Consider the following 57671-nt stretch of genomic DNA (forward strand, 5'->3'; position numbering starts at 1 on the left):
TGGGCGGGATCGTTCCAGAGGTCAGGACGGTCACATTAGGATATTTCGTCGCCCTGAAAATGCTTGCCAGATCCTCTTTGCGGACGGTGTTCGTCAGGAGATTGCTCAGTCCGATAGTGTTGTCGAGACCAAACAGCCGATGAAGGTTCGGCTTTCGAAGATCGCCATCAACAATCAGAACCCTTGCACCGAGTGCTGCAAAATCCTGCCCGAGCTTGAACGACGTGGTCGACTTGCCTTCCGACGGTTCCGAACTCGTGACCAACAGCGATCGCGGCGCACCTTCGGCGCCGGAGAACTGCAACGAGGTTCGAAGCGAACGGTAGGCTTCGGACAATCCTGATTTCTGGTCGGTGATACTGGCTATGAGTTCCCGATCATCGACTAGCGGCAAGATGCCGAGCATCGCCAATCCCAACTCCTTCTCGATCTGCTCAGGATTGGTAAAGGTGTTGTTCAACAACTCGATGATGTAAATAATTGATGCACTCAGAGCCAAGAAAAGAGCCAAAGCGACCGCAAGATTGATGCTCAGGCGCGGAGAATAAGGATTATTAGGCTGTGTCGCGAAATCGACGATTGCCGCACTTTGTGTCTTGAGTTCAGAGCTGACGCCGACCTCGTTCAGCTTGGCAATAAGATTATCATACTGAGACCTATTCGAATCAACCTCGCGCTTCAGGATCGTGTATTTGATGTTTTTATCGTTGAAGATGACCTGCTGCTTCTCCATCTCGGCAAGTTTTGACTTGAGGTCGGCCTCCTTGTTCTGAGCCTCCTGGTATTTCTGCCGCAACGAATCGGTTATAGTCAAAACGCCATTGTTATAAAGCCGTTGCAGCTCCTTGATCTGCGCCTGAAGTTGCTGCATTTCTGGAAAGCCAGGCTTCAATATGCCCAGCTTCTGCTGATACTGGCTGGTCAAATCCGCCAGTTTATCGGTGATCTTCTGCAGGCCTTCGCTTTCCAAGACCGGGCCAAGACTCGCCCCGCGACCTTTGTCTATCTGGTCCACCATTCGTCCGGCATCGAGACGTTCCTGGATTGCTGTCGCGAGCGCGGTGTTCAGGGCCTCGATATTCGACCCAATCAGCGATTTGTCGTCGCCGGTTATCGTAATGCCAACATCCTTTGCATAAGCGACCAGATCCTCTTCGGATTTCTGGAGCTTCTGCTTTACCTGCAGAACCTGTTCCTGGATGAACTGCCGTGCCAGGTCTGAGGTTTCGCTGGTCTGATCGAGGCGTTGATCGATAAAGCTTTGTGCGACCTGATTGGCTATGTCACTTGCATATTTCGGGTTCTGGTCGGCAAACGCAATCGACAGCAGGCTTGTATTGGGGACCAAATCGACTGTGAGGTCACCTCGAACGCGACCGATTGCAATCTTCTCACGTTCCTCCGGGGTTGTCTCTTCAATGGCAGGCGATTTGGAAATTCCGAAGGCACGATAGAAAATATTGCTAAGCGAGAAGTTCGGGGTCGGAAACAGGAAATCCGGCTTTTCGCTAAGCCCTAATTGGAACACCACGCGTTGCGCTAAAGCCCGGCTTTTCAGCTTTTCCCGGGCGGTTAGAAAGGTCCGATACTCGTCGCCGGCTTCCGAGACCACCTCAATGTCCTGGAAGACCTTGGCCGAAGGAACCAGCACTTCCAATTGCGCTGTTGCCCGATATTTTGGCGTCTGCATCATGGTAACGACGATGCCGGCGACAAGTCCGCCCGCGACCATCATGACGATCAGCCACCGATACTGGACAGCGTAAAAAAACAGCCTGAGTGGATTGAAGCCCTCGTCCTGCTCCGCGTAATCGCGACCATACGCGCTATAGTTTTGCGCACCGTCATAATAAAGGTCGGGGGACAAGGCTTGGCCATGCCCTGGGCCTGCGATTTGATGCTGCCTGTTACGATCGAGCATGGTGCGTGGCAACCTTAGGTTTGTCTCTGTGCGTAATTCTGGCCGGCCGTGATTTACAATCCGGGGACCACGGCAAGTCTCGCCGCACTCGAGGCGACACCGAGGGCGTCCTTGAGATTGTTCAGCGCAATTTTCGATTTCGAAGCAAAGACGACAATCTTGTCGCCACCATAGATACGTGGGTTGCGGCTCTTGCCAGCACGAATCTGCTCCACATCGTAATTTGCGACCAATGTGTTTGGGCCGATATTGCGGTAAACAAACACCTTTTTTGCGTCGCCAACGGCATTGAACCCTCCAGCAAGGGCGATCGCATCGATGAGAGAAGAATTGCTCGACACCGGAAAAATACCGGCCCTGGTGACTTCGCCGTCGACGGTGACGCGCTGTCCGATCGATTCCTTGACGTAGACCGACACATCGGGCGACTGCAGATAGTTGGCGCCGTAGGCCGTTTCGATTTCCTGCTCAAGCTGACGGACGGTCTTTCCTGCCGCGGTGACGGTCCCGATAAGTGGAAGCGAAATTTGCCCGCCCGCGTCCACTTGAACGGTTCTGTTCAGATTGCCGACCTGGAACACATTCACATCGAGCACATCGTTCGGCGACAAAGGCTGCTCGTTGCCGTTCTGGGTGTTCTGCGGCGAAGGCAGGTCCTTTACGACCTGCAGGGCACCGCCGCCCGAGAGCGGCGCCGACGATGACGTCAGTTGCAGCGCATCGACCGAAGTCGGCGAAGACGATGTCGTTGACGAGGTGCTCGTGCAGGCGGAGATTGAGAGCGAAGCGAGCAAGACACACATCGCGCCCGTATGGCTTTTTGCGAAATGAAAAACGCCCATTACGCAGTCCCACCCTTCAACAAGCGACCCAATCCTGCAAAGCGACCGACGTTGCCGGGGCTTGGCTTTTTCGAGCGTGCCTTTCCGACCGGCTCGAGAGTCCGGTTCGCCAATATTTCGCCTGGACGTTTCAACACCATGTTGCGGGCCTCGTCTTCCCCACATCGCTTCGCCGCCGCGGCGACGGCCTGCGTAAGCCCAGGTCGCCGGCGGGTGGCGCCATGGGTGTCCGATGCGATGATATCCACCCTACCCTCGTCAATCAGCTTTTCCGAATAGTAAAGTGCCGTACGTCCAAAAGCACCAACAATCGAGTCTGCCGTAAGCTGAACAAGGCAGCCGATTGCATTCAACCTCTCGACAACATCGTAATTCGTCTTGATCCAGGTCAGCCGCTCAGGATGGGTAAGAATCGGAATGAACCCGGCGTTTATGAGGCGCAGAGCAAGATCTTCCAGTCTTGGCGGTAGAACGTGATGCGGCGGTTCGAATAGAAAATAACGCGACCTGTTCAAGGTCGGCACGCTACCCAGCGCCAATTGCTCCGGAAGATCCGGCGCTATATGCACGTCGGCGCCAACGTAAAGAGCAAGCGGTATTGCGGCGCGGCTCAGCGCCTGCTCCAACCCTTGAACCGCGCGGGCAATATTTGCCGATCGGTTTTCGTACATGCCTGGCACGATATGCGGCGTACACGCCATATGGGTCGTTCCATCTGCCACCGCCAGCCGCGCCATTTCCAGCGATTCAGCAAGGCTGGACGAGCCGTCGTCAAGGCCGGGCAAGATATGGGAATGCAGGTCGATCATTGGCGTTTGTGGCCACATTGAAGCAACGTAGCAACTTCTCCCGGATAACAGGTAAATGCGCCATCCGCACGACAGCGAATGACGCATCCATCAAGTCCATGCAGTGCGGTAGAACTCAAGCTATTCGCTGACAGCGCTATCGTCATCTTGCAAGCTAATGATCAGCGTTGCCGCGCCACCTGTCACAGTGCCACCTGGTCGAGTCGGACGAGACGAATCGCCCAAGACGAAGCGCATTCAGCTTCAACTCAAATAATAGAGCGGTATGGTTGACGAATTCCATCAATATCCCGACTCCAGCCGGCGCGCCAAGGCCAAGGCACAGAGGCGCCGGCAATACAATACGTCAGAGGCAGTCACATGCCTCTGCCGGTATTGTCTTAACTGCGCTTAACGGCTGACAGCGCCGTCGTCGCCGTCATCCTGCGTTGCAGCAAGGACACCAGCGCCAAGACCCATGCCCCCAAAAATAAAGAGCGGGGTGTTGGACCGGGCGCCGCTCGGGGCAATCTGCCCCGTATGCTCAGGGCTCACACCAACGGCCGCCGTCTGCTCGGAGCCCACGACCTTCAGGCAGATATTGTTCTCGACACGGGAAATGTCGAGGCTTGAATTCGCCGGCACATCCAGGTTGCAGCCACCGATATTGACGGAAGCCGATCCCCTGGCCCCGACCACTACGCGGCTGCCGAAATCCAGGGCACTTCCCGCTTTGGCCGGGCCATAGCCGGCAGCTTGCGAAACCATTACGTCGCCGGTGGCGCGCCCTATGGAACCAATCGAATTCGCTGCTGCCTGATAGGCTGTCGTACATGTGCATGGCGCGTCCTGGGCGAAAGACGAAACCGGACCGAAGCAGATCGAGGCGACAAATCCGGCTAACGCACTTTTAACTATAACGTTCATTCGTTTCGATCCTTTTTGTCCCGCCGCACCTCGGCCCCGCCCAAGTACCAAGGTATTGACCAAGCGCGTAACAGCTTTTTGCTTTGATTCCAACCTGTTTGGCATTTGCGAGAATACTTTTTGGCTTCCGCTGTGTTTCATTGGACACACTCAACTGGCAGATTTTTGATTTAGCATTTTCGCTGCCGGCCCTTCTGGAAATTGACGGAAAGTCAGGTCTATTTCGTGGCCTTTGATGGCCGCCATCGCGCCGAACTTCGTAAAGGGATTATGGTCGACTCTGTTTGACGTTATCGCACATCCTTGCCTTTCGTTTCATGACAGTCGCGATTCGTGGGAATGACGGACGCGAGGGCAGTTAGGAAGCCGTGAGCTACGAACCCGATAAGCAAGATTTGTAGGTCGAACCAGCCTGCGCGGGCTGTCCGCACAAGATGCCATTCTCGGCAAGTTTCGCGGCCAAATCCGTGCCATCGGACGTGAGGCATTGCACAACGATGGCATCACCAAACTTTGAGGCGACATTGCCGTCGCAGGGCGTCCCCTTGCCGACCGGCTTGCAGGTCAGGGCGAGCCCTTGGTAGTCCCGGCGCGCCGCCTCCGTTACCATGGCACGCATGGATTGCGGCTTAGTAAACGCCACGCCGCACAACACAATCTTGCGGCCGGCGACGCGAAGATCATCGACTGCCTGGATGGAAAGCTTGCCGTCAAACGGCTCAAGTGCCGCTTGCGGCTTTGCGGGTTGCGGTCGAACAGGCGTCCCTTTTTCCACGATGATGGCAAAGAAGCCAACCGCAAACGCTAAGGCAACGAGTCCCAGCAAGCCTATTTTCTTGAGCGACAATATCCTACTCCCGCCATGGCCAAGCACGCATCTCTATCGCCAACGGAAACGCCCGCGCAACCACACCATTTGTTTGGTCGCATCGACAGCGGCTGATGGGGCCCCGACATTGGGTCAAGAAAACCGATGTTGGCTCGAAAAACATCAGACCGATTTCAATCGAAGAGGCTTTTTATTCTGTCAACCGCTCTACCGAGGCTCGCCGATGGTGCTGTCGAGATATTGGGTCAGCGCACAGACCAGGTGGTAGAAGATGCTTGCCGGCACATCGGTCGCCAGCGAGCGGCCCCGCTCGTCGATCCGGTCTATCCACAGGCCGAGTGGTGCCGGATTGATGTGCCAACGGAACAGGCGGCCGACACGCGCTTCGATCTCGGGCTTGAGATCGGGACCGCCTGAACCATCCAGTGCAATCGCCGCCTTGATTGCTTCGGCCTGCGGCCAACTGCGCGAGACAAGATCGAGTGGCAGGCCTTGCCGCGAGACGGCGCCATAGGCAAGGCCAGTGGCGCGATTGAGGCCATTGGCGATGGCCGAGGCATAGAGCTTTCTGGCAAAGCCGGTCAGGTCACTTTGGCCGCTGCGCCCGGTGAAGTCGACCAGCAGCGAGGCCCATTCGAAATGGTGGCCGGGTTCCGTCCATGTACCTTTCTCGCCCTCCGCCGGCCTCCACTCGGCATCGAAATATTCGCCCAGCGTCCAGCTTTCCGGATCGAAGAAATGGCTGCGAAACAGATCGACGATGCGCGCGGCGCGGCGAAGATAGGCGAGCTCGCCGGTCGCTTGATGCCAGGCCAGGAAAGCCTCGAGCAGATGCATGTGCGGGTTGGAACGCCGTTCGCCCGCGCCGCTCGACGTTTCGAGAAAGCCGGTCATGCGGTGATCCTCGAGATGCGCGTCGAGAAACGAAAACGTTTCTTCGGCAAGCCGCAATGCATCAGGATTGCCGACCATATGGGCATGCGCCAGCGCCAGGAGCACGCAGGAATGATCGTAGGCATCCTCGGTGGGGTCGGCGACCGTGCCGTCGACACTGAGCGTGCGCACCCAGCCGCCATTGTCGGTGCGGCCGTTCCTGGCCATGAATTCGAGGCCGTGGCTGATCAACCGGTCGGCGGGCCCGTCCCAGCCGCGCGCCTTGGCGACAGCGAAGGCGTAGACTTGCCTGGCCATGGTGCGCATGCGCTTGGGCTTCATCAGCGGTGTGGCGTCAAAGCCGAGCGCTTCGTGGAAACCGCCATGGCGCTCATCGACCCCGACGGTGGACCACAGCGGCACCGTCTCTTCAAACAACCAGTGGTGCACACGGCGCCGCCAGGCGCCGCTTTCGATGACGCGGTCGCCGGCGGGTGTGAACCTGGTTTCCAGCCGGCCGCTCTTTTCGAGCTGCTCGACGATCTTCTTGACGTTCTGGCTGCGGCTGACTGGGGCGACGAAGGTGGCATCGGCGGTCGAGACGATGGCAACGTCCCTCAAGCCGATGGCAGAGAGCAAGCGACTGTCGCTGCGGATGTAGGAGTTCTCGCAGTCGATGGCGACGACATCGCCGACGATGACGTTGCCGTCATTGTCGGACGGACCGACATCGAGCAGTGATTGCCATGAACCGAGATCGTTCCAGCGGAAGCCGGCCGGCACCATGGCGATGTGGCTGGCGCGCTCCATGATCGCATAGTCGATCGACGTCGACGGAATGGCGGCGTAGAGTTCCAGAGGCATGTACAGACCGGAAAGATCTGACGTCGCCGCCTGATAGGCAAGTTCGGTGGCCTTCCAGATCTCGGGCTCGAAAGCCGTGAAGGCGTCGCGCATGGCGCTGGCGCGAAACAGGAAGATGCCGGTGTTCCAGTAGAAATTGCCGGCCGCCAAATAGCTCTGCGCGGTTGCGAGGTCTGGTTTCTCGACGAAACGCGAGACATCGTAGATGCCATCCTTCTCGTCGGCGACCTCGATATAGCCGTAGCCGGTCTCCGGCTGGCCAGGCTTGATGCCGAACACCACCAGCCGGCCGGCACGCGCAGCACTGGTGCCGTTTTCCACGCTCTGCCAGAATTGCCGTGCGGTCGTGATCTCATGATCGGACGGCACCACCAGCACCAGGCTGTCGCCAAATTCGGACAAGGTGCGCAGCGTCGCCAAGGCAACGGCGGCGGCAGTATTGCGGCCGGTCGGTTCGAACAACGGGCCGCCGCCGGAAAGGTCGAGGCCGGCGAGATCGGCGTGGACGCGGTCGGCGTGCCGCTCCGATGCAATCAGGAAGACCGGCGTTTCGCCCTTCGGCCGCGCCGTCAGCCGGCGCAAGGTCTTGACCAGCATCGAACCATCGCCCGAAAAATCATGGAACTGCTTGGGATTGTCCTCGCGCGACAGCGGCCACAGCCGCGAGCCAACGCCGCCGCTCATGACAAAACTGACGATCCGCTCGGTCATTGGGTGACACCTCTGACATTTTCAAACAAAGCAAGGAGCGCTGCCGCGTAGTCTCGGCGGCGCATCTGTTGCCGACCTTGTAGCACGGCGACACTGTCGCGGGCCAAGCGTGGGCGCTGCCCGGCTTCCAGGAGTCGCTGCGCCAGTGCTTCTGCACTCTCGGGTGCGAAGAAGAGCGATTCCGGCGCCTGCTCGCGATGCAGTGGAATGTCGGACAGCAGCGTCGGCGTGCCCAGCGACTTCGCTTCCTCGACCGTGGTCGACCACCCCTCGAAGTGGGAGGGGTTCAGGAGATAGTCTGCGGCACCGATCAGGGCGACGACATCGTCATAGGGAATCAAGCCGAGGTGTCGAAAATGGCTGCCGAGCCGGTGCGTTTCCGCAAGCTCCATCAGGCGCTTGAACAATGTCGGGTCGCGCGGATCGGTGGTGCGCCCCGTAAGGATTATCGGCGGCAAGGAGCCCAGCGCCTCGATTTGGTCTATATGCTTCAACGCCTCTATGACCAGCCTATGGTTCTTATGGATCCAAAATTGATTGGGGAGAAAGAAGAAACGCGCGGGCAGACCATGTGCCTGGCGCGCCTCATCGGCACGCGCCAGGATGGCACCGGGATCGAGATCGATAGCGAACCGCACGACAGCGGTCTTGTTGCGCGAGGTCGGATAGAATTTTTCGCAGTCCGCCAGCGCGTCCCCACTCGAGAGCATTATGGTGCGATTTCCGGACGTCTGCAGGCGATAGCCGATATCCCTGCGCCACCAGGTGCTACGCGGAAAGAGGTGCGGCAAACGACGGTGCTGGAAATCCGGAATCCAGGAAACGACCGGCACTGGAAACCGGTTGCCGAACCACTGGGCGACTTCAAACACGACATCGATGCCTTGCGCAGCGACAAGATCCGCGAAGGCACGGTCACTTCCGCCAGCAAGTGCGATCAGCCCTCGCCTGCCGAGCCCGGCGCCCGTGACCCGGTCATCGACAATAGCAGGCGCAGCCAACATATGATCGAAGGACGCGCCAACGCTTGAATGCTGCTCAGGTGTAAGAAACAGTTTCGCCTGCACCTTACCACGCAGTTCAGAGGCGACGACGCTCAGCATGTTGCGTAGATAGGACTCGCCGCCTGACCAGGTTCCGCGGCCGATGAGAGTGAAGCCGACGGTAATCAAGGCGCGGAGCGTCGCAGATGGCCGACCGGCTCGGCGAGAATTTCAGCGCGATACCAATCGACATAGCCGGCAATGCCCCTGCTGAGCGGCACCTGCAACTGAAGCCCCTCCGGGACGCCGGACGGATCCGAGATCAGATTGACAGGGTCGCCTCGCCGGGATTCTCCAGAAAACGAGAGGCGATGGTTCCCGCCCCAGGCCTCCAAAACCATGCTGGAAATCGTGCTGACGGACGCAGGAGCGCCCGCACCGCCATTATAGACGGCGAAGCGCGGTTCGCCTTCAGGCAAAATGCAATGGATCAGCCGCACGACATCCGAGACATGGTGCCAATCCCTCATCTCCGTACCCATGCCGCCAAGCACAATATCGGTTTCGCCTGCCGCGAGCCTTCCGCAGAGATCCCAGAGCAATTGCTTGCGCAACCCTTCGCCATAGACCGAAAAGAGCCGAGCCACCGAGACTGGCTGGCCGTATGCGGCACAATATGACCGGCCAAGCTCCTCAACCATGCGTTTGTGATAGCCATAGGGAGAATAGGGATCGAGCGCCGCGTCGACCCTGATCGAACCGAAATGGCCGCCGCCATAGACGGCCGCGGAGGATGCAAGAACGACAGGTGCATCGGGTGCGTGGCGGCGCAAGAAATCGAGGACACGAGCCGCAGAGACAACGCTTTGTTCAAAGTCCTTGAGGGGATCGGCAATCGACTGGCCGACCGTTGCGCCACCCGCCAAATGATACACGGCTGATGGCCGACCATGCGCTGCCAGAGCTGCATCCATTGTTTCCACGGCTATCCCACCGGAAAAAAATACGCCGCCGGTCGCCAACGCAAAACCCGGTGCTTTCTTTCGACCGAAGCCGATGACGTGGCACCCCTTTTTAGCAAGAAAACGAGCTAGGTGCAGGCCGATGAAACCGCCGGCTCCAGTCACCCAGACAGGCATTGCCTCTTTCGAGTGCGTCAAGAAATCAGCCCTTCCCGTGCTTGTGGCAAAGGCCCGTACTTGCGGCAAAGGAAAGAGACCAGGCGCCCAGGCCGGCGGTCAAGCGAGGCGGCGACCCTGGCGACGACACCAAAGGGCACAGGCGAAAGAGCCAGGCGAGCAACCGGGGAAAACGGACCAAAGATTTTGGCGAGCCTGTCGCGAATCTCGGATGGTGTCATTGGGTCATAATTCACGACAGACTGGAACGAGATCAGTTCGCGATCGATCGTCAGCCCGGCCCCCTGGATTGCAGCGCGGTAGCCAACCAGCGTAAAGGCGTTCTCTCCACCGTAGAGATGATGAAGCGGGTGGGCGCGCAGAAACGGCTCGAGTTGCTGCGGCCCGGAGACCACGTGGTCGCGCAACGACAGCACCGTCGCGCCTTCACGAGAAAGACGCGCCATTTCGCGGCAGAAAGCCGGAAGGTCATGGGCATGATGAAGCACCTGCCGTGCGACGACCAGATCATAGCCTGCGGCGGACAACGGGATCGCCTCCCCAAACGCTTCGACCACCTCGATGGGCGTGCCTGTGCTTTGGGCAAGCGCCCGGATCGCAGCGGCACCGACGAGTGCGCTCGGATCAGGCTCAACAGCGGTTACAGACCACCCTTCGCGCGCCAGGGCGTAGGAGAGGATGCCGTTGCCGGCGCCAAGATCGAGAGCACGGCCCACCTTGCGCGGGATCATACTGCGAATCGCGTCGAACTCGGCGCTTTCGTGATAGCGCTGCGCGGCCACGACTGGATCGTCGAAATAGGCGGCGCGGGCGAGTTCTTTCATCGAAGGCTCGCTCATGCACCAGCGGACGGCGTCTTCCCAGGTCATGGCCGCTTCAGGCATCGAGAGAAACCATATGCTGGATCATCCGCGCCGGATTTTCGGCGACAACTGCATAAGGTGGCACGTTCACAACGATCTCGGTCACAACGATCTCGATCTCCTCGTCAGATTTGTCAGATGCGCCCACAACAGCCTCAGCTTGACGAGTGCGACAGCGCGTTCGGTCATAGGCTTGCATGCTTCGCCCGTCCACCGTTCCAGGCGGATAATTTCCAGCGTCGATCACGCTTCAGTCAGGAGGTTGTTCGAGACGACCAGCTAAGCTACCGTTTCCAGACTCGTCAAGTTCAGGTCACGAGAATTCGAGCCGCGCGAATTCCGTTCGCGCAAAACTCACCCGTTGCGACCACGGATACCGAGCATCATGTTTTTCAAGACAGTATTCTGCGTGATATGCTTTCTAATCGGCTCATGGCCCGCAACGGCGGAAACGCACGCTCCGTTCAGGCTTTTCGAAGCTATGAACTTCGCCGGCGGGCCCGATTTGCGGGCGTTCGGCTTCGAGCATCTTACGATCGTGGACCCTCATGTTCTGGGACCAGATGTTCCCGACGCCGGCCAGGTGCGGCAAGCGCTGGCAGTGCCGAGGAGCAACGAATATCTCAATGTCGACATTGAAAGCTGGCCCCTTGAGGGTCCGGATCAAGCATCGTCCATCGCGAAATATCAGAAGACGCTCAGCGCATTCAGAAAGGCAGACCCGAGCGTAAAGCTCGGACTTTATGCTGTCTTGCCGATCAGGGATCATTGGAGAGCGATCGGCCATCAGGGCGCAGTTGAACTGGACGATTGGAAGCAGCAAAACACCAAGATCGCATCCTCCCTCGTCCCTTATGTCGATGCGCTATTTCCCTCCCTGTATACATTTTACGGCGACAAGGAAGCTTGGGTGGCCTATGCGCAAGCCAACATTGGGGAAACACGAAGAATCGCCCAGGGAAAGCCGGTCTACTGCTTTCTGTGGCCGCAGTTTCATAAGACCCTGGCCTTTCTGCCGGGCGACCTCTGGTATGCCCAACTGGACACTTGCAGGAGGCTGGCCGACGGAATCGTTATATGGGGTACCATTGGCAGCAATTCGCCCTATCGGCCAGCGAAATGGGATGAAAAAGCGGAGTGGTGGCAGGCCACTTTGAGATTCCTTCGGGAGATGGGGAAGACCCCATAGACTAATCGATCGTCAGCTATACCAATTCGAGAAACCGCTCGAACTGGCGTTTTTTGCTGTATTCTTCACGAATTGCGCGGTTCCCCGCCCGGCCGATCTCGTCCCAGTTTCCGCTATCCAATTGCCGTTCGATTCTATCCAATGCGTCCTGCGGTTGCTCGTAGACGACCATGGTTTCCCCGTCGCGCATCGGTGCGGGATAATTGCCGGAATCGGATATCAGCAGAGCGCCAGCGCCCATCGTCTCAAAACAGCGCATGTTGCCACGGTCCGGACCCGCCATGTCGATCGACGCGTTGACCACGACTTTGGCTCTTCCGAGTTCGGCATACATAGCGCGACCGAATACAGGAGGCGCGCTGACACTGCGGATAGTGCGCGGCCGCCGCACCGCGCGCAGGGGACCGAACCAGCCAAGCGGCGTCTCGGCGAGTGGCGTATAGCGCGACAGGTCGAGATGGAAGACGACGCGGCGGCGGCTGGATAGGCTTGCGACAGCTTCCAAAATCTGCCTGCGGCGTTGGTGATGACGACTGTAGCCGCCGAAGAAAAGGACATCGATATCCCTGTTCCGGTTCGCGGCAACGGCATCGAGTTCCGGATCGTGAGCAGGAAAGAAGTGGGCGGTCCTGGCGCCCTGCTCTTCCCAAAGCTTTCGCATCGACTGGAAATTGCAAACGACGAGATCATAACCGGAAAAATCGATCCTGCCTGGCGCAGCACGCCACGCAATCTTTCGCTTCACATGCCCCGGCAGCCGTCGCACGAAAGAGGCGTCGTAACGAAATGGATCAAGATTGTAGAAGATGTCCGTCTTGTGATGCTCGATCTGGGCAAGAAGGATATCGGCCAGCGATGCATCTTCGCCCAGCCCGTTTTCGAGCGCCCATGCCCGCTGCAGCGATTCGTCGTCTCCGTTCGTAAAAAAGGCTTCAGGGCTGCCGGCGTGCACCGGCGACAGGATATGCGCCGCCCCGTAGCGGTCGTTCAAAAACACTTGCTTCTGCGGCTCGAACCCACGAACCCCAGTCGCAAGTCCAGCGAGTCTGGCCCGGTAGCTAGGCGAGATCCCGGAATTTTGAAAAATACGCATGGTTGGTTCCCGTTGGAATTTAATCTCGGAGGCCTAGAGCGCTGATAGCGATCCGTGTTGGCCGACCAGCGGCGACCCGCTGGCACGGCGCGAGTGCCTGCAGCCAATCAGGCGAAGTTGGACCCCTTCGAGGACGAAACGAACGCTGGTACCGATCGAAATAGGACTTCAATTTACTGTCAGCCTACTGATCGCTACGGGACACTCAACTCTAATAGGCTCGACTCCTAGTAAGCCCTAATCTCTGGATTGCGGTTTTTGGCAAGAAATCCCTGGTATCCATACCAAAACGATATCGTCAGAGCGGAGGTAACCCAGAAAAGCGAATTTCCCCATAGGCTGCCGCTCGCCATGCCGGCGATCGCTTCCCTGATGAATAGCACCGCAGCCAGCACCGCAGCGAGCGGGAATTTGCCGGACCGAATGATACCGACCGTCGATCTGAGTGCCAACACTATGTGAGCCGCAAACGGCAATGATCCAAGCGCCCCCATCGCCATCAGGGATTCAAGATAGATGTTGTGAGGATAGAAATTGAACCGCATCTCGACCGCATAACGCCCCAACACCGGGCTTTCTAGAAACTGCGACCAGGCTCCAGCGAACAATTGACTGCGTATCATCGTCGATTGATCGGCATCCACGTTGATCGTCTGAAGTCTCGCAATGACAACGTCGATCAGCTCCACGCCGCTACTCGCCAAAACCACTAAAGCGATCGCGAATGCCCCGCAAACAGCAAATACTCTTTTTGACCCCTTGAGCAACAGTACATAGACCAAGAGGGCGCCGGCACCGGCAATGTACGCACCGCGCGATTTAGCAAAAACAACAATCAAAAAAAGAATTGGACAAAATATTATGGCTTGAACCGTTAACTTTTTCGTCTTTCCTAAAACCAGTGCGAAGTATATCAGAAAGGCAAATGCTGTATGACCCATCGCGATTGGATTTATCTTATCAACTGACATTCTACTATTATCAACAACACTATTTTGTAGCAGAATCTCTCTATTCAGGTAAAGTCCGACTATAAAAATTACACAAAGTGCGGTCATTGCGAAAGTCAAATCTATGTTTTTTATACCCTTATCCATCGACGAGATCAGAAGCGCTGCGCCGACACCAGTCACTAGGAAAATGCTAAATATCATTCCCGGCCCAGCCGAGATGTTTATTGACGAGACGTAGATATTCTCAATAAGTCTGCAAAGATAAAAAGTAAAAAATATTTTCATCGGCAAAAGAGCAGCCGTCGACGACCTTAATTTTGAGGGCATCAGTAAAAACGAAGTCAATGTAATCAGAGTGATGGCGGCCCTGACCAAGACCGATCCTAGGCTCCCTTCCGGATCAAACCTATTTACTATGCCGGAAAAAGCATAGAAGCCACAAATAGCAAGTGCGAAGGCTGTCGCAGGAGAGAACAAAATGCGCCGGTCGACATAATTTTTCATATGCGGAAATCGGCGACCAATCCCGCCTCGCGTGAAATCGGCGGATGCGTCGCAGTGAATATTGGCTCTCTGACTCATGAGATTAGTCGCACCCCACGGCAACCTCACACGGTGAAGTGTGCCACGCCGTGGATACCGCGGGCTATGTTGCCTTTGGAAAAATAGGAAAGAAATTCGATACCGAAGAGGCCCGCCCAGAGGCGCAATATCTCCTGCTCGCCAAGCCGATGGATATCATCGAGAAACACCACGTAATCTTGCGCGAGGTGTGCCTCAAGCGCAGGAAGTGCTGGATAACGCGCCAATTCATATCCCGTCTTATAAGCAGGCGGGCCATCGACGACCACACAATCGATCGACAGATCCTGTACAGCCGTTGCGACGATCGATTGATCGTACCAGCTCAAGCCATTTTTGCTCAAGGTACAGGGTCCCAATGGCGCGCGAACGACTGTGGCGAATTCGGACAGGTTCAACGCTGCGAGGCGGTTCTCAACGAAAGTCGCCCATTCTGCGTCGGTCTCGAAGCTGACAATCCGGCCGCCAAGCCGTGACAGGATCTGCGCAATGTAAATCGTGGAAATACCACTTCCAAATTCCACGACTGTCTTGCGAGCATTGATTTCAATTTCGTTGAGCACGACCTGGAGGGCAGAAGGAAGCAGGGACGCGTCGGACCATGGCAAGTACGGCAGACCAAGCCGGGATAATTCTACCGCAGCTCGCGTATTGTTGGAAGCTTGCGCAAAGTGGTTCCACTTTGTCGCTACCCTGTTTAGCACTGTCATGCGCTCGTAACTCCACTTCTTTCGGCCACTGAATATCACTGACAAGGACGCCCGTTCACCCGAGCTGCAATTGAACGCCAAGAGGTCCTGCCATTGGACTGACTGATCGGTCAGGCATGGGCGCTTCGTCTTACATAATTGAAGAAATCTTTGGGAGCGCGCCACGGCATAAAGGCGGAGCGCGACATCATTACGAAAATCGGCCTCGTTCGGCGTGGGATGACCAAGGCGAGGTAGGTGGCCGTTGCATATGACACGAGCGTCGCAAGCGCGGCACCAATACTCCCATAGTGGGGAATGAGAAGAAAATTAAAAGCCACGTTTGTAAGCGCACCGAGGCCTTCGGTTAACATGAAGAATGTGGCGCCGCCTCCTATGATGGTCCATCTCGTAAATGCGATTCGCATGAACAAGAACGGCGCAGACAGAACATGAACCAGCAGCACCGGGATCGATGCATCGTACTGAGCTCCAAAAAGGAGCCGGATAAGTGGCCCGCCAAGCAAGAACATTGTGGCGATCATGCCAAGTCCCGCGAGCCACAAGACATCGAAAACGGTCTGAAGCTGCCTGCCGAACAAATCCTGATCGGTTTTCGCGGACTCGATCAGCTTGGGGAACACACTGGCGACCAACGCGGCCGGCACGAAGTATGCTGCCTCGGAAAGGGTCGCCGCCACCGCATAGGTACCAACCTCTGCCGGCCCGGCCAGCCAGCGAAGCATGATCATATCGATTTTTAGGTAGACGATCGCAAATATGGATCCGAGAAAAAGCATCCAGCTCTCGGAGAGCAGCACCTTCGCCAATGCCGGAGAGAACCGCCATGCCGACAAAGGCGGACCTTTCTGCCGCTTGTAAAAGCGGAACGAGAGCATGGCCGCAATCAACACCTGGACCACATTTGCAGCGGCGAACGCCATCACTGCAGCCCCGCTCCATACAAGCCCGAGTTTTCCCAAGCCGACCAGTAGCGCGGATATGCTGGAGGAAATGGCACTGTACCGGGCCTGAACGCGCGAATGAAACCAGAGGCCGAAGAACCCTGACAGCGACGCTAAGGGTATGAAGGCTGCGGCCAAAAACAACATTGCACGCTCAGTCGAATGCACGCCGATAGACAGCGCATAGACGACCAAACCAGCGGCTCCCAGCAAATGCCCGGAGAATTTCAGGACGAACACTGTGCCGAGTACGCGCGGCACATCGTCAGGGCGGTTGACGATTTCTCGAATGACTAGCCCGTCGAGCCCAAGTTGTCCAACAACCGCAAACAGTAGTGCCATAGAGAACGTATAGGATAGCAATCCAAATTCGCTCGGCCCGAGATAGCGAGCCACTACGGCCACCACCAAAAGGCCTACCAGACTCGCTAGCAGTCTGTCAGAAATCAACCAGAGCGAGTTTGAAATATACCTCCAGTATCGTCTGATCAGGTTTGAAAACGTCTGGAACGCTATAAAAACGTTACGCACAATAATTTTCGCCAATATCGTCCATTGTCCAGGTAACTAATCCAGATTCGTAAGTTCTACATGGAACCGCTACAGAACAAACCGCAGACGGCACCGAAGATCTTTCAGACTGTTGGTTGGTTCGTCTGTTTTGCATTCACGCGGCCAATTGCACTTGCTGGTACGCCTCCCGCCAATGTATCTGGTTCAATGTTTTTTGTTACGACGCTGCCTGCTGCTATCACACTCCGGGCACCAATTGTTACCCCTTTCAAAACGGCAACGCCTGCACCCAGCCAAACATCATCTTCAATAACTATAGGCGCAGTATTGCATGGTCTTCCCTCACGTCGCGCCATAAAATCTATTGGATGAAAGTCTGTATCATAAATCCTGCAATTCGCGCCGATAAGCACATGGTTTCCGATCGTGATCGATTGGGAGCAAAATATTGCTGCTCCTGAGATCCCGGTATTGTCACCAATCGTCAGTGTTGCTCCCTGTCCGGCCACCAACTGGGTTGGATGATTGATACCAGCTCGATTAAAACGTGAGCTGTTTACGATTGTGACGTTTTCGCCAATAAAAATTTGACCGCGCGCGCTTAATCCTAGCGGACCAAGTACCACAAAGCCTTTTGGGAAAGGGACTCCGCGGATGCACAGTTGCACGCGGGCTCTCAGGGACCAGTAGAAGCGGCTTATCGCATTATACAGATATCCAATTCGTATGATCATTTGTTCTCTAGCATTTTGTCATACACGGACATCGTTTTGTCGATACCTGTCTTACTGCAGAAGTTCACCTTAGCAAATTCTAGAGAAGCGCGCCCCATTTCCTTTCTCTTATCATTATTACATAATCCGTTAACAGCAGACACAAAGGTGTTTGACTCTTCCCAACTGAAGACTGTGCCTGTGTGACCGTCCCGTACGAGTTCTATCAAGTGTGGAACGTCGGAGACCAATCCCGGTTTGCCCAATGCAGCGCCCTCGAATACACTTCTCGCACTGTGGGGCTCAGTGAACGGAGCGACAATGACATCAGAAGCCAACATCAAGGGGACCGGATCTTCTACGAAATCCACTGCGACACATCGGGCGCTCCGTCCTGCAGCTTCGTACGCAGCCAAAGCGTAGCCGGTCTTGCTTTTTGGGAATCCGGCAACAACAAATCGAGCAGACGGATGCAACTTTTGCGCGTTCGCATCGATCAACTTCACTAACTCCAGGGGGCCATTTGACGGAGCAACACGAGCCAAGAATAGGAAAACGACATCGTCAGCATCCCAAGCCTGCATGCGCCTATATCTTTCACCCGATTCAGGATCGGAGTGAAATGCTTCCTCGTCGACGAAATTGTACACAACTGTCCCCTCTACATCTTCGCTTCCGAGCGTCCGCAAACCAGCTTCGTCAATGCTAATGAAGGCATTCACGTGCCTCCTATTAAGACTGGCCAGCGCCCGGCCCCACCTATTGGAGAGCAGAGGCTCGCGTACATGAGCGATCACTGGCAATTTTGGCGACGCCATGTGCGCCCCCGCGGCGGCGGCCACCAGACAGGTTGAATTCAGATGCACCAGATCGGGACGAACATCATTAACTAAACGCTTTGCACACCTTACAGTGAGTGGATAGGAAGCGATCGCATAAGCGCGATCTTTTAATGCGTCATTGCGGGCTACTGAGGAACCATTGAACGGCCGTATATCTCTCTCTTCGAGGACCTCGGCACCAGCTTCGCGAAACAACGCCTTTACCGCACCATTGCCCTCCCGCTCAGGCATGGCTACGACTGGCTGGAATCGCTCGCGATCAAGCCCCCGGATGAGCAAGGAAAGGCTGCGTGGCGCCCCACCCAAGCCCGTCGCATGATGAAAATACAACACTTTCTTCACTATCGGATACACTCGAAACCGACCACACTTTCGAACCACGCCTTGCAGGCACCCGAAACTGACTGCCAGCTGTATTTGATGGATGTGTGCCTGCGGGTCAAAGGACCGCACGGATTTTCTGAATAAAATCGGACCGCCAGCTAGGGACGATTTCGCCCAGCCGAACCGCTTTGTCCGATCGACTGTCCGCGACCCCGTCGGATCGATTGGCTGCAGCGGCTGCAATATGGGCGGCAGCGTCATGGGTATCGCCGTAAATTAGGCAGACCGGCGCAACTGCGCCTTCTTGTGCGTATTTCTCAAGATACGAGCCTTTACGGATGATCGGACGTGCACCCAGTTGTACGCTTCGTCCGAATATGCCGGAGGCTTGGTCGTACTCGGGCTCGTAGCAGCACCAGGCGAAATCGCAGGTTTTGTAAAGACTCAGAAGTTCATCGTCGGACACGAAGCGGTCGACCACCATTCCGCCGGCAGAAATCAGGCGAGCGCAGTCCCCGCCAGAGGCCGGATCGACGCTCCCGACAGCCACCACAAAAACATCTTTCACGAGATCTGGGTGGTCGGAAACGATGTCGACCAAGAATCGAAAGCCTTTCGACTTTCTCACGCTGCCCAGGAAGCACAAAATGGCGCGTCCGCCAGCCGCGGCCAACACGTCGCGTGACAGTTGAGACGTTTCGATAGACGTCGCGCGGTCATGCATGTCCCACATCTGGGGGTCGTGTACCCAACCGTGCGCGATTTGGGCAAATCGACGATCAAATTTGAACGGCAGAATCGTAAAGAGCGACAGATGAGGCAAGTGCCGCAAGCACCGGAAAGCCCACCTCTTGAGGCGGTAAACGAGCCTTCCGCTCTCGAAGCATTGGGACGGCCTAAGAAAAAGTCCAACCGTTCGCCGTCCGATCAGCGATCTTGTCAACGCAACAGCTATAAAACCAGCATAGTCATCATCTATCGTGGCAAACAGGAGGTGCCGGGCCCGAACCAGGTCAAACCACAATCGAAGTCCAATGCGTCCCATTATTGGCTCAAGATTAAAGAGGCCGGCAAAGAGACCCTGGTAGAATTGGCGGTGGCCATTGGGGGCAGACACGTGAACGTAATTGCGACTCACGTCTGAGCCAGCCTCCGAAGCACGGGTATCACCTACCGAAACCACTATTCAGCTTACTCCATGCCGGCTTTGCTTGGCAGTGCTGGCACCGTTAATGCCAAAGAATTGCCCCAACTTCCGCGCGGGCTTCGCAACAAGCGCATAGTCGACAAGGCCTGATCCAAGCCAACGGCGCCTGGAACGCAACGCTTCCAGATTGTGCCCGATGTGGGAGCGCAAGCTTCTTGTGCTTGCGCCTCCCACCATCATGTCAACGAGGACCTGATCCATCGTCGCCACCCTGAAGCCATGAAGCTCGACGGCCCGCAGCATCCAATCGTAGTCGGAGGAGACTTTGAGCGTCAGATCGAACGATCCGACCTTTTCGGCAACGCCACGCCGAACATAAAAGGTCGGGTGAGCAGGCATCCAGCCCGAACGGAACCCATTTCGAGGCCTTGGTTCTGCCCGCCAGCGACGAACCACCCGCTTGCCGTCGTGGTTGTCGACAAAGTCGAGATGACCGTGGACAATATCGGCGTCAGCGAGCGCCGCGCTGATCTTGCCAAGCACGGACCGGTCATGAAATGCATCGTCCGCGTTGAGAGCCCCGATTGCTTCGCCCGTGCAAAGCGCAAGCCCCTTGTTCAGCGCGTCATACATTCCGCGGTCTGGCTCGCTGATGATCTGTAGTCCTTGCCCGGCATAGGAACGAACGATCGCGAGCGTTTCGTCGGTCGAGGCTCCGTCGACAACGACCAGTTCCTTGTCCTGATGATTTTGGGCAAAAAAACTGTCGAGCGTGTGCTTGATCGTTGCCGCTGAATTCCAGCAGACCGTCAATACCGAGATTTTCATATTGAAGCGGCCCAGCGTCGCTTACTGTGCCGCAACGCGAATGCGATCCTCGTCCAGGCGCCGGTGTTCGGATTCCCGTCTTACCGTTTCAAGGTCGGACTGAACCATTTCCTGGACCATCGCATCGAGCGAGGTTGTTGCCTTCCACCCGAGAACGCGCTCCGCTTTCGAAGGATCGCCGATCAGCAGCTCAACTTCGGTCGGCCTGAAATAGCGCGGATCGACCTCGATCAGGACAGCGCCTGATTTTGCATCGACGCCTTTTTCGTCAATACCGGAACCAACCCACTCGATCTCGATCCCGACCTCGCTGAATGCAAGCTCGACAAAGCGGCGGACCGAATTCTTTACGCCGGTTGCAAGGACGTAGTCGTCCGGCACTTCATGCTGAAGGATTCTCCACATGCCTTCGACGTAATCGCGGGCATGGCCCCAATCCCGTTCAGCCGACAGATTGCCGAGGTAGAGCTTGTCCTGGAGGCCGAGCCTCATTGCAGCAGCCGCGCGCGTGATCTTGCGGGTGACGAACGTCTCGCCGCGCATCGGGCTTTCGTGATTGAACAGGATGCCGTTGGACGCATGGATATCGTAGGCTTCGCGGTAATTCACGGTGATCCAGTAGGCATAAATCTTTGCCGCCGCATATGGCGACCGAGGATAGAAAGGCGTCGTCTCCCGTTGCGGGATCTCCTGCACCTTGCCGTAGAGCTCGGAAGTCGAGGCCTGATAAAAACGCGTCTTTTTCGTCAGGCCAAGCAGCCGGATGGCTTCGAGGAGACGCAATGTGCCGATCGCGTCGGCATTCGCGGTATATTCCGCGGTCTCGAAGCTCACCTGGACATGCGATTGTGCGGCGAGATTGTAGATCTCGTCCGGCTGCACCTCCTGGACGATACGGATGAGGTTGGTGGCGTCGGTCATGTCGCCATAATGCAGCGACAGCCTTACGTCCTTCTCATGCGGATCCTGGTAGAGATTATCGATTCGACCGGTGTTGAACGACGAGGAACGCCGCTTGATGCCATGGACATCATAGCCCTTTGCCAAGAGAAGTTCCGCCAGATAGGCGCCATCTTGGCCGGTAATGCCGGTGATGAGTGCGGTTTTTCGGCTCATTTCGTTCCCTTCGGCAGCTTTAGAAACACAACCATATTCTCCAGTCAAACGACGGCGTTCGACCTATGGAGCAGACCAATTCAACTTGGCTATTATCGGGACCCAAACCCGTTTAGCATCGTTTTTAGGGTCCTCAGCACAATAACGATATCAAGCCATGGCGAGAAATTCTTGATGTAGTAGAAATCGTAATGCAGCTTCTCGATCTCGTCATCGTCGTCCGATACATATCCCTGATTCACCTGAGCCCACCCTGAAATTCCTGGACGAACGATGTTTCGGTAGCGATAGAACGGCAACGCTACGGAATAGTGGGAGGACAACACCGTTGCCTCGGGCCGTGGCCCAATCCAGCTCATCTCCGAACGCACGATGTTTATCAACTGCGGCAGTTCATCAATTCTGCTTCTTCGAAGGAAGCGACCGAGCCGGGTTACCCTGCTGTCACCCGGCTTCGTCACGGCAAGACTGCGAATGCTTGCCGCCTCAGGTGCGCTGACGGTCATCGTTCGGAACTTGTACACCGTAAACGATCTTCCGCCATAACCGAGGCGCTCCTGGCGAAATATGGCGGGCCCAGGAGATTCCAGCTTGATCACTATCGCAACCAGGATCAGGAATGGCGCTAACATAATCAGGGCCAACAGGGCGCAGACCCAGTCGATCACCTGCTTGATCTTGAGATAGGCCTGGTTAGGATTAAGCGAACCCAACGTATTTTCGGACAAATGCTCGATTTCGACGCGACCGGTCAGCGATTCACTGATCTGCTTGACGTGATAGACAGGAACGCCTGCGAGAGCCTGGTCGGCTATGTAGCGCTCCCAATCATCAGATAGCTCGGCACGAAGGTCGGCAACAACGCCGCTCACGCGGTCAATGACCGTTTCGGGGGAGCGGAGCCAATGCCAATTCACGCCGCCTATCTCTTCAAGACGACTGACAGCCCCGCCTGGAACCACGGCGAGACTATACGGATCCAGGCGCCGGCTCAGGATGCTCAGACTGAAATACCAGAAGATTGACAGTGTCAAACTGCCGGCTGCCTGGAAAGCGCTGTAGTCAATTCGGAACAGGAAAATTGTTAGATATACGAGTCCGTAGGAAAGCGCAAATGTTGGCATAATATAACCAGCAGCCGCAACGCCAGGCAGATTGATTATTCGGCGAAAGAAAAAAAAGCCTGCAGTATGGGCGACGATGCCTGCGAAAATCGTAATCTGAACGTTTGAGTAATACAATACATTTTGACCGATCAGCATCCTAACCAGCGCGGGAGTTAGAATTGCAAAAGCCAATCCACCGAGAAGCTGAAACCTAATCCGGTGCAGCAGGTGCCGCTGGCTTTGCGGCTTTATGATGGGAGCATTCAATTCCAAGCACTCACTGGCATATCGGTAAAGAATTCGACCATTCTCAATTTTCGGGGCTCGATAATTCTTCGATCCGACAATAAGGATTTCAAATCAAAATTCATCGACCGGTCAACCGATATACCGATGGAGCCGGTGCAGCAGCCCTCGGCTGTCCCATCTGTTTTCGCCTGCTTCCAAAAGGCACAATCTCCAACAATGGCTACCGCACTCCCGGGTGAAACCCGAAAGCCGACTTTGCAGCAGCTTGCATCGCATAACGTCAATTATGCGATCGCGACGAGTTCCCTTGAGTCCATGTCAACAGGGATCTCGCCATTCATGATGGCAACCAGGACCCGGGCCCTTCCGGCCGGATCGAGCCGGTCGAGGCGACCGATCATCTCCGCGAACGGACCTGAAAGAATCCGAACCGATGCGCCCGCAGCGAGGCCTTCGCTGAAATCAAGCAGGCCATCCCTGCCAGTCAGGGCTATGAACCGCTCCACCAACCCCGACGGGACCGGCAATGGCCGCTCGCCCTGCATGATGAGCGAGCGCACACCGAAGGTTCCATTGACCGAGCGCCACCGCTGCAGCGCGACATCGAGGGCGATGAACATGTAACCTGGAAAATAGGCCGCCGGTCGCGTCTCGATGCGCCGGGCATGACGTGTGGTCTTCTCGCAGCGAGGCGTAAACGGGTGAAACCCCTGTATCCGGAGATGCCGTTCGGCAACGTCTTCTTTTCCCGGAAATACGCTGGCGGCATACCAGCGTGCTGCGGTGCCGGTTGCGGGCCGTTGCGGCAATGCAGTCGCCTTAACAGTTGTTTTTTCCGGGGTGATCACAAGTATCCTTCTCGGCGGTCTTTGGCACGGTCGGGGCAAGCGTTACGACAGCGCGAAGATACCAACAAGCAACCATGTCGCGAGAATCGATATGGTTGGTCGAATCCTGTTAATTGTCCACTACTTTAGCTGCGCCTAATAGTCATCGCGCCGCTTTCTTGTTTAGCTATCCAGCAGCGGTATCGAGCAATTGCTCCGATATGTAGCTGCCTGGTTACGCTGACTCGCGACGAACCGCTGGCTGTTCTGGTGCTTAATCGGTCGATTTGAACATAGTGTGACGGTTATCGTTAGCAAAACGTTACCGACCATTTGGCGGCGGCCTGCTTCGACGAGAACTCGCCGCAGGCCGTCGCTGAAACGGGGCCATTTCACGATCTGTGGTTGCGTGGACTCGATCAGTGCCGCGCCCCGATCTATCGACCAGGGTTCAGGAGCGTTTGAGCAGCGACCAGACGGCTGGCACAAGGCTCGCCGCCAGGCCGGCCTTGATCAGGTCGCCGACGATGAAGGGCACGACGCCGAACTGCCATGACTTCTCCGGGCCGATGAGCAGTGCCAGCCAGGCAAAGCCCATCGCCATCATGACGATTTCGGCAACCAGCATCGCGTTGAAGAGCTTGATCGGATGGCGATCCCAACCGCGATCGGCGGCCCAGCCGACGATCGCCGCCATGATCACGAAGCCGGCAAGATAGCCGCCGGTCGAGCCGAGCATGTAAGCGATGCCGATGCCCTTTTCCGGCGTGCCCTGGAAGACCGGCAAGCCGATGGCGCCCTCCGCCATGTAGAGAAGCAGCGTGGCGACGCCGAGGCGCATGCCGAATGCTGCGGCGATCAGAAAGACGGCCAGGGTCTGCATCGAGATGTCGACCGGCCCGAGCAAAACTCTGGTCTTGGCCGACAATGTCAGCACCAGCGTTCCAACGATCGCCAGCAAAAGCTGCGTCGCCAGGCGGGCCGCGCCCTTTTCAGGCAGAGCGAGAGAAACAAGCGGTGTCGTTGCAATTGCCATGGTCTTCCTCATTGCGGACTGCCGCAGATCGCGGCCTTGCGTTTTCCTATATTGGCTTCCGTGTTATGCGGCAATCGGTTTTGCCGTCTCTAAAGCGCGTCGCGTTTGACCGGCCTCATGCGACGCGGCTTTAGGTTGTTGTTTTATGCATGTCGTTATCGCAAAACCGCTGCACACCCTCGGGTCAGGCCCGAGGGCATGCTTTTGCGCGACATGCATCGGAACAGAGCTGAACGACATTCGCCATGGCGCTGAAAATCGACACAGACTTCGACCCGTCCTACGGCCAGGGCGTGACAGTTGCGCCCGACGTGCTCCGGATTACCGCGAAAAATCCCGGCCCGTTCACCTTTTACGGCACCAACAGCTACATCGTCGGGCGCAAGACGCTGGCGGTGATCGATCCGGGGCCGGATGACGATGCGCATCTCAAAACACTGCTCGAGGTGATCGGAGACAGGCCGGTCAGCCACGTTTTCGTCAGCCACACGCATCGCGACCATTCTCCGCTGGCAGCGCGGCTGAAACGGCGCACCGGCGCAATCGTCCTGGCCGAAGGCCCACATCGGCCGGCGAGGCCGCTGCGCATAGGCGAGGTCAATCCGCTCGACGCCAGCGCCGACACCGAATTTAATCCTGATATCGCGCTTGCCGACGATACGATGGTCGACGGCGACGGTTGGGCGATCAGAACGGTGCTGACGCCGGGCCATACCGCCAATCACGCAGCTTTTGCGCTGGAAGGAACCGGTATCCTGTTCTCGGCCGATCACGTCATGGCTTGGTCAACCTCCATCGTTGCGCCGCCGGACGGCGCCATGGCCGACTATATAGCCTCGCTGGATCGGCTGATCGAGCGCGACGATCGCCTGCTGCTGCCGGGTCACGGCGGGCCGGTGACCGCGCCGCGCAGTTTCATGCGCGAGTTGAAGACGCATCGCCGAATGCGCGAACGCGCGATCCTGGAGCAGATCAGAAGCGGCGACCGGACGATCAAGGAGATAGTCGCCGCGATCTACAGGGATACCGATCCGCGCCTGCACGGCGCGGCCGGCCTGTCGGTGCTTGCCCATCTCGAGGACCTGGTGGCCCGCGGCCTGGTGAGCACCGACGGCGACCCGGCAATCGACGGCATATTCAGGCCGCCTGGCTAAGATCCCGCCACGAACTACGCTCCTGAAAACTCAGAACCGGCTGGAACGCTCTGCCGGTTGAGGCGACTTCAGACCCTGGCAAGAGCATTCCGGATTGGCCGGAAGTCGCGCGGCGGTCTCCAGCGCGACCCGCGAGGCTCTCATGGAGAGATTGGGCAGCACGTCCTCCTGCAGCAATTTCCGGCGATTGCGGTCCATATAGTCGTTGAAGCCCGCCGTGACGAACGCACAGGGCACGAAGCAAGCGCCGATCTCGCGCGCCAAGGTGGCCTCAGGGGCGATGGAATGGTTGAGTACATCCGCCCCCATGCCGCGATACGCCAAAGCCTCGGCTGGGGTTGTCAGTCGCGGCCCGTAACAATGGGCAGCCACCAACTGCTGTTCGATGCCATGAACACGGCATTCGGCTGGCCAATGACGGCGGGCCGTCTCAACCAGAACCGCCGCACATCTTGGACATACGATCTGCTTGCCCGAACAGTCAAAACTCTGGCGGTCAGGAAGCAGTGAAAACGGGGTCTGCGTCAGTTCGATGATATCGGCGGTCACCACCATGTCGCCGGGCTGGATCGCCTTGTTGACGGCGCCAACGGTCGAGCAGGCGAGAACTTGCCGTACACCCGCCCGCATCAATACCCAGAACGCGCGGCGATGGCAGGAATGGTCGATATGATCGCGGGGATTGCCGTGCGAATACATACACAGCGCCCGCTTCGCTCTCCCTTCGGCTGTAATCGAGGCATCGAACTCGAGCAACTTCCAGTTGTCGGTACGACCGAAAGGCGTTTCAAAACTCATGTCGCGCCGCAACGTGCGCACGCCATCGAATTCGACATCTTCCGGGAAGGCAAGCCCCCAGTTTGCCGACCCGGTGATGATGGCCAACCCTACCTGAGGTATATCATTTGATTGATCCGTCAGATCGTCTGCTGCGTGATGATTTGCAGGCATGTTTCCAGTCTCGGTCAAGATTTTTGGCGAAGGGTCACAATCAGGACCACGGCCACGACGATGACGGTCCACAATGTCGAGATCGCCGCAATGGTCGGATCGATCTGATCGCGCAGCGACACGAACATGAGCTTCGGCATCGTGCTGTTGCGACCACTTGCGACGAAGATCGAAATCACAGACTCGTCGAGCGACGTCAGGAAGGCCATCAATGTCGCCGACAACAAGCTGATCCGAAGTTGCGGAACGATTATTCCGCCAATAGCTCTGGCCCAGTTCGCACCGAGGCTACGCGCCGCCTGAACCTGGTTCCAGTCAAAGCGAGCCAGGGCGGGCAGCAACACAATGCACGCCACTGGAACGGCCAGCACCACATGTCCGACCAGCACACCGAACAACGTTCCGACCAGACGTTGTGCCGCCAGCACAAAAAAGAGGCCGATCGCAAGCAGGATTCCTGGGGTGATCGAGGGGGTGAGCAGGACGCTCTGGATGGCCGCAGCAGTCTTCCCGCCCAGCCGATTCATTGAGATGCAGGCGAGCAGCGCAAAAGGCACCGCGATCAGCGCCGTCAATGTCCCAAGGATCAGGCTCGTCCTGAGCGCAGCCATCCACGTCGCCGAGCCGAAGAAGTTCTCGTACCAGCGCAACGAGTAGGCGTGCGGCGGAAACTCGAGGAGATTCGACGCCGAGAAGGAAAGCGGCACCACCACGAGCGTCGGCAACATCAGAAATGCCATGACAAGAGCAGCAAAGCCCCAGAGGACAATGCGGGCCAGCCTGTTTTGCGGATAGGCTTCAAGCATGGGAGGCTTCCACTGTGTTCCGGGCCAGCAGGCGGCGTGCCGCCAGCAACATCACGCCGATCAGCGCCATCAGAACGAGGAGCAAAATGCCCAGGACGCTCGCCGACCCCCAATCCTGAAAGGTCGATAGCGTACGCTCGATCCGGGTAGAGAGAGGATTTACCTTGCCGCCGCCAAGCACCGCCGGCGTGATGAAAAAACCTATGGAATAGATGAGAACGATGATCGAACCCGAGAAGATTCCGCCGGCCGAAAGTGGCATTATGACTGTGCGCATCACCTGCCCGAGTGTGGCTCCCATGCTCGCTGCCGCGCGAATGAGGTTTTGGTCGATATCGCGCATCGCGGCATAAACGGGCAGCAGAAAGAGCGGCAGCATGTAGTGAACCATGCCGATCAGCGTTCCGGTGAAGTTATAGACCAGCGGCAAAGGCTCCGCCGTCAGGCCCGAACCGGTCAAAGCCGCGTTGATCAGGCCATCACGCCGCAGGAGCACTAGCCAACCATAAGTGCGCACCAGAATAGCGGTCCACAATGGCAGCATGACGAAGGCCATCAGTACGTTGGCCACCCTTGGTCTGGCGCTGGCCAAAGCGAGTGCAAGCGGGGTGCCTAGAAGAATGCAGATCGCCAGCGTGCCGAGGGACAGTTCAAGGGTTGTGACGAGCGCCGACCATGTCAGTCCGCTCGAAAGCACTTTCGTGTAGTTGCCGACAGTGTACTCACCCCCTGTGGTCAGGAAAGATTGCCGGATGATCCAAAGGATGGGCAGTATCGCCGCCAGTCCAACGATGAACAGCGCCGGGAGCGAAAGCGAAAGGAAGAATCGCCGCTCGCGTCGCGCATCTGCGGCGAGCGCAGGATCCACAGTGACGGTCACGCTGTCGCTCCAGGTATCGCGTGAACCTTCGCCGCTGGTGCATATGCGGTCATCCGCTGACCGGCGGCAAGCTCGGCGCAGCCGCCGGCCAGCGCTGCCGGAATGCAGACAAGAACCTCTTGCTCATCGTCAAGCGCCAGCGTCAAAAGCCAGTTCTCGCCGCGAAACGCCTTGGCGCGCAGTATTCCTTCGAGAGCCACTCCGTCTCCCCCGACGAGCTTCGCATCAAGATGGAAGCTTTCGGCGCGAATCATCAGAGTTTCGCGTGACGCTTCGGCGCCATCGATCCTGCGCACCGAGCCTGGAGCCACAATGTTAGCCTCGCCCATGAACTCCGCGACGAAGCGGGTCGATGGACGATCATAAATCCGCTGCGGCGTATCGATCTGCTGGATGCGGCCGGAGTTCATCACCGCAATCCGGTCAGACATAATCAGCGCTTCGCGCTGGTCATGGGTCACGTAGATTGTGGTGATCCCCAGATCATCGTGCAGACGCCGGATCTCATACTGCATGGTCTCGCGCAGGTTCTTGTCGAGCGCCGACAGCGGCTCGTCCATCAGCATCACGCGTGGTTCGAAGACGATAGCCCGCGCCAGTGCCACCCGTTGGCGCTGGCCGCCGGACAGTGCGGCAACATTGCGCTCCGCCAGACCATCCAGCTTCACGCGGGCCAAGGTGGCAAGCGCCCGCTGACGCGCCTCCGCTCTCGGCGTCTTGCGCAGCGCCAGCGGATACGCGACATTCGCCAGGACATTCATGTGGGGAAACAAGGCGTAATTCTGGAATACTATGCCGATGTCCCGTTTGTTGGGCGCCAGGCGAGTGATGTCCCGATCGGCCAACAAGAGCTTACCGGAATCCGGCCGGACAAAACCGGCCAGAACCATGAGTAACGTGGTCTTGCCCGATCCCGATGGCCCTAGCAGCGTGAGGAATTCGCCAGCTTGAATGTCGAGCGAAACATCATCCAGTGCGACGTAGGTCCCGTAAGCCTTGCTGACGCTGTCGATGGTGATCGGGAGCGACTTCATCATCTGCTCCAGCCTTACAGCTGAGACTCAGCGGGCCATCATCTCATCGAAGGCTTTTTGGGCAGCCTCGCCGTTCTTGACCCACCATTCTGAATTCGAAAACACCGAAGTGCCGGCATTTTCAGGCGCGGTCGCAAGCGTCTTCAGGCGATCCTCGGGAATAAGGCCACCCTCATATGCCGCAGGATTGACCGGGCCATAGGCGATGAAATCGGTCAGTTTCGCAACACGCGCGGGCTGCGTCATCGCTGCGATGAGCTTCATCGCGGCTTCCTTGTTCGGCGCTCCCTTCGGCACTCCAAGGCAGTCCGTACCGATAACCGAACCCTTGAACGTGTAGTCAGCAGCACCCCCGTCTGCTTTCACGGTTTGGGCCCGTCCGTTCCAGGTAACGACCAGATCCGCTTCGCCGTCCTTCAGCAACTGCGCGGACTGAGCTCCCGAGGTCCACCACACGGCGACATTTGGTTTGATCGCTTCAAGCCGCTTGATGGCGCGCTCCAGACCTTCCGGCGTGCTGAGCACGGAATAGACGTCCGCCGGCGCTACGCCATCGGAGAGAAGCGCGATCTCGATCGAGTCTTGCGCGTTGGCGCGCAACGCGCGGCGACCCGAGAATTTGGCAACGTCCCAGAATTCCGCCCAGGTCTTCGGCGGGTTCTCGCCATAGGTCTTGGTGTTCCACGACATGACGGTGCCATAGGAATCGAACGGATAGCAGTAGTCGGACTTTGCGCCGTCCGGCACGGATTTGGGATCGATGATCTTGTAGTCGAGCGGCTCCAGCAGCGATTGAGCGGCCGCCTGGGCGCCTTCCGGTGAGCCCAGGTGAATGACGTCGGTCGTGACCGCGCCCGAGGTGACCTGCATCTTCAAGGCGGCCAGGCCGTCGCTTAGCGTCTCCTCGAGGACATCATAGCCAAGCTCTTTTGCAGCAGGGCCCCACATGGCCGCCTTCATGGCGTTGCCATAATCGCCACCTGCGGTCGTGATGGTGACTGTTTGCGCATGGACGGGCAAGGCCGCCGAGATTGCGAACGCTGTTAAGGAAATGCGTAGCCAGGACATAGGTTCTCCTCCCCAACTTTTATCAAATGTTGCTCGAAATGGCCATATTTTTGCAATCGTAACGTTACGATTGCATCTGATTGGGCCAGAGTCAAGCTGCTTCCTATGGGAGTTTGGATTGACGGGGATGCCGAATCCGATAACGTTATGACGGTCGCCAAATCAGCCGGCGCTTTCGCAATATGAAGTCGGGCGAATAATGGCCAATCTAAAGCAGATCGCGGCGGAACTTTCCCTCTCGGTGACCACGGTGTCCCGCGCTCTGAAGGATGGGCCGGAAGTGCAGCCCTCGACCATAGCCCGCGTCAAGGAGGCGGCTAAGCGGGTCGGCTATCTACCAAATCATCATGGTCGTGCGCTCAAAACCGGTCGAACGATGACGCTGACGGCAGTACTCCCGATGGAGACACGAGACCATCTGTCCGATCTGTTGAAGCTTCCTTTGATCGAAGGCATGACGCTGGCGGCGCGGCAAGCCGGGTATAGTCTGTCCATCTATTCCACCACTCCCGACGACGATCCCGTCGAGAGTGTTCAGCGGCAGCTTCAGGCGCGCAGCACCGACGGACTGATCATCACGCGCTTGGTGTCGGGTGATCCGCGCGTCAAGCTGCTGCTGGATAAACGCATGCCATTCGTCGCGTTTGGAAGAACCGACCTGGATACCGCGTATCCCTATGTCGATGTCGACAATGAACAGATTGCCTACGAGGCAACCCGACGGCTCATGGATAAGGGCTGTCGACGCATTGCACTGCAACTTCTGGTTCCGGAGGATCAGGCAAGTGCCATGCGTCTTTCCGGCTATGGAAGGGCAATGGCCGAGGCCGGTATTCCGATCGACCAATCGCTGATCGGTCATGGCATGTTCACGATGGAATCGAGCGCAGCCTGGTTCGATCGCTTGCTGGCTTGTCCAGAGCCGCCGACAGGCCTGGCATGCGCCAACGAACTGGGCCTTCTAGGGGCGTTACACGCTCTTGGCAGAAGAGGTCTTGTGCCGGGGAGCGACGTCCACATTGTCACTCGTGACAGCACGCGGCTGGCACGCTTCCTGCCGGCAAAGATCGGAATTCATTCCGTGGACATGGCGGGTGTTGGACGCAAACTTATCGAAGTCCTGGAGAGCCGGATCATCAATCCGCTTGGGCCGATGGAGACAGTCTTGATGCAAGGCACATTCGAGCCGGCCGAATAGTCTGCCCGCAGACTCGATCGAGCCACGGACGGCGACCCACCTCACGCGGCTTCGCAGCGCAACCGATCGTCGCAATCCCACAACTGTCCGTCGAGCGAAGCACGTACATTTCGACCGAAGGGAATAGACCCCGGCAACCTCTGATTGTATTAGCCGCATTTCTGTGGCGTCAAAGCGATTCCGCTTGGCTGTAAAAATGCTCTGGACATCACTCGGCCGGGGCCGTGCCGACCTGGCCGGCGACTTCCTGGTCCAGCTCGGCTAGGAAATCCACGATGCGGGCCGCATTGTCGCCAAGGTCGTAGCGGCCATAACGGGAGGCCGAACGCATGTCGACGATGATCGCAATGCCATCGTCGGTCACACGGATGGCGACGTCGGCGGGAAGGCTGAGGATAAAGCTCCTGGCCACGGCATTGATCGTCACCTCGCTTTGCCCGATCGCGCGGGGAACCGGCGCCGTTAGCTGCCAATCCCGACGATCGAGCACGGTTGCGACTGCTTCCAGGACCCGATCGAAAGGCAGATTGTAGCTGCGTCCGGTGACAAGCGGATAGGTCTCGGTCTGCAGGCGCTGCTCGCCCGGGGTCGGTGGCGAAAGCGCGTTCATATCACCGGTCCGGGTGCTGGCGTCGAGCACCGGCGGATCGTCGAAATCCGTCGAGATGTCCCTGAGCGGCGGAGAAGTCGCTGCCCAGTAGGCAGCGATACCAAAGGGAGCAAGCACCAGCAGTGCCAGCAACGTGCCGACAGTGAGACCGTGACCGCCACGGTCGCCAAAATTCCACAGTCTCGAAAAGGCAAATCCAGCGAACAGCAGCGCAAAGGCGGCAAGCAGCGCGACAATGCCGAGCACCCAAAGGAAAGCCGGCGTTTCAACAAGCTCATATCGATGGCCGACGAGAACGGTCAGAAGCAGGACCGCCGAAAAAGCGCCTGTCCGCCGCGACCAGCCGGCCGCCTTCGACGTCTGTCGCTCGGGATTTTCCATTGTTTTCAGCACTGCTCCACCCCGAACGGGCGCTTTGAGCCGTTTAGCGGCGGCTTTAAGGCGAAAGACGTCATCTCCGTCAATCCGTCGGCAGACGATAGTCCCTGAATTGCTGGCGCAAGGTGGTCTTCTGGATCTTGCCGGTAGCGGTATGGGGGATTTCGCCGACGAAGGCGACATCATCCGGCATCCACCACTTCGCCACCTTGCCGTCCATGAAAGCGAGGATATCCGTCTTGGTCGGCTCCCGGCCCGGCTTGCGGACGACGACAAGCAACGGCCGTTCGCCCCATTTCGAATGCTGGATGCCGATGGCGGCCGCCTCCGCCACGTCAGGATGACCGACCGCAAGATTCTCGAGCTCGATGGTCGAAATCCATTCGCCGCCCGACTTGATGACGTCCTTGGCGCGATCGGTGATCTGCATATAGCCGCTCGGGTCGATATGGGCGACATCACCGGTATCGAACCAGCCTTCTTCATCGAACTGTTCGGATCCGATGCCGCCATAATAGGCGCGCGCGACAGCCGGTCCGCGGACCTTCAAGCGTCCGAATGTCTTGCCGTCCCATGGCTGCTCCTTGTTGTCATCGTCCGTCACCTTCATTTCGACGCCGAAAGGCGGATAGCCCTGCTTGCCCTGGACGTCGAGTCTGGCTTCGCCTTCAAGCCCGGCATAGCCCGGCTTCATGGTGCACAAGGTGCCAAGCGGCGACATTTCGGTCATGCCCCATGCGTGGATGACCTCAACATCGTAATTGTCCTGGAACTTCGTCGTGATCGCACGCGGGCAGGATGAGCCGCCGATGACGACCTTCTTCAGATAGGGAAGTTCCTTGCCGGACTCCTCCAGATGCTGGAGCAGCATCAGCCACACTGTCGGCACGGCGGCGCTGAACGTCACCTTTTCGGTGTCGAGCAACTCGTAGATCGAGGCGCCGTCCATCTTGCAGCCGGGCATGACCAGCTTGGCGCCGATCATCGGCGCGCTCTGGCCAAGGCCCCAGGCGTTGGCGTGGAACATCGGCACGACAGGCAGTATGGTGTCGCGCGACGAGAGGCCCATGGCGTCGGGCATCGCCGCGATCATGGCGTGCAGCACGTTCGAGCGATGGCTGTAGAGGACGCCTTTCGGATCGCCTGTCGTGCCCGAGGTGTAGCACATGCCGGCGGCGGTATTTTCATCGAACGTCTTCCAGGTGAAGGCGCCGTCGGCTTCGTCAAGCCACTCCTCATAGGCAACGACGTTCGGCAGCGTCGTTTGCGGCATATGCGCCTTGTCGGTCAGCACGATCACCTTTCTCAGCGATTTGACCGCGCCGGCGATCTTTTCAAGCAGCGGCATGAATGTCAGGTCGACGAAGATCGCCTTGTCCTCGGCATTGTTCATGATCCACACGATCTGCTCGGGAAACAGGCGCGGATTGAGCGTGTGATAGATCGCGCCGACACCCATGATGCCGTACCAGGCTTCGATGTGGCGCGCCGTATTCCAGGCCAATGTGGCGATGCGGTCGCCAAGGCCAAAGCCATCCCGCTCGAGCCGCTGGGCGACCTGCAAGGCGCGGCGATGAATTTCCGCGTAAGTGGTCCGGACGATCGGGCCCTCGATCGAGCGCGATACGATCTCGCGTTCGCCGTGCTGCCTGGCTGCGTTGTCGATGAGCTTGTGGCAAAGCAGCGGCCATTCCTGCATCAGTCCGAGCATTCTTTCCTCCCATTGGTTTTTCGTTCCATTGTGGGACGAACAAGCGGATTGTCCAGCCATGACCGGGCAGAAGCAGTAGATTGATCGAAAAGACAGGCCGCCACAATCCGGCCATCGTCGGCGTTAACTTTGATTAATGGGCAGGGGTGCGATTGGCGAATGAAAGAGGTTCGCATGGACGCGCAGCTCGACGACAAGACTCTCGAAGATACGCTCGCCGAAAGCCTGGCTGGTCTGGTGCCGGACGCCAAAACCGTTTCCGAAGACGAATTCGTCGAAGTTGTCGGCGGCGCCCTTGAGGCGGTTGGCGGCACACTGTTGTTCAAGATGTGCGTTCAGAATGAAGGCGAAGGCCAGCACGTTGCCGCGGCATGCGTCGGCGATGGCGGCAACCGCCAGTTTCTGCTTCTTACCTTGCCGACCGGCGGTGGTGCGCTCAAGGTCGAAACCGCGTCGAGAAGCACCAATCCGGTCGCCGGTATCGCCGCCGCCTATGCCGGGCTGATGGATGCGTTTCAGGCTGCCGCCTGATCGGTCGTCGGCAGGGCCGATTTGACGAGAGACCGGCAACGCCAAAGGCGATGGTTTTTCGAGCCCCGCATTCGACGGCGGCCTTGCGCGGCGCGCCCGCCCGACACACCTTAAAGTGCTTCGCGTCAAAAGGAATTCACGCGACGCACTTTAAGTTCTTTGTTTTTATGCATGTCGTTATCCCAAAACCGCTGCGCACTTTTGGGCGACATGCATTAGGTCGTGCAAGGAGAACCCGTCATGGACCAGATCGCCAATCCGTCACCCGGCTTTCAACGCAACCCAAGTAAAGTGATTACTGTCGAGCCCTACATCGGCACTGTGACCGTACGCGCCGGCGACACGGTCATTGCCACGTCCACGAGGGCCAAGGTGTTGACCGAATCCCCCTACCCCTGGGTCCTCTACATTCCATTCGAAGACATCGATTTCGACCAGCTTCGCAAGACGGAACTGTCGACCCATTGCCCTTACAAGGGCGATGCGAGCTATTGGAGCGTGCAGCCTGCCGCGGAAGCAGGCGAGAATGCGATGTGGGCCTATGAGCAGCCTTTCGACGAAATGATCGAAATCCGCGATCACGGCGCGTTCTATCCCAACAAGGTGACGATCGAAGCCAAACCGGCCTGAGCAGGGACGGCTCGAAACCTGTCCTGCCGATCAGTCGGTGGTGCGGTCATGGTTGGTTCCTGCCCTTACCTGCGGCCATTCTTTGCAGCCTGTACCGCCGCCTGCGCGGCAGCCAGCCTGGCGATCGGCACGCGGTAGGGCGAGCACGACACGTAGTCGAGGCCGACCTCCTCGCAGAAATGGATCGAGGCCGGGTCGCCGCCATGTTCGCCGCAAATGCCGAGCTTGATCTCCGGCCGCGTTGCCCTGCCTTTTTCGGCCGCCATCCGCACCAGTTCGCCGACGCCCTCGATGTCGAGCGACACGAACGGATCCTGCTCGATGATGCCCTTCTGGCGATAGGTCTCCAGGAACGAGGCCGCATCGTCGCGTGAGATGCCGAAGGTGGTCTGGGTCAGATCGTTGGTGCCGAAAGAGAAGAATTCGGCCGCCTCGGCGATGATTTGGGCACGGATCGCGGCGCGCGGCAGTTCGATCATCGTGCCGGTAAGATAGGTGATCTCGACGCCGGTTTCCTCCATCACGCTTTTGGCGACGGCGTCGATCCGCGCCTTGACATAGTCGAGTTCCTTCACCAGACCGACCAGCGGCACCATGATTTCCGGAACCACCAGCGCCCCGGCTTTTCTGCCGGCCTCGACGGCCGCCTCGAAAATGGCTCGCGCCTGCATCTCGGCGATTTCGGGATAGGAAACCGCAAGCCGGCAGCCGCGATGGCCAAGCATCGGGTTGAACTCGTGCAGGGCCTCGGTGCGCTGCCTGAGCTTGTCGGGCGACACGTTCATGGCGGCGGCGACTTCGGCCACCTCTTCTTCGGTCTTGGGCAGGAATTCGTGCAGCGGCGGATCGAGCAAGCGGATCGTCACCGGCAGGCCGGCCATGATCTCGAACAGTTCGAGGAAATCCGAGCGCTGCATGGGCAAGAGTTTTGCGAGCGCCGTTCGCCGGCCCTTTTCCGTGTCGGCCAGGATCATCTCGCGCATGGCAACGATACGGTCGCCCTCGAAGAACATGTGCTCGGTGCGGCAAAGCCCGATCCCTTCGGCGCCGAAGGAACGCGCCATGCGCGCGTCGAGCGGCGTTTCGGCATTGGTGCGCACCTTCATGCGGCGCACGGTATCGGCCCATTCCATGATGGCGGCGAAATCGCCCGAGAGCTCCGGCTGCAGCATCGGTACGGCGCCTTTCAGCACCTGGCCGTTACCGCCGTCGATGGTGATGATGTCGCCCTTGCGGAACGTCGATCCCATCGCCATCAGCGTGCCGGCCCTGTAGTCGACGCGCAGCGAGCCCGCGCCCGAAACACAAGGCTTGCCCATGCCGCGCGCCACCACCGCGGCGTGGCTGGTCATGCCGCCACGCGTGGTCAGGATGCCTTCCGCCGCATGCATGCCGTGGATGTCCTCGGGACTGGTCTCGATGCGCACGAGAATCGCCTTGCGGCCTTGCGTCTTGAGCTCCTCGGCGTCATTGGAGGAAAAGACGATCTCGCCGGTGGCAGCCCCCGGAGATGCGGGCAGGCCGATGCCGATCACATCGCGCGCCGCCGTCGGATCGATGGTCGGATGCAGCAACTGGTCGAGCGAGGCCGGATCGATGCGGGCGACGGCCTCCTCCTTTGAAATGAGCTTGTCCCGCGCCATGTCGACGGCGATTTTGAGCGCCGCCTTGGCGGTACGCTTGCCGGACCTCGTCTGCAGCATCCACAATTTGCCGCGCTCGATGGTGAATTCGAGATCCTGCATATCGCGGTAATGCTTTTCCAGACGGTCGGAGATGGTGACGAAAGACTGGAAGGCATCCGGCATCAGCTTCTGCAGCGACGGCTTGTCGGAGCCGGCGGCAATGCGCGCCGCCTCGGTGATGTTTTGCGGCGTGCGGATGCCGGCAACGACATCCTCGCCCTGCGCATTCACCAGGAACTCGCCATAGAGCATCTTTTCGCCGGTCGACGGATTGCGGGTGAAAGCGACACCGGTGGCCGAAGTCTCACCCATATTGCCGAAGACCATGGCCTGAACGTTGACCGCGGTGCCCCAGCTTTCGGGAATGTCGTGCAGGCGCCGATAGGTGATGGCGCGGTTGTTCATCCAACTCGAAAACACGGCGCCGATCGCGCCCCAGAGCTGCTCGTTCGGATCTTGCGGAAACGGCTTGCCGAGTTCCTCCTCGACCTTGGCCTTGTAGAGTGCGATCACGCCCTGCCATTCGATGGCCGTCAGTTCGGTGTCGAGTTCATGGCCGAGCCCGCCTTTCTGGTCCTCGAGGATTTCCTCGAACACCTCATGGTCGAGGCCCATGACGACATCGGAATACATCTGGATGAAGCGCCGGTAGCTGTCATAGGCAAAGCGGGCATCGCCTGAATCGGCGGCCAGCGCCTCGACCGTCTCGTCGTTCAGACCGAGATTGAGCACGGTGTCCATCATGCCGGGCATCGAGGCGCGGCCACCGGAACGCACCGACACCAAAAGCAGTTTCGAGGGATCGCCGAAACGGCGCCCGGTCAGCCGGCCGATGTGGTCAAGCGCAACCGCGACGTCCGCCTCCAGCGAGGCCGGGTAGGTGCGGCCGTTGGCGTAGTAGGCGTTGCAGACCTCGGTAGTGATGGTGAACCCCGGCGGCACGGGCAGGCCGAGGCTGCACATTTCGGCTAGATTGGCGCCCTTGCCGCCCAGGAGGTTCCTGTCGCCGGCACGGCCTTCCGCAGCGCCGTCGCCGAAGGTGTAGACCCATTTGGTCATGCTTGCTCTCCGGTTGCAGGAGATTGAAAAGATTGACGAAGCCGAAGTTTCGCCGTGTCCCTATCCGAGCGATATGATGCTGCAGTGCGAAAGGCAAGCGTCGGCAGAGCCAGCCGGCTTCTACAATCGATTAAGAAAAAGCGATGCCAAAAAGACTTGCGGCTCGATCGCCATTTAAGTAGAACATAACAGGAACTAGGGGTAACGCCATGAGACTGACCGGAAACCTCGATTATCTGGAAATGCCGGCAACTGGTGGAACGCTGGATAGGCTCAAGGCTTTCTACAGCGCCGCCTTTTCCTAAAGCGCGTCGCGTTCGACCGGACCTCACGCGACGCGCTTTAGGTTGTTGTTTTATGCATGTCGTTATCGCAAAACCGCTGCACACTTTTGCGCGACATGCATTAGTCGTTCACCGACTACGGGCCGACCTATTCGGCGTTTTCAGAAGGTCTTCACGGAGGCTTCCAGGCTGAGGCCGGCGAAGCGCCCGCCAAGCCGCTTCCCGTGGTTTATTCCGACCACCTGGAAGAAACCCTGGGCGCCGTCGAAAATGCCGGCGGCACGATCGTCAAGCCGATCTTCTCATTCCCCGGCGGCAGGCGGTTCCATTTCGTCGATCCGGCCGGCAATGAAATGGCCGTCTGGGGTGAATAGCGACAGAGTTCCCATCCAGGACGATGATTGCGGACCGAAACTCTGGCTACCGTCCAGTTGCGCATAGCCGCTATTCTCGGCATTGAGCTTTCCGTCGGCTCGTCCTATAAGGCCGCGCGCAACGGGCATGTTCCCGTTGCTGGGGCGTAGCCAAGTGGTAAGGCATCGGTTTTTGGTACCGACAATCCCAGGTTCGAATCCTGGCGCCCCAGCCATCGCTCACATGTCCGTTCCGGACCCATGTGTAGCAGCCACTAAGTAATGCCGGCACGCTACGCCGCTGCCAACTTGACAGCCTCGTCCCCAATGCCCATCAGACGATGTCAAAGCTTGCGGTGAACGCAGCAGCGAACAGATGGCCAGGCCCGAACGAATGACAACAATCTGCCAGAGCGCCGGGCCCCAAGGGCGCTGTTGGATCTCTGCAACGGAGCTCTAGTGATGCAGGGCATTGACGAGCTGCTTTGTGCTACCCTACGTCGCGAAAATCCGACTTGGCCGGAATACGGCGACGATAATTTCGTGGCCCGATTCATCGAGCGAAGTGCTTATCACGGGGTACAGGCGTTACTTCATCACTATATTGCAGATCGCGAACGCGTTGAGCTGGGTTGGCCGGAAGTTATCGTGTCTACTTGTCGTCAGCAGGCCACTGCTCAAGCAATGTGGGAGATGCGTCACCAGTACATGCTGAATCAAGTACTGGAGCGCCTGGTGGCCATTGGCATCCATCCAATTCTGTTCAAAGGTACGGCCCTAGCCTACGATGTCTACCCGGCGCCTTTCCTGCGTACAAGAGGTGACACGGACATCCTCGTGCCGTCGGACACCCGTGATCGGGTGGCGAAAGCACTAGAAGCCCTGGGGTTTCGTGAACTGGGAATAAGAGCGGATGTCATTAGCGGTCAGACGAGCTATAGTTGGACAGACCCCGCCTCCAATCAGGAACACACCCTCGATTTGCATTGGCGGATCGCCAATTCCACACTCCTGTCAAATCTGTTCTCGTATGAAGAATTGCGTTCCGAGGCCCGGCCACTGCCGAACTTAAGCGCGAATGCCCTCGCAGCTGATCCAGTGCACGCGCTCGTGCTCGCCTGCATGCATCGAGCGGTCCACAAGCACGCTTTGTACTACGTCGATGACGTGGCCCATTATGGCGGCGATCGACTGATCTGGTTCTACGACATTCAGCTTCTGTTTTCGATGCTGTCGCCTTCGCAACGCAATGAATTTGTTGAACTTGCCGAGCGTAAAGGATTGCGGGCGACTTGCCTCGACGGCATCGAGGCGACCCGAGTCCGTTTTCATACCGCTATATCCGAAGCCGTGTCTGGCGCGCTTTCCCGTCCTGGACCGAAAGAAACCGCGTCGGGCTATCTCAGCGGATCCAGGTCGTACCGAGTATGGATGGACTTCCAAGCCGCGAGAGGCGTGCGAAACAGGTACGGTTTTCTGGCCGAACTCCTCTTCCCGCCGGCAATCCATATGCGGCAAAAATATCGCCAGGCAAACCTATCGTGGCTGCCTTGGCTCTACTTACGCCGGGCCCTGGCCGGGTCTTTGAAGTATTTACGCAGCCGGGATAGTTGAGCCTCTCTGCGGGCGCGTGATTCCGAAATCGTAAGAAATTCTACCGCGGTTGAGGATGCAGCCTGCCTCTTGGTGCTCACTCCAGCAGATCACGTCGATCGATCTCTTGTGGAACTATGAACAGATTGTCGAAAATTAGTGAGACAAACATGCTGCTGACATTAGCGGCACCTTATCGCCTGGCGTTGGCCGTCGGCCTTATATTGATGCTATGCGAAAGCGCTGCTTTGTTGGTCATGCCCTGGCTTGGTGGCAGGCTTGCTGAAACGTTTCTCCAGGAACGCGCAGGCAGCAGCACGATCAATATCCAGGTACTTTTTCTAGGAGCATTGGCGCTGTTCGCGGTACAGGCCGTTTTAAAATTCAGCAATATATACCTGCTTGGTGGGACGACCACACGAATACTGGCGGACTTGAAAATCCGAGTTTACGACCATCTTCAGGCGTTGCCGCTTGCTTTCTCCCACCGGCGGCGTCACGGCGATACGCTAGCATTACTTACTCATGATGTGTATGTCGTGAGCGATTACATCAGCGGCACCGCACTTGCTGCCTTGCCGCTCTTCTTCACCGTCAGCGGGGCATTGGCTTTAATGTTCCGAATCGATTCTCTTCTCGCCATGTTCGCTGCAATCATTATTCCGTTGCTCTATTTACTGCTTAAAGTTTTCGGACGACGCATGCGGCCATTGGCGCGCCAACTTCAGGAGGAGCATGCCATTGCCATCGCCATTGCTGAAGAAAACCTTAGCATGCTTCCTGCCATCAAGACCTTCACGCGCGAACAGCAGGAATCGCAGCGTTATCGGAATCAGATCGAGCGCGTCGTCAGCCTGAGCGCCAAGGAGCGCGCTATCCATGCCGCATTGGGGCCGGGGGTTCAGCTTGTGACGGCGGCCGCGGTCGTTGTTATGCTTTGGTTGGCCCAAGGGCAAATTGGCGATGGGGCTCTCACTGTGCCTCAATTGGTGAGTTTTCTCCTCTACGCCCAGGTAATGGCGCGACCCATGGCCGGGCTCGCAGACGTCTATGGACGGACCCAGCACGCGCGCGGAACGCTGAGCCGGCTCGCAAGAGCCTTGGCCGAAGAGCCTGAGCCGAGCTGGCATGCGGGCAAGCAGATGGGAAAAATAAACGGCAATATCGAATTCCGCGGTGTCACGTTCAGTTACCCGGGGCGTGAGCCTGCATTGAGGTGCCTCGATCTATCCGTCGCCGCGGGCGAGACAATAGCGATCATAGGTCCCAACGGCGCAGGAAAGAGCACGGTGGCGCATTTGCTTATGCGTTTGCATGAGCCTTCCAAGGGAAGCATTTTCATCGACGGCGTGGATATTTCCACGGTTTCCTTGCATAGCCTGCGCAGCCAGATAGGGGTTGTGCCTCAGCACGTGTTACTGTTCAACGCCAGCGTCCGCGACAACATCGCCTATGGGCGGCCTGAGCCCACACAGGATGACGTTAAGGCAGCAGCACGGTCGGCCCGCGCGCATGACTTCATCATGCAATTGCCGCAGGGTTACCAGACGCCAATCGGCGATCGGGGTGTGCGGCTGTCCGGAGGGCAACAGCAGCGGCTGGCGTTGGCTCGGGCGCTGTTGAAAGATCCGCCGATTCTAATACTCGATGAAGCTACCGCTATGTTCGACCCGGAGGGGGAGCGCGAGTTCTTGCAGTCGTGCGTGGATGTGCTGCGGCAGAGGACGGTGCTTTTGATAACCCACCGGCCGGCGAGCCTGGCGCTGGCTGATCGGGTGTTCAAGCTGGATGACGGCATTACGACAAGCGCCGAGTAAGTCCAGCCTCACCGTCACGCAGGCTGGCTCAACTGAACTCGGTGCTTCGGATCAGGCTATCGAGCGCCTGCTGCTGGACAATACAAATTCATACACTCATGCCTCTTCAATCTTGACCAGCCCCTGGCTTTCGAGCGTTTGCAACAAGCTGAATACATCTTTCTCCAAGGGCGCAGGCTCGACCTCGTACTCGTCGAGCATAGTTCCGCAGATTTCGCCTACGGTTTTTCCTTCGGACAGCAGTATCCAGATACGTGCCCCGACTGGGTCCAGCCCAAAATACGTTCCGCTGGCGAGATCCAGGATCACCGTCTCCTGGCCCACCTGTCGCGCCATCACTTGCGCCGGAATCGCCACTCTGTCAGTCAAATTCATGCTGGTTCACCTATACGCGTGTTTCACAATGGCCTGCCTGACCCGCGACAGGTTTTCAAAGCGTCGGGGATAATCCAGGCGGTAAAAAATTGGTTGCCCGGCCAGGCAGGACAATTCATCGAAATGGGCGGCAAGCAGTTCGTGTGCCTCAATTTCGAGTAAGAAAGAATGCTTCACTAGTTCCATCAGAGCTTCGCGTCCGGTCATACCCTCGAATACCGCTTCCTGCTGGACACCCTCGCCAAGAAAATACACCCGGCGTAAGCGCCGGGGTTGCCCGCAGAAGACGATCTCATCGCCCGCAAGAAAACGCGCCTTCGATGTGAACTGCACCGGAGGCGCCTTCCGTACACCATCCTTGCCGACCAAGGCTTCCTCACTGTCTCCCCATAAGCGGATCGAAGGATGGCTCGGCATAATCTGAAACCCACCGTCGCAAGGCTCCACCAGCAGCCCATCATCCGTCAGGAAGCGGAACCCGTCGGTTGCAAAGCTTGCCGCCAGCGTGGACTTGCCTCGGCCTGACTCGCCGATAAATGCGATGCCCTCGCCGCTGATTTCGACCGCGCTGCCGTGCAAAACCAGCTTCCCCTGTTTGCTGAGCGCCAGGGGCAAAACCTGATTCAGATAAAGATGCTGAATGGTCGCGCCGGAGACTCCCTGCACCGGCCATGCTTGGATCTGTCCGCCATCTTGGCTCACCTGGAAATCCGCCAGTTCGGGAAAACGCAGCAGGTAGGCTCCCCCGATGCGGTAGAAATCCGTCCACAAAGTTCCGTCTGGGAAAACCCACTGGTGAAACAAGGTGGCGTCAAGCGGCATTTGCGGGCGGGCGTCCGCCACCTGAAAGTCCACCGTCATTCCGTGTCCTTGCCCAGCACCTGGGCGACAAATCGCACTGTTTCTTCCACGGAAGGGAACAAGCCGGGGTGTTCGCGCAGCACGGCTTCTTCAACCTGCCTGACAGTCCTTTGACCGTCGCAAAGCCCTAGCACGATCATTCTTGCCTGCCCTTGGCAATTGGGTCGGGGCACATGCGCGGGATTCCGTTTCATGATGTCGGCCGGCGTGCGCAACTCGCCCTGCCAGGTCGAATGGCTGAATTTCCGCCCTCCGGACGGGATTTCGACTTCCCAGGCGATAACCGAATCCGTCGGACGCGCCATCACCCTCGCCCTCACCACATCGCCGGATTTTACCTCGACGGCTTCGGCGATGGGCAGGAAAGCCTGAGAGCGCTTGATTGGACGATCGGCAAGCGGCGAGTTGGTCAACCACACCCCTTCGGCCAACTCACAATCGAACCAGCCGCCGAGTCCGCGCAGGATGCCATCGCGCTCTATGCGCAACTCCGCATCCCAGGAGAAAAAGTCCGGATTGTCTTCACGAAAATCAATGCTGCCCAGCTCAGCGGGGGCGCCAAGCAATTCTTCCCGCTGAAGATTGACCGCATGCTTGGTGTTGACGGCGTATTGACGCAGCCAATGGAATTCGCTCGCTACGCCCGCTCGCCGCCACCCGTCGGCCAGGCCGTAACTGGTTTCCGATTCCACTGCGGCGAGTTGAAGCCTGAGCCTGGCGGGGATCAATGCCCCCCCTGGCTTCAGGAAACGCCGCCTGGCGTCCGCGAAATATTCGATGATGCCGGCATCAAAGCCGAAATAGCCGACTTGATCGCAGATCACCACATCAACCCGTTCGGGCAGGTTGGCCCGCGGAGAGTAGTCCCTCATGAAAATCGCTTGGCCACCCCAGCCCGCGCGAACGAAGGATTCCCGCGCGACCTCGATCATGGCGGTTGCGTCAATGGCGTACACACGGGACGCGCCCGCCTGCAAGCACAACAGCCCCAGAATCCCGGTGCCACAACCGAGATCCGTGATGTAATCCCCATGTTTGACGACCTGGGCGACAGCGGACTTGAACTGTTCAAGTCTTACCGAATCGCCGACATACCCCAAGTGCTCCACCAGCACGGAACTCGACATTCCCCCGCACGGCTCAGTGAATAGAGGGGTGCCGTATCCTCAGCATGCCGTAGTTCACCATCTTGTAACCGTCAGGATGAACGCTTACGGCTTCCGGCATGACCGTCTCAACCTCGTCGGCCATTACACCAAACTCCCTGCCAAGGCCCCACTGTTCGCGGTATTCAGGCTTGTAGTCGAACAGATAGAGGCCGATTCCAAGCGAATGGGTGCCAATGCGGACGACGTTCTCTTTGGCGCGCCGGTCGGAGGCGGCCATAAGCCTACCGGCCGCATCTGGCCCGCTTCCTGATTGGCCTCTAGTTATTGCGCTTACGGAACCGTAAATCTGCAATGTGGGAGTCGAATAGGGCGCCTTGTTTGGCTCGGCAGCTTTGTTTTCAACGGTGAGGTGAGATGGCGCCTGCTGTTCGTTCAGATTGCTTTTCATTTCATTCGGCCTTTTACGCTGACTCGGTAATCTCTCAGGAAACCGTCAGATGAACCATCTGGACGTTCTCGGTGACTTTTGAACAAGATTGGTACCTTGCCACCAAGCGAAAACGGGCGCAACCCTGACGCGCAGCATTCATCGAAAATTTAACCGATGTGACGATCAAGATATCTAACGGTACGCTACATAGCTTCAACGGTACGTTACATGGCATCCATTAACAGTACGTTATATGACCCATTAACAGTACGTTATATGACCCATTAACAGTCCCTTATATTGGCATCAGCGATACGTTACATGGCATCCATAAAGTCCCCACAAAATCCATATCGGCCAGCCGGCCTGTGGATTGTCTCGATAAGCCCGGAATAGCCGGGCCATCCCGTCCCGATCAACCCAGGTGCCACGCTCATGGGGAATCGTCTCGGTCAATATGGCTTGCATCCGGTCCAGATGCTCACGGAACACGATTGAAAATTCTGCCTTGCTTTTCCGCTCGAGGATCGTCTTCGGCAGAAGATTCTTCAAAGCCTGGACATGGATATATTTGGTTCTATCCCCACGCAGCCGTAGCCTTTCCGGTAGCGAAAACGCATACTGAACGAGTTTGGGATCGTGGAGCGGGTATCGCATTTCGCTCCCGCAATGGGCGCCCAGGCACTCAAGATCCTCCTTCTCCTGGGCATTGCAAGCATCGTATAGAGTCTTAAGTAGCGCCCTCTGGCCGACGCTGCGCACTCGCCGATGGTGTGATGGGAGAATACGCTCGCGACGCAGACGGATCACTTCCCCCATCCGCGGCGAGAGCCAGTAGCAGGCGTTGCTGGTCCCGCTCCCGCGCACTCTGCGAACCAGGCGGCGGAGACCCTCCTGGAGAGCGACTGGCAGTAGCGGGAAAAACCCCTGCCGTATGAGCCAGCTCACCGCCTGCCGCGTGCCGAATGCAGTCGCGTCGGTTTTGAGGCAATCATAGAGCCTACGCACATGCACTTGCGCCAGTGCCTCTGCGTAATACGCACGGGAGCCTTGCAGCCAGTGATCTCCTCCTTGACCGTTCAGCGTGACACGGCTCCCGTGCGCAACGGTTTGCTGCCATAAGCCAGCAAGCATTGACGCGTTCGGAAACCCTGGAAACTGTCGGCCGGACCGGGCGCGTTCCGCAAACCATGAAAGAGGCATCCTGGAAGGGGGCGTCTCATGAATCCGGAGCCCTAAATGCTCGCCCACCGCCCGTGCATAGGGGAGTTCGCTGGCCCCGCCTTCCTCCTCCGTGAAGCCAAGCGTGTAGCCATTTATGCCGTGTGTGAGCAGTCTGTTCGAGCGCCGCAGGTGTTCCGCCACGCAAAACACCGCGGAGGAGTCGAGTCCGCCGCTCACCTCAATGGCGACCGGCCGATGCGACCGGGATGAACGCCTGACGCACTCGAACAGTAATTCGCGATAATGTTCTATGTATTCTTCGTCCTTGCGAAACGGCAACGTCGCCCAAAGATCCGGTTGCCAGTATTGTTCGAGTCGCGGCCCCTGGTTCCCGGCTACCATTCGATGTGCTGCAATCAAGCGCAGGATACCGTTCCACAGGGTCTCGTCCCTGGAATACCATTCCGACGTCAGCACTTCGGCCAACATGCCTTCATTGGGTTCCTGCTTCACCCAAGGCAGCGCAAGGATGGCTTGCAGCTCTGAGGCGAAGGCCAGTGTTTTGCCGTCCCAATGGTAATTGAAAGGCCTGTTGCCCATGCGGTCGCGGGCGCAAAAGGCCTCTTGTCGCCGCGCATCCCAGATTACCAGTGCGAAATCGCCGTCGATATGCGGCAAACATTCCCGCCCCCAAATCTGGTAGGCTCTCAGCACCAGTTCAGCATCCGAGCGATCTCGAAGTACGGCGCCGCGCCCCAGCAGTTCCCCCCGCAGTTCCTCCCAGTTGTCCACCCGCCCGTCCATGACCAGGACAAGGCTTGCATCCTCATTCGTCAGCGGCTGGGTTTCTTCCAGCGACTCTGGCGTGGTGCGAAGCATGCATTGACCGAGCCCGATGGAGCCCTGCACCCAGTGGCCGGTGCCATCCGGGCCCCGGTGCGCCATAGCCGTGGTCATTTTTTCCACTAACCCGGGCTCCACCGGCTTACCGTCAAAATGAATTATCCCGGCGATGCCGCTCATATCATCCCCATGGCATCAACCAAAATTGCGCTTGAATGCGGCAAAGCGCTCGCCAACATCGACCGTATCGTTAAGAACCTTGCCCCGGTATTCGACCCAGGCATGGGCTTCAAATTTGCCATCAGCCTTGCGCGTGCCGATGCGCAGTTCTCCTTCGATGCCTTGCCGCCGCAGCAAAAACCAAAGCGTCATGGAGCGCTTCAGGCAGTTGCCGGAATATGAACCACGATACGCGGCAATGGATACCAGACGAGCGGTCTCTTGTGCCTGTCCATAAGAATCGGTCCCGCCAACCATTGAGTGAAGCCGGTCGGGGTTGCAAACCGCAACCTGAACGTTTGAGGGCGGCGGTGATTCACGAAGCGTGAGCGACGGGGTTGCAACCCCTCTCACGCTTCGAAGATCGCAAATCCAGATCAGTATAATTCTTGCCCGTCGGAAACCAAACATCTGCAATATCATTGCAGTGAATGGTAACAACAACATTGCAGCGATCACTGTCCTGCGTTGTGCGGCCGTCAGGGCCAGAAATTTTTTCAGTCGATTGGCCACTAGCGCCTGTGTTCGGTTGATAACTGATCTGATCGCTAATTGTAACCGCTTGCGCTCGGGTGACTACCCTCTATCGAGATATGGTCATCACGCCATTTGATCGGTCAGGCACACCTCTGGCAGTGTTGTGCTTCCGGTGTGGTTAACAATCCGTCGCCGGCGATCGGGAATACCAAAGCATGGCCCATCATATAAGCGGGGTCCATGTTCGCTGTGCTGATGTGCCAGCTTTCTCGAATCGGCAGCGAGGGGTTGTTTTTCGCCGGCCGGCGAAAGTTCGAGCCGGATTGATCCGTCCATCGCATATTAGTTCATCGGCCATACGATCATTAGCATCGGCACAGCAACAATGACGACGAGGAACGATAGCGGCAGTCCCAGACGTGGATAATCGCTGAAACGGTAGCCGCCCGGCCCCATGACGAGCGTGTTGCACTGGTGGCCGATCGGGGTGAGAAAATCGCAGCCGGCGCCAATGGCGACCGCCATCAGAAATGCTTCCGGCCTGTAGCCGAGATCGCCGGCAAACTCGGCGGCGATAGGCGCCATGACCAGAACGGTGGCGGCATTGTTGAGGAATGGCGTAACGGCCATGGCGGCGACAAGGATGAGCATCAGTGCGCCGGGCGCCGGAAGAATGGTCCCCAGTTTGGCGAGCTCGCCGGCAACCACTTCTGTCGCCCCTGTACTGCGTAGCGAATCGCTCACCGGGATGAGAACGGCGAGCATGACGAGGATTGGACCATCCAGCGATTGGTAGACCTCCCGGACCGGGATGACCTTGAGAAGCACCATCCCGACCGCGGCCGCAAAGAAAGCAACGGAGACCGGTAGCAGCCCGAACGCAGTCGCCACCATAGCGAGAGCAAGGATGGTTACCGGCACGATACCCTTACGGACGCTACCAAGCAGGATAGCCCTTTCTGCCAGCGGCAGGCAGCCGAGTTCGCGCAATATCTCGGGTATCGTCGCTGCATTGCCCTGCAGCACGACGACGTCGCCGAGCCTTAGCTGGACTTCGGCCAGCCTGCGGTCGAGGCGCTCGCCGTGACGGCTGACAGCCAGGAGGTTGACATTGAAGCGGTGGTAGAGGGCAAGGCGCTGGGCTGTCCAGCCGATCAAAGGGGAGCTTTCACCGATGACGGCTTCGATAGCGACCATCTCGCTGGTCGTGTCGTCCCCTCTGGCCCTGTTGCCCGTAACGCTGAGTTTGCCCTGGGAGACAAGGCGATCCAGCGCCCCTGGGTCGCCCTCAAGCAGCAGAATGTCGTTCACTTTGAGGACAACGTCGGGCAGTGGCGTCATCCGCATAGTCCGGTTGCGCAGGATCGACGTCACGACAGCATCGCCGCCGGAAAGCTTGATGAGGTCTGCGACGGTTTTTCCAAGCACCGTCGAATCGCGGACAATTCGGGCCTCTGTCAGGTAATTCTTGATGTTGATGGCTTCATTCACCGACCCGCCCAGCTTTTCGCGCACCGGTAACAGCCAATAGAAAAACACCAGGAAGATCGTTCCGGCGGCGGCCAGCGCGGCTCCAACAGGTGTAAATTCGAACATCGTGAAGCGGGTTAGGTAGCTTTCTGTGACGGCCTTGGGCCACGGCCTGCCGTTGGGCGGCCGCGAAGGAAAGAGTGATGAAAGGGGTCAGATCTTCTCTTTGGGCTGGTTATGATGGGGCGACCCCGGCACACGTCGCCGTGAGTTCCACTTGCATCTTATGCGACTTTGCCCGCCACCTTTGAGCCCACTGCCACTGTCCCCATAAAAGATGCTCTGCGACTTCGCCGTAGGATAGCGAGTGCTGAGTGCCTCGAAGGGCGAGTGGACGCTGGAGCGGCTCGGCTACCGCTCGGGTTATTACGGCCGCACCCTTTTCACCCGCGTCGGCAAGCTTGAGCTGCGGGTTCCGCAGGGGCGAAGTGGAATTTCGCATCCATCGGCGGACGCGCCGCCGGCCTCATTTTGGTCAAATCGCCCCACTTGAGGCATGAGGAATGCGACATTTTGTCTAAATTTATCAAGATAGTTCAAACCAGAACCTAAAGTCCTTTGGGTACAACGCACTCCAGAACAATAACATTGGAGGCTAGCACATGACGTTTTCTACTGCGCATCGGAACCGTTTTAGAAGAGTGGCGATTGCAGCGATCGGGCTTTCTGTTTCCGTGGCTCTCGGCGCAAACGCGCAAGCAGGCGAAATGCGTAAGCCAGAGGGAGAGACACGGTCCGTGTACCTTGTCAAATATCGAGTTAACAACGATGTTCGCTACAATAAGAAACCCGTCGGCAAGGTCGTTAAGATATCAGCATCCCGGTACTTGAACAGCAACACCTATGTCTGCACTCCGAGCGGCTTTGGTCAGAAAGCGCGTTGCTACACTCGGAGGGTCTCGAATCAGCCAGGCGTTTAATGTTGGACCTGGTTTTGACAGAAGCCGCCGCGCCTGAAGCCGCGGCGGCTCCGTTTTTGCGCGGTTATCGAGAATTCGCCTTAAGGTGCGAAACTTCTTTGCTTACCCGATTTCCTTTGACCAGTTTGCGCGCCTCATCGTCCCGGCGAGCGGGATTGTGACGAAAGACATACCATTTCCCACCGATGAAAGGCTTCTGATAAACGACGCCATGTTTTTCACGGTGCAGGAAACATGTGATTGCACCGCTTCTTGCCAGACTCCCTTTCGCTACTTTGCTGGTCCAGAGAGCGCGCATGCAGAGCTTGCCCCCATTGGTCGCATACCAGTTTCCCTCCGCATACGACCATGCTGCCCGTTTGCGCGACCAAGCGGCGAACGGCTTCCTATTTGCAGAGAACAGCCCGCGAGCAGTTGTCTCCGCAGAATAGAACCCACCGCCGTTTTGCCATTTCCAGGTGCGGCCGGCATAGAGCTTTTCAACCGCTGAGACCTTCATCGGCGTCGCGGCAGCGGCGCGTTTTTCTATAGCGTCGCCCGCCGGTTGTTTGGGAGCGGCGTAGGCATTGCCTGCAAGCAAGAACACAAACAGCACCGCACTTGAGATAATCGAACGGATCGAAAACATTTTACTTCCTCTCCACCAAGGCAATTCCAGTAAGACTGCGTAAGAGTCCTGCGTTGGAACCGCATAGAAATAAAGGGATGGAGCGGTTCGGCCATCTGGTGAAAGCCGAACCACTCTGTCGAACGACTTGGATCAGTCCAGCGGATGGTTGGCCACGCGCCAATCGGGCCGGCCGACATTTCTCGGCCATGGATAGACTTCAAGATCGTTGAAGTAGACAACGGCTGTCATGTCCGGGAACTCGGCATGCGGCTTGTTTGCTTCCGCGGCCCAGTCACGAGCATATTCGTCGTTACCTTCGTAGCCAAGCTCCGCAATGGCGATTGGTTTGCCGAAGCCCGTCACACGGTCATAACCCGGCTTTGTGCGCTCCACAAAAGTCGTATCACGACCGACCTCCAGCTTGTCATAGGGCTGATAGCCAAAGACGGACAGACCGATAATGTCGACATACTTGTCGCCAGGATAGAAGGCTTCCAGTCCTTCTTCTCCTTTCGGTGACCACATGTATTGGGCCGACGGAAGATGCTTGCGGCATATGTCGATGACATGCCTGTAGGCGTTCACATAACCTTCAGGCTTCCAGAAAGCCCAGGTGAATTGCCCGTCATTATCTTCCATTTCCTGCGCCCAGCGGATAGTGACGGGGCTTTTCAGCTGCGCCGCCGCAGAGCAGACCGCTGACATATTGGCATCGTAGCGCCCGCCCAAAATCCCGGCGAGCAAATCCTCAGGACCTACACGCCAGTCCCGCGCCCAGGACCACGGCTCGACCGTGATCAACAGGGAACGTCCACGCTCACGCGCATAGGCATCTGCGGCGCTGAGCGTTGCCAGATCCACATCTTCCCAGGGAAGAAAAAGGTGTTCGATTTTTGAGTTGGAATCGTTGGTATAATCCGCGTGCGGATCGTAGGCGCCGGGGGTTACGGAGTCAGCCGTGATGATGGGACGCTTGTCCCGAAACTGATTGCGGCTGTCGACACTCGCTCCCGACACGCCGCTGGCTGCATAGACACCACCGGAAATGCATGCGCTGCAAAGCAAGGCTGCTGATAGTTTAAAGAGACTTTTCAAGGCCCCCTCCCTTTCTTACTGTTCAGATTGCTGTGCCGCACCAAGCGCGGCTTTGATGGCATCGAGTTGACGGGAAACCAGATCGGTGGACACCAGCTTGCTGGCCTCGTCGTCTTGGTGGACCTCGGCGTTACGGAACGCATACCACTCACCACCGGGCTCGCGCTTCTGATAGATCGTTCCATTATCGATGCGATGCGAAAAGCAGGTCTTGGCGGGAAATACACCCTGTTCGGAATGCCATGTCGCGTTGAGACACATCCAACCTGTCTCGGTGATGATCCAGCGGCCTTCCGCCCAGGATTTGCCCGTCTCACCGTCGGTCCATGCCGAAAATTGCCGGTCCGCGCCCACCATTCGTCCGGCTCCGCTGTCCCACTGCCAGCTCTTGTCTCTATAGAGATCGTAGATTTCGCCTGCTGTCATGCGACGTGCCCCTTCCGGCAGAACGGAAACCTGTGAGGAAGAGGCAAAGGCCGGTGCAGCAATGCAGGACACTGCCCAAGCGACTGCTGTCAGCATCCGGAAACCTGACAGCAATAGAGCCCTTTCAGATTTAGAAAGTGCCACCGGAACCTCCTGCCATCTCGAGATGAGCGGCGCCCGAATTGCTGGGAGCATTGGTGCGCCAACGTGGATTGAAGATGGTTTTGTGAACAGCGCGACCACCGACGCCTGCCCCGGCAATTGAGAAGCTGTCGTCGAACAGGGAAAAGCTTTTGGTTCCCCAGGCGAGCGCCTCGATGCCGTCGCGTCCACGCTCGACCGTGGCGAAGCTGGTAACCATCAAAAGGGCCATGAAACTGCTTGCCAGCGCGGGGCGATAGGCGCGACTTTTCATCCGCACGTCATTCTCCCTGCCATGCTGCAGCAAGATCATGAAAATCAGCAGCAAGTAAAAGCATGCATTGATGATGGCGAAGACGAAAAAGCCGCGCGTTTGATACGCATCCTGCACGAACACGACCGGCAGAATGGAGATCAGGACCACGAAGGCATACGGCGCCAGCACGCGAAACGGTAGCGGATCGACTTCGGGCGTGCCTTTTGGCGTGACGCGAAAATCAACAAAGGATCCGGTCATCCAGTCACGAAACGCGGCAAAGGTTCCAGCCAGAACCCACGGCCAGCGCGCCAGCAAAAACAGCATCGCTTCCCAACTAAAAATCTTGCCGTCGATAGGCCGAAATGTGCGACTCGACCGCCACCAGAATGCCAGAAGCAGGATCATAAGCGACTGCGGCATGAAATGGAGCAGAAACTCCGGGTAAGTGACGTTGATGAAATTATCGCCCTGGACCAGCACGATCACGGGCAACAGGAATGTCAGAGCAAGAAAGAAGGCGTAAAGCGGGTACCAGAACTGCGAAAACAGGAATTGAACCTTCAAACGCAGCGGCAAATGTCCGATCAGTTTTGGTGAGTATTGCAACAGGATCGTCACCAGGCTCCGCGACCACTGGAACTCCTGCGTTACAAGATCGACAAACGTCCGTGGGCCGTCGCCATGGGCGATGGCATCAAGCGCGTGAGCCCCTCGCCAGCCATGGGCATTCATGAAGAGCGTTGTGGAATGATCCTCGGCGAGTTCTGGCCCCAGCCCACCGATTTCCTTCAATGCCGCCGTGCGCACCGCATAGTGCGATCCGATGCATACGGGCGCGAAGCCATTATTGTATCCGGCTTGCAGTGACCCATGCATGCTCGCTTCGATGTAGAGGCGGCCCCGCGCGGACCAGCTTTCATGTGCATTGCGATCGCAAATGCTGGGCGCGGAAACGTAACCGATTGTCGGGTCGGCAAAAGGCCGCAACATATTATATAGGTAGTCCGGTTCGGGAACATGATCGGCATCGAGCTGCGACACAAAATCATATCGGTCGTAGCCATAATGATCGTAGAAGAAAGCCAGGTTGCCTTCCTTGCAGCGTGTGCGGCGAGGCCAGGACTGGCGATGGTAATCGGCGCGACTTTTGCGGGTGGAAACGAATACGCCATGTTCGCGGCACCATGCGAGCGTTGCGGGCGATGGATCCTCATCGGCCAGCCATGTGTCGTGAGGCACGTTCTGGGCTAACATGGCCCGCAAGGTTTCGGCCACCACCTCAAAAGGTTCTGATGGAGCCTTGGTGACCACCATGGCCACGCGACTTCCTGCGGAAATACGCAGCCGTCCGTGCGGCCGGCGTGCATTGAAGAAAATGGTGATGAAGTAGACTGGCAAAAGCGTTATCCACGCCAGAAGCGCCGTCACCAGAATTGAGCCGACCATGTTGGTGTGGGTGGCTTCGAAAACCCACCATTGCCAGAAGAATGCGACGGCCATCGCCCACAAAACCGCACCCATAATGTACTCGACGCGCTTTCGGCCGGTGAAGACCGGCACCATCAGGGGTTCTTCCCTGTCAACAGACAGCGCGATGCGCGGCGTTCTCATGAGCGCACCTCGAGCCCGAAGAAGGGAGCCGCTGTGCGAATTATCGTATCGAGATCGGAATAGAGCGCCTGAAAGCCAAGTTTTTCGGCAGCGAGCGCCGGATCGGCATAAAGCACCGGAGGATCGCCCGCACGACGAGCGCGCATCTCGACCGGCACGTTACGACCTGTCAGCCGGCTGATCGCTTCGAGAATTTCCTTAATGGATGTACCACGCCCGCTGCCAAGATTGACGGCCAGATTGCCACCGCAGTTGATCAGATGTTCGAGTGCCAGCACATGCGCGCGCGCCAGATCCGCGACATGAATATAGTCGCGAATGCAGGTGCCGTCGGGCGTATCGTAATCCTGGCCATAGACTTCGAGAAAATCGATCCTGCCTGCAGCGGCCATCATGGCTCGCGGAATGAGATGCGTTTCTGGATCGTGGGTTTCGCCGATTTCCCCGTCGATATCCGCGCCGGACGCGTTGAAATAACGCAGCGCCACGTAGCGCAGCGCATAGGCAGCCGAATAATCGGCAAGCATTTGCTCCGCGATGAGCTTCGTGCGTCCATAAGGATTGATCGGGCGCTGGCTCTCGCCTTCGCGGATCGGCAAGCGATCCGGAATGCCATAGGTGGCGCAGCTTGACGAGAAGATGATATTGCGCGTTCCGCTTCTCTGGCAGGCGTCCAGCAGCGATTGGGTCCCGTTGACGTTGTTCTGATAATATTTTGCCGGTTTCTCTACGGATTCGCCGACATAGGCCGATGCAGCAAAATGGATCACCCCGATAGGGCGATACTCATCCATGACGTGGGTCAACCGCTCCGAGTCAAGGATGTTGCCTTCAACGAAGGCGCCCCATCGGACGGCTGACCGGTGACCCGTGGATAGATTGTCGTAGACAATCGGATCATAACTCTGCCTGGCCAAAAGCTTGGCTGTATGGCTGCCGATAAAGCCGGCGCCACCAACGACAAGTACGTTCTTGCCGGACATCAGGCGGCCTCCGCCAGCTTTCCGGAGGGCTTCCTCAACTGCCGTTCGAAATAAGCGATCGTCGACTTCAGCCCATCGGCCAACGCCACGGTCGGCTTCCATCCAAGTTCTCTCTGGGCCACTGTGATGTCGGGCCGACGCTGGCGCGGATCGTCCACGGGCAACGGGTGATAGACGACTTTGGAGCTCGAGCCGGTCATTCCCACGATCTGCTCGGCCAACTCACCGACTGTAAATTCGCCGGGATTGCCGATGTTGACAGGCGTGTGGATCGCCTGAGGGCTGTACATGAGCCGGTAGAAGCCTTCGATCAGATCGTCCACGTAACAGAAGGAACGGGTCTGCGACCCGTCGCCGTAAACGGTGATGTCCTCGCCCTTGAGCGCCTGCACGATGAAGTTGGAAACGACCCGGCCGTCATCCGGGCGCATGCGCGGACCATAGGTGTTGAAGATGCGCACGATACGGATGTCGACGCCGTATTGCTGATGAAAATCGTAGAACAGAGTCTCGGCAGAGCGCTTTCCTTCGTCATAACAAGAGCGCGGACCGAAGGAATTGACATTGCCCCAATAGCTTTCGGGCTGCGGATGCACATGGGGATCGCCGTAGACTTCCGAGGTCGAAGCCTGGAAAATCCGCGCCTGGTAATGTGCTGCCAGTTCCAGAAGATTGAGCGACCCGATCACGCTCGTCTTCATCGTATGGACCGGGTCGGCCTGATAGTGCGGCGGTGAAGCCGGGCAGGCGAGATTGTAGATCTCGTTGACCGGCAGATCGAGCCGTTCCACGATATCGTGGCGCACAAAGCTGAACGTGTCGTAGTTCAGGAGGTGGCGCAAATTCTCTAGCCGCCCCGTGGAAAAATTGTCTACGCAGATAACAGAATGGCCGTCTTGCAAAAGACGTTCGCACAGATGTGATCCGAGAAAGCCGGCCCCGCCTGCGACAAGTACCCTCCGTTGCGAGGAAAGATCAGATTGCAACTTTGCAGACTGAAATGCGATACTCACGGGAGCCCTCATTCATAAAAACCATCAGTGCCAAAAGGAAGACATGTAGATGTCTAAATGCACTGAGACTTCAGGTTTTCTTCCTGAAGTGAATCTGATGATTTCCAATACCTCCCCGGTTCCTACGTTGCGATATCAGGGAATCCGGAAACTTTTCAAAGCGTCCATTTTTGCAGCTGACCCGCTCGACCGCACCATCGCCTCCGGCCGAAACCTTTTCATCGATCATTCTGATGAAGCCGCGATGCTGCCAAAGGTCTTTATCTCGAAGCGAGCCAAGAAACCCATTCATGGCCGGTTCAGGATCGAGCCGCTAAGGGTTAGCTTTGTTGACTTGGTGCGATAAAATTAACTACTCTACAAACAGTGAGCCTTAAATGTATCTAATGATTTTGTTTATCTTATAAACAATACACTTCGGAGGTGACGTGAGGTTGCTGCAGATGGATTTCTGACGTTATCGTCGTTATATTACTGAATTCCATGACTGTCTGTGTAATCTTGGCTACGGTTGCCGTGACCTGTCGTGATTTCGTGCCTTCCCGGATTCGGCTCACGTCAGTATTTCTGACCTTTATCGGAGGGATCGTTCTTTCCATTCAGGGTAATGAAGGTGCCTTCTGGCCTGCCGCCATCGGCAATACCATCATTATCTATTCCTTTTGCCTGACCTGGATCGGCGCGCGCTATTTTTACGGCAAGAAGGAGGTTTGAGAGCGGCGCTTATCATTTCCATCGCAAGCTTCCCCTTCATGTCGTTTTTCCATACAAGCTGGCAGGGTCGGAATGTTGTCTATGCGGTCGGTCAGTTCCTCTCCATGGCGATGACGGTGGCATATCTCCTGAAGCAGCGCGACGTCGCGGCCTTCCGGGTCGTGGCTGGAGGCAGTGATGTCGGATAAGACGGTCCCACCTAACGACAGGGAGCCGACATCTGTCGAACGTCGCCGC

Annotated in this window: 54 protein-coding genes, 1 tRNA gene and 4 pseudogenes (2 of these 59 only partly in view); 16 read left to right on the forward strand and 43 right to left on the reverse strand. The window is 57.7% G+C overall.

The window, feature by feature from the left end:
- The 10 genes from AC0L3L_RS06995 to AC0L3L_RS07040 all read right to left on the reverse strand — a co-directional run.
- Positions 1 to 1921: the 5' portion of a GumC family protein gene (locus AC0L3L_RS06995; RefSeq protein WP_473637044.1), read on the reverse strand. It extends 455 nt beyond the left edge of the window; 1921 of the gene's 2376 nt are visible here — the first part of the coding sequence; the start codon lies at positions 1919 to 1921; its stop codon lies off the left edge, out of view.
- Between the two features lie 53 nt (positions 1922 to 1974).
- Positions 1975 to 2763: a polysaccharide biosynthesis/export family protein gene (locus AC0L3L_RS07000; protein ID WP_473637045.1), complete on the reverse strand. Its 789-nt coding sequence runs from the start codon at positions 2761 to 2763 to the stop codon at positions 1975 to 1977.
- The gene (locus AC0L3L_RS07005) at positions 2763 to 3572 is read right to left on the reverse strand and encodes a tyrosine-protein phosphatase (RefSeq protein WP_473637046.1); all 810 of its coding nucleotides are present in this window, start codon (positions 3570 to 3572) and stop codon (positions 2763 to 2765) included. The genes AC0L3L_RS07000 and AC0L3L_RS07005 overlap by 1 nt, the downstream gene beginning before the upstream one ends.
- A 390-nt stretch (positions 3573 to 3962) precedes the next feature.
- On the reverse strand, positions 3963 to 4619 hold the full coding sequence (locus tag AC0L3L_RS07010) for a hypothetical protein (RefSeq protein ID WP_473637047.1): 657 nt from the start codon (positions 4617 to 4619) through the stop codon (positions 3963 to 3965).
- A 232-nt stretch (positions 4620 to 4851) separates the two neighbouring features.
- Positions 4852 to 5325: a hypothetical protein gene (locus tag AC0L3L_RS07015; RefSeq protein WP_473637048.1), complete on the reverse strand. Its 474-nt coding sequence runs from the start codon at positions 5323 to 5325 to the stop codon at positions 4852 to 4854.
- A gap of 189 nt (positions 5326 to 5514) precedes the next feature.
- On the reverse strand, positions 5515 to 7755 hold the full coding sequence (locus AC0L3L_RS07020; RefSeq protein ID WP_473637049.1) for a mannose-1-phosphate guanylyltransferase/mannose-6-phosphate isomerase: 2241 nt from the start codon (positions 7753 to 7755) through the stop codon (positions 5515 to 5517).
- A complete protein-coding gene (locus AC0L3L_RS07025) occupies positions 7752 to 8360 on the reverse strand; it encodes a glycosyltransferase (RefSeq protein ID WP_473637155.1) in 609 nt (202 codons plus the stop codon). Before AC0L3L_RS07025 ends, AC0L3L_RS07020 begins: the two co-directional genes overlap by 4 nt.
- A 563-nt stretch (positions 8361 to 8923) precedes the next feature.
- The gene (locus AC0L3L_RS07030) at positions 8924 to 9877 is read right to left on the reverse strand and encodes an NAD-dependent epimerase/dehydratase family protein (protein WP_473637156.1); all 954 of its coding nucleotides are present in this window, start codon (positions 9875 to 9877) and stop codon (positions 8924 to 8926) included.
- A gap of 17 nt (positions 9878 to 9894) precedes the next feature.
- Complete coding sequence (locus AC0L3L_RS07035; RefSeq protein WP_473637050.1) at positions 9895 to 10746, reverse strand: class I SAM-dependent methyltransferase; 852 nt, start codon at positions 10744 to 10746, stop codon at positions 9895 to 9897.
- 7 nt (positions 10747 to 10753) lie between these two features.
- Positions 10754 to 10939 (reverse strand): hypothetical protein, encoded by a 186-nt coding sequence (locus AC0L3L_RS07040; RefSeq protein WP_473637051.1) that lies wholly within the window; start codon positions 10937 to 10939, stop codon positions 10754 to 10756.
- A 186-nt stretch (positions 10940 to 11125) separates the two neighbouring features.
- Between AC0L3L_RS07040 and AC0L3L_RS07045 the strand changes: the two genes are divergently transcribed.
- Positions 11126 to 11929, forward strand: coding sequence for a hypothetical protein (locus AC0L3L_RS07045; RefSeq protein WP_473637052.1), 804 nt, complete (start codon positions 11126 to 11128; stop codon positions 11927 to 11929).
- Between the two features lie 16 nt (positions 11930 to 11945).
- Here AC0L3L_RS07045 and AC0L3L_RS07050 read toward each other — a convergent pair whose 3' ends face one another.
- From AC0L3L_RS07050 to AC0L3L_RS07080, 7 genes are all read right to left on the reverse strand, one after another.
- Positions 11946 to 12881 (reverse strand): glycosyltransferase family protein, encoded by a 936-nt coding sequence (locus AC0L3L_RS07050; protein ID WP_473637053.1) that lies wholly within the window; start codon positions 12879 to 12881, stop codon positions 11946 to 11948.
- Positions 12882 to 13249: 368 nt separating this feature from the next.
- Positions 13250 to 14479: an O-antigen ligase family protein gene (locus AC0L3L_RS07055; protein ID WP_473637054.1), complete on the reverse strand. Its 1230-nt coding sequence runs from the start codon at positions 14477 to 14479 to the stop codon at positions 13250 to 13252.
- 104 nt (positions 14480 to 14583) lie between these two features.
- Positions 14584 to 15267, reverse strand: coding sequence for a class I SAM-dependent methyltransferase (locus AC0L3L_RS07060; RefSeq protein WP_473637055.1), 684 nt, complete (start codon positions 15265 to 15267; stop codon positions 14584 to 14586).
- A 110-nt stretch (positions 15268 to 15377) separates the two neighbouring features.
- The gene (locus AC0L3L_RS07065) at positions 15378 to 16742 is read right to left on the reverse strand and encodes a flippase (protein ID WP_473637157.1); all 1365 of its coding nucleotides are present in this window, start codon (positions 16740 to 16742) and stop codon (positions 15378 to 15380) included.
- A 104-nt stretch (positions 16743 to 16846) separates the two neighbouring features.
- Positions 16847 to 17392, reverse strand: coding sequence for an acyltransferase (locus AC0L3L_RS07070; protein WP_473637056.1), 546 nt, complete (start codon positions 17390 to 17392; stop codon positions 16847 to 16849).
- Between the two features lie 62 nt (positions 17393 to 17454).
- Positions 17455 to 18621, reverse strand: coding sequence for a glycosyltransferase family 4 protein (locus AC0L3L_RS07075; RefSeq protein WP_473637057.1), 1167 nt, complete (start codon positions 18619 to 18621; stop codon positions 17455 to 17457).
- A 97-nt stretch (positions 18622 to 18718) separates the two neighbouring features.
- The gene (locus tag AC0L3L_RS07080) at positions 18719 to 19327 is read right to left on the reverse strand and encodes a hypothetical protein (protein ID WP_473637058.1); all 609 of its coding nucleotides are present in this window, start codon (positions 19325 to 19327) and stop codon (positions 18719 to 18721) included.
- Positions 19328 to 19345: 18 nt separating this feature from the next.
- Here AC0L3L_RS07080 and AC0L3L_RS07085 point away from each other — a divergent pair, with 18 nt between their 5' ends.
- On the forward strand, positions 19346 to 19747 hold the full coding sequence (locus AC0L3L_RS07085) for a hypothetical protein (protein ID WP_473637059.1): 402 nt from the start codon (positions 19346 to 19348) through the stop codon (positions 19745 to 19747).
- A gap of 42 nt (positions 19748 to 19789) precedes the next feature.
- Here AC0L3L_RS07085 and AC0L3L_RS07090 read toward each other — a convergent pair whose 3' ends face one another.
- From AC0L3L_RS07090 to AC0L3L_RS07110, 5 genes are all read right to left on the reverse strand, one after another.
- Positions 19790 to 20578 (reverse strand): glycosyltransferase family 2 protein, encoded by a 789-nt coding sequence (locus AC0L3L_RS07090; RefSeq protein ID WP_473637060.1) that lies wholly within the window; start codon positions 20576 to 20578, stop codon positions 19790 to 19792.
- A 21-nt stretch (positions 20579 to 20599) separates the two neighbouring features.
- A complete protein-coding gene (gmd, locus tag AC0L3L_RS07095) occupies positions 20600 to 21694 on the reverse strand; it encodes a GDP-mannose 4,6-dehydratase (RefSeq protein ID WP_473637061.1) in 1095 nt (364 codons plus the stop codon).
- Between the two features lie 92 nt (positions 21695 to 21786).
- Entirely contained in the window at positions 21787 to 23067 is a 1281-nt protein-coding gene (locus tag AC0L3L_RS07100; RefSeq protein ID WP_473637062.1) for a sugar transferase, read from the reverse strand.
- A gap of 266 nt (positions 23068 to 23333) precedes the next feature.
- Positions 23334 to 23897 (reverse strand): transcription termination/antitermination protein NusG, encoded by a 564-nt coding sequence (gene nusG, locus AC0L3L_RS07105; protein WP_473637063.1) that lies wholly within the window; start codon positions 23895 to 23897, stop codon positions 23334 to 23336.
- Positions 23898 to 24327: 430 nt separating this feature from the next.
- Positions 24328 to 24912 carry a biotin transporter BioY gene (locus AC0L3L_RS07110; RefSeq protein ID WP_473637064.1) on the reverse strand — a complete coding sequence of 195 codons (585 nt, stop codon included), beginning with the start codon at positions 24910 to 24912 and terminating at the stop codon, positions 24328 to 24330.
- Between the two features lie 245 nt (positions 24913 to 25157).
- Here AC0L3L_RS07110 and AC0L3L_RS07115 point away from each other — a divergent pair, with 245 nt between their 5' ends.
- A complete protein-coding gene (locus AC0L3L_RS07115) occupies positions 25158 to 26066 on the forward strand; it encodes an MBL fold metallo-hydrolase (protein WP_473637065.1) in 909 nt (302 codons plus the stop codon).
- Positions 26067 to 26096: 30 nt separating this feature from the next.
- Here AC0L3L_RS07115 and AC0L3L_RS07120 read toward each other — a convergent pair whose 3' ends face one another.
- The 5 genes from AC0L3L_RS07120 to AC0L3L_RS07140 all read right to left on the reverse strand — a co-directional run bounded on the left by AC0L3L_RS07120 (position 26097) and on the right by AC0L3L_RS07140 (position 30805).
- Positions 26097 to 26951: a phosphorylase family protein gene (locus AC0L3L_RS07120; RefSeq protein WP_473637066.1), complete on the reverse strand. Its 855-nt coding sequence runs from the start codon at positions 26949 to 26951 to the stop codon at positions 26097 to 26099.
- Between the two features lie 80 nt (positions 26952 to 27031).
- Positions 27032 to 27823: an ABC transporter permease gene (locus AC0L3L_RS07125; protein ID WP_473637067.1), complete on the reverse strand. Its 792-nt coding sequence runs from the start codon at positions 27821 to 27823 to the stop codon at positions 27032 to 27034.
- Positions 27816 to 28703: an ABC transporter permease gene (locus AC0L3L_RS07130; RefSeq protein ID WP_473637068.1), complete on the reverse strand. Its 888-nt coding sequence runs from the start codon at positions 28701 to 28703 to the stop codon at positions 27816 to 27818. The genes AC0L3L_RS07125 and AC0L3L_RS07130 overlap by 8 nt, the downstream gene beginning before the upstream one ends.
- The gene (locus AC0L3L_RS07135; RefSeq protein ID WP_473637069.1) at positions 28700 to 29737 is read right to left on the reverse strand and encodes an ABC transporter ATP-binding protein; all 1038 of its coding nucleotides are present in this window, start codon (positions 29735 to 29737) and stop codon (positions 28700 to 28702) included. The genes AC0L3L_RS07130 and AC0L3L_RS07135 overlap by 4 nt, the downstream gene beginning before the upstream one ends.
- 27 nt (positions 29738 to 29764) lie before the next feature.
- On the reverse strand, positions 29765 to 30805 hold the full coding sequence (locus tag AC0L3L_RS07140) for an ABC transporter substrate-binding protein (protein WP_473637070.1): 1041 nt from the start codon (positions 30803 to 30805) through the stop codon (positions 29765 to 29767).
- A gap of 199 nt (positions 30806 to 31004) precedes the next feature.
- On the opposite strand from AC0L3L_RS07140, the gene AC0L3L_RS07145 reads away from it, so the two are divergent.
- Complete coding sequence (locus AC0L3L_RS07145) at positions 31005 to 32003, forward strand: LacI family DNA-binding transcriptional regulator (RefSeq protein ID WP_473637071.1); 999 nt, start codon at positions 31005 to 31007, stop codon at positions 32001 to 32003.
- A 208-nt stretch (positions 32004 to 32211) separates the two neighbouring features.
- Here AC0L3L_RS07145 and AC0L3L_RS07150 read toward each other — a convergent pair whose 3' ends face one another.
- Together AC0L3L_RS07150 and AC0L3L_RS07155 are read right to left on the reverse strand one after the other, a co-directional pair.
- Complete coding sequence (locus AC0L3L_RS07150; RefSeq protein WP_473637158.1) at positions 32212 to 32994, reverse strand: DUF1499 domain-containing protein; 783 nt, start codon at positions 32992 to 32994, stop codon at positions 32212 to 32214.
- Between the two features lie 79 nt (positions 32995 to 33073).
- Positions 33074 to 34702 carry a fatty-acid--CoA ligase gene (locus AC0L3L_RS07155; RefSeq protein WP_473637072.1) on the reverse strand — a complete coding sequence of 543 codons (1629 nt, stop codon included), beginning with the start codon at positions 34700 to 34702 and terminating at the stop codon, positions 33074 to 33076.
- Between the two features lie 174 nt (positions 34703 to 34876).
- Between AC0L3L_RS07155 and AC0L3L_RS07160 the strand changes: the two genes are divergently transcribed.
- Both AC0L3L_RS07160 and AC0L3L_RS07165 read left to right on the forward strand, forming a co-directional pair.
- Entirely contained in the window at positions 34877 to 35233 is a 357-nt protein-coding gene (locus AC0L3L_RS07160; protein ID WP_473637073.1) for a hypothetical protein, read from the forward strand.
- Between the two features lie 240 nt (positions 35234 to 35473).
- Positions 35474 to 35863: a DUF427 domain-containing protein gene (locus tag AC0L3L_RS07165; protein ID WP_473637074.1), complete on the forward strand. Its 390-nt coding sequence runs from the start codon at positions 35474 to 35476 to the stop codon at positions 35861 to 35863.
- A gap of 65 nt (positions 35864 to 35928) precedes the next feature.
- On the opposite strand, the gene ppdK is transcribed toward AC0L3L_RS07165, so the two are convergent.
- Complete coding sequence (gene ppdK, locus AC0L3L_RS07170; protein WP_473637075.1) at positions 35929 to 38607, reverse strand: pyruvate, phosphate dikinase; 2679 nt, start codon at positions 38605 to 38607, stop codon at positions 35929 to 35931.
- Between the two features lie 209 nt (positions 38608 to 38816).
- Here ppdK and AC0L3L_RS07175 point away from each other — a divergent pair.
- The 5 genes and pseudogenes from AC0L3L_RS07175 to AC0L3L_RS07195 all read left to right on the forward strand — a co-directional run.
- Positions 38817 to 38909: pseudogene (locus AC0L3L_RS07175) on the forward strand (VOC family protein); the annotation flags it as partial.
- Between the two features lie 107 nt (positions 38910 to 39016).
- Positions 39017 to 39265, forward strand: a pseudogene (locus AC0L3L_RS07180) (VOC family protein); the annotation flags it as partial.
- Between the two features lie 140 nt (positions 39266 to 39405).
- Positions 39406 to 39480: transfer RNA gene (locus AC0L3L_RS07185), tRNA-Gln, on the forward strand.
- A 226-nt stretch (positions 39481 to 39706) separates the two neighbouring features.
- The gene (locus AC0L3L_RS07190) at positions 39707 to 40858 is read left to right on the forward strand and encodes a nucleotidyltransferase family protein (protein WP_473637076.1); all 1152 of its coding nucleotides are present in this window, start codon (positions 39707 to 39709) and stop codon (positions 40856 to 40858) included.
- A 149-nt stretch (positions 40859 to 41007) separates the two neighbouring features.
- Positions 41008 to 42654 carry an ABC transporter ATP-binding protein gene (locus AC0L3L_RS07195; protein WP_473637077.1) on the forward strand — a complete coding sequence of 549 codons (1647 nt, stop codon included), beginning with the start codon at positions 41008 to 41010 and terminating at the stop codon, positions 42652 to 42654.
- Positions 42655 to 42750: 96 nt separating this feature from the next.
- Here AC0L3L_RS07195 and AC0L3L_RS07200 read toward each other — a convergent pair whose 3' ends face one another.
- The 7 genes and pseudogenes from AC0L3L_RS07200 to AC0L3L_RS07230 all read right to left on the reverse strand — a co-directional run.
- On the reverse strand, positions 42751 to 43029 hold the full coding sequence (locus AC0L3L_RS07200) for a PqqD family protein (RefSeq protein ID WP_473637078.1): 279 nt from the start codon (positions 43027 to 43029) through the stop codon (positions 42751 to 42753).
- Positions 43030 to 43035: 6 nt separating this feature from the next.
- The gene (locus AC0L3L_RS07205) at positions 43036 to 43890 is read right to left on the reverse strand and encodes a hypothetical protein (protein ID WP_473637079.1); all 855 of its coding nucleotides are present in this window, start codon (positions 43888 to 43890) and stop codon (positions 43036 to 43038) included.
- Positions 43887 to 45017: a methyltransferase domain-containing protein gene (locus AC0L3L_RS07210; RefSeq protein WP_473637080.1), complete on the reverse strand. Its 1131-nt coding sequence runs from the start codon at positions 45015 to 45017 to the stop codon at positions 43887 to 43889. Before AC0L3L_RS07210 ends, AC0L3L_RS07205 begins: the two co-directional genes overlap by 4 nt.
- A 13-nt stretch (positions 45018 to 45030) precedes the next feature.
- Positions 45031 to 45447 carry a tail fiber domain-containing protein gene (locus AC0L3L_RS07215; RefSeq protein WP_473637081.1) on the reverse strand — a complete coding sequence of 139 codons (417 nt, stop codon included), beginning with the start codon at positions 45445 to 45447 and terminating at the stop codon, positions 45031 to 45033.
- Positions 45448 to 45735: 288 nt separating this feature from the next.
- Entirely contained in the window at positions 45736 to 47616 is a 1881-nt protein-coding gene (asnB, locus tag AC0L3L_RS07220; RefSeq protein WP_473637082.1) for an asparagine synthase (glutamine-hydrolyzing), read from the reverse strand.
- A gap of 15 nt (positions 47617 to 47631) precedes the next feature.
- Positions 47632 to 48168: a lasso peptide biosynthesis B2 protein gene (locus AC0L3L_RS07225; RefSeq protein WP_473637083.1), complete on the reverse strand. Its 537-nt coding sequence runs from the start codon at positions 48166 to 48168 to the stop codon at positions 47632 to 47634.
- 306 nt (positions 48169 to 48474) lie between these two features.
- Positions 48475 to 49740, reverse strand: a pseudogene (locus tag AC0L3L_RS07230) (SLC13 family permease); the annotation flags it as partial.
- A 232-nt stretch (positions 49741 to 49972) separates the two neighbouring features.
- Between AC0L3L_RS07230 and AC0L3L_RS07235 the strand changes: the two are divergent.
- Together AC0L3L_RS07235 and AC0L3L_RS07240 are read left to right on the forward strand one after the other, a co-directional pair.
- Positions 49973 to 50095, forward strand: a pseudogene (locus tag AC0L3L_RS07235) (transposase); the annotation flags it as partial.
- Positions 50096 to 50264: 169 nt separating this feature from the next.
- Complete coding sequence (locus AC0L3L_RS07240) at positions 50265 to 50582, forward strand: hypothetical protein (RefSeq protein ID WP_473637084.1); 318 nt, start codon at positions 50265 to 50267, stop codon at positions 50580 to 50582.
- Between the two features lie 64 nt (positions 50583 to 50646).
- On the opposite strand, the gene AC0L3L_RS07245 is transcribed toward AC0L3L_RS07240, so the two are convergent.
- The 6 genes from AC0L3L_RS07245 to AC0L3L_RS07270 form a co-directional block, all read right to left on the reverse strand.
- Positions 50647 to 51210, reverse strand: coding sequence for a DUF995 domain-containing protein (locus AC0L3L_RS07245; RefSeq protein ID WP_123147110.1), 564 nt, complete (start codon positions 51208 to 51210; stop codon positions 50647 to 50649).
- Between the two features lie 132 nt (positions 51211 to 51342).
- Complete coding sequence (locus AC0L3L_RS07250; protein ID WP_473637085.1) at positions 51343 to 52287, reverse strand: glycoside hydrolase family 26 protein; 945 nt, start codon at positions 52285 to 52287, stop codon at positions 51343 to 51345.
- Positions 52288 to 52302: 15 nt separating this feature from the next.
- On the reverse strand, positions 52303 to 52809 hold the full coding sequence (locus AC0L3L_RS07255; RefSeq protein WP_077381293.1) for a DUF995 domain-containing protein: 507 nt from the start codon (positions 52807 to 52809) through the stop codon (positions 52303 to 52305).
- 34 nt (positions 52810 to 52843) lie between these two features.
- On the reverse strand, positions 52844 to 54724 hold the full coding sequence (locus AC0L3L_RS07260; protein ID WP_473637086.1) for a glycosyltransferase family 2 protein: 1881 nt from the start codon (positions 54722 to 54724) through the stop codon (positions 52844 to 52846).
- Positions 54721 to 55707 carry a UDP-glucose 4-epimerase GalE gene (galE, locus tag AC0L3L_RS07265; RefSeq protein ID WP_095495269.1) on the reverse strand — a complete coding sequence of 329 codons (987 nt, stop codon included), beginning with the start codon at positions 55705 to 55707 and terminating at the stop codon, positions 54721 to 54723. Before galE ends, AC0L3L_RS07260 begins: the two co-directional genes overlap by 4 nt.
- A complete protein-coding gene (locus tag AC0L3L_RS07270; RefSeq protein WP_473637087.1) occupies positions 55707 to 56732 on the reverse strand; it encodes a UDP-glucuronic acid decarboxylase family protein in 1026 nt (341 codons plus the stop codon). The genes galE and AC0L3L_RS07270 overlap by 1 nt, the downstream gene beginning before the upstream one ends.
- Positions 56733 to 56769: 37 nt before the next feature.
- Here AC0L3L_RS07270 and AC0L3L_RS07275 point away from each other — a divergent pair, with 37 nt between their 5' ends.
- The 3 genes from AC0L3L_RS07275 to AC0L3L_RS07285 form a co-directional block, all read left to right on the forward strand.
- Complete coding sequence (locus AC0L3L_RS07275) at positions 56770 to 57066, forward strand: hypothetical protein (protein WP_473637088.1); 297 nt, start codon at positions 56770 to 56772, stop codon at positions 57064 to 57066.
- 155 nt (positions 57067 to 57221) lie between these two features.
- The gene (locus tag AC0L3L_RS07280) at positions 57222 to 57434 is read left to right on the forward strand and encodes a hypothetical protein (protein WP_473637089.1); all 213 of its coding nucleotides are present in this window, start codon (positions 57222 to 57224) and stop codon (positions 57432 to 57434) included.
- Between the two features lie 177 nt (positions 57435 to 57611).
- Positions 57612 to 57671, forward strand: the 5' end (the start) of a protein-coding gene (locus AC0L3L_RS07285; RefSeq protein ID WP_473637090.1) for a helix-turn-helix domain-containing protein. It continues 1080 nt past the right edge of the window; the window shows 60 of its 1140 coding nt (coding positions 1–60); the start codon lies at positions 57612 to 57614; the stop codon falls past the right edge of the window.

The sequence above is a fragment of the Mesorhizobium sp. WSM4849 genome (genome assembly GCF_055811385.1).

Bases quoted from the DNA above. Each gene is read 5' to 3' on its own strand.
- AC0L3L_RS07000 (WP_473637045.1), bottom strand. From the start codon at position 2,763: ATGGGCGTTTTTCATTTCGCAAAAAGCCATACGGGCGCGATGTGTGTC.
- AC0L3L_RS07005 (WP_473637046.1), bottom strand. From the start codon at position 3,572: ATGATCGACCTGCATTCCCATATCTTGCCCGGCCTTGACGACGGCTCG.
- AC0L3L_RS07010 (WP_473637047.1), bottom strand. From the start codon at position 4,619: ATGAAACACAGCGGAAGCCAAAAAGTATTCTCGCAAATGCCAAACAGG.
- AC0L3L_RS07020 (WP_473637049.1), bottom strand. From the start codon at position 7,755: ATGACCGAGCGGATCGTCAGTTTTGTCATGAGCGGCGGCGTTGGCTCG.
- AC0L3L_RS07030 (WP_473637156.1), bottom strand. From the start codon at position 9,877: ATGCCTGTCTGGGTGACTGGAGCCGGCGGTTTCATCGGCCTGCACCTA.
- AC0L3L_RS07035 (WP_473637050.1), bottom strand. From the start codon at position 10,746: ATGACCTGGGAAGACGCCGTCCGCTGGTGCATGAGCGAGCCTTCGATG.
- AC0L3L_RS07040 (WP_473637051.1), bottom strand. From the start codon at position 10,939: ATGCAAGCCTATGACCGAACGCGCTGTCGCACTCGTCAAGCTGAGGCT.
- AC0L3L_RS07045 (WP_473637052.1), top strand. From the start codon at position 11,126: ATGTTTTTCAAGACAGTATTCTGCGTGATATGCTTTCTAATCGGCTCA.
- AC0L3L_RS07055 (WP_473637054.1), bottom strand. From the start codon at position 14,479: ATGAAAAATTATGTCGACCGGCGCATTTTGTTCTCTCCTGCGACAGCC.
- AC0L3L_RS07060 (WP_473637055.1), bottom strand. From the start codon at position 15,267: ATGACAGTGCTAAACAGGGTAGCGACAAAGTGGAACCACTTTGCGCAA.
- AC0L3L_RS07080 (WP_473637058.1), bottom strand. From the start codon at position 19,327: ATGCATGACCGCGCGACGTCTATCGAAACGTCTCAACTGTCACGCGAC.
- AC0L3L_RS07090 (WP_473637060.1), bottom strand. From the start codon at position 20,578: ATGAAAATCTCGGTATTGACGGTCTGCTGGAATTCAGCGGCAACGATC.
- gmd (WP_473637061.1), bottom strand. From the start codon at position 21,694: ATGAGCCGAAAAACCGCACTCATCACCGGCATTACCGGCCAAGATGGC.
- AC0L3L_RS07110 (WP_473637064.1), bottom strand. From the start codon at position 24,912: ATGGCAATTGCAACGACACCGCTTGTTTCTCTCGCTCTGCCTGAAAAG.
- AC0L3L_RS07115 (WP_473637065.1), top strand. From the start codon at position 25,158: ATGGCGCTGAAAATCGACACAGACTTCGACCCGTCCTACGGCCAGGGC.
- AC0L3L_RS07125 (WP_473637067.1), bottom strand. From the start codon at position 27,823: ATGCTTGAAGCCTATCCGCAAAACAGGCTGGCCCGCATTGTCCTCTGG.
- AC0L3L_RS07135 (WP_473637069.1), bottom strand. From the start codon at position 29,737: ATGAAGTCGCTCCCGATCACCATCGACAGCGTCAGCAAGGCTTACGGG.
- AC0L3L_RS07140 (WP_473637070.1), bottom strand. From the start codon at position 30,805: ATGTCCTGGCTACGCATTTCCTTAACAGCGTTCGCAATCTCGGCGGCC.
- AC0L3L_RS07145 (WP_473637071.1), top strand. From the start codon at position 31,005: ATGGCCAATCTAAAGCAGATCGCGGCGGAACTTTCCCTCTCGGTGACC.
- AC0L3L_RS07150 (WP_473637158.1), bottom strand. From the start codon at position 32,994: ATGGAAAATCCCGAGCGACAGACGTCGAAGGCGGCCGGCTGGTCGCGG.
- AC0L3L_RS07155 (WP_473637072.1), bottom strand. From the start codon at position 34,702: ATGCTCGGACTGATGCAGGAATGGCCGCTGCTTTGCCACAAGCTCATC.
- AC0L3L_RS07160 (WP_473637073.1), top strand. From the start codon at position 34,877: ATGGACGCGCAGCTCGACGACAAGACTCTCGAAGATACGCTCGCCGAA.
- AC0L3L_RS07165 (WP_473637074.1), top strand. From the start codon at position 35,474: ATGGACCAGATCGCCAATCCGTCACCCGGCTTTCAACGCAACCCAAGT.
- ppdK (WP_473637075.1), bottom strand. From the start codon at position 38,607: ATGACCAAATGGGTCTACACCTTCGGCGACGGCGCTGCGGAAGGCCGT.
- AC0L3L_RS07190 (WP_473637076.1), top strand. From the start codon at position 39,707: ATGCAGGGCATTGACGAGCTGCTTTGTGCTACCCTACGTCGCGAAAAT.
- AC0L3L_RS07195 (WP_473637077.1), top strand. From the start codon at position 41,008: ATGCTGCTGACATTAGCGGCACCTTATCGCCTGGCGTTGGCCGTCGGC.
- AC0L3L_RS07200 (WP_473637078.1), bottom strand. From the start codon at position 43,029: ATGAATTTGACTGACAGAGTGGCGATTCCGGCGCAAGTGATGGCGCGA.
- AC0L3L_RS07205 (WP_473637079.1), bottom strand. From the start codon at position 43,890: ATGACGGTGGACTTTCAGGTGGCGGACGCCCGCCCGCAAATGCCGCTT.
- AC0L3L_RS07210 (WP_473637080.1), bottom strand. From the start codon at position 45,017: ATGTCGAGTTCCGTGCTGGTGGAGCACTTGGGGTATGTCGGCGATTCG.
- AC0L3L_RS07215 (WP_473637081.1), bottom strand. From the start codon at position 45,447: ATGAAAAGCAATCTGAACGAACAGCAGGCGCCATCTCACCTCACCGTT.
- asnB (WP_473637082.1), bottom strand. From the start codon at position 47,616: ATGAGCGGCATCGCCGGGATAATTCATTTTGACGGTAAGCCGGTGGAG.
- AC0L3L_RS07240 (WP_473637084.1), top strand. From the start codon at position 50,265: ATGACGTTTTCTACTGCGCATCGGAACCGTTTTAGAAGAGTGGCGATT.
- AC0L3L_RS07245 (WP_123147110.1), bottom strand. From the start codon at position 51,210: ATGTTTTCGATCCGTTCGATTATCTCAAGTGCGGTGCTGTTTGTGTTC.
- AC0L3L_RS07255 (WP_077381293.1), bottom strand. From the start codon at position 52,809: ATGCTGACAGCAGTCGCTTGGGCAGTGTCCTGCATTGCTGCACCGGCC.
- AC0L3L_RS07260 (WP_473637086.1), bottom strand. From the start codon at position 54,724: ATGAGAACGCCGCGCATCGCGCTGTCTGTTGACAGGGAAGAACCCCTG.
- galE (WP_095495269.1), bottom strand. From the start codon at position 55,707: ATGTCCGGCAAGAACGTACTTGTCGTTGGTGGCGCCGGCTTTATCGGC.
- AC0L3L_RS07270 (WP_473637087.1), bottom strand. From the start codon at position 56,732: ATGAGGGCTCCCGTGAGTATCGCATTTCAGTCTGCAAAGTTGCAATCT.
- AC0L3L_RS07275 (WP_473637088.1), top strand. From the start codon at position 56,770: ATGTCTAAATGCACTGAGACTTCAGGTTTTCTTCCTGAAGTGAATCTG.